Here is a 55,223-nt window from a genome sequence, read left to right on the forward strand (position 1 = left end):
GACAAGATCTTCGACCTCGAGGAGATCAACGCCGACTTCCCGCAGGCGGACGTGGCATTGGTGATCGGCGCGAACGACGTCGTGAACCCGGTTGCACGCACCGACAAGTCCAGCCCGATCTACGGCATGCCCATCCTCAACGTCGACATGGCGCACAACGTCATCGTCGTGAAGCGCGGCCAGGGGGCGGGCTACTCGGGCATCGAGAACGCGCTGTTCTACAAGGACAACTGCCGCATGCTGTACGGCAGTGCGCAGCAGATCATCGGCGAAGTCATCACCCACGTGAAGGCGCTGGAGGTCTGAGCGTCGTCCGGAAGCGGCCTGCGGCTCCCGAAAGGGGCCGTTGGCCGCTTCAGTCTGCGGCGGGCCGTGCCGTAATATCGGGAACCGGTGATTGGCGAGGACTGGCCGATGCTGTTGCGTGCCCTGATTGCAAGTTTGACCCTGCTGCTGCCCGCGGCCCTGTCGGCGCAGACCGCGCCCGCGAATGCGGGCGCCCCGTCTTCCCCCGCCGCAGCCCCTGAAACAACGAAACCGGATCGCTCCTTCCGCGATACCACCGGCTACCGCTATCCGGCGTTGTCGCGTACGCAGCGTGACCTCCAGAACCTCGCTTATGCGCTGCAACTGCGCGACTACTGCGCCGACGACCGCGTGCCGGACGATTTCGTGAAGGCGCAGCTCGCGAGTTTCGGCCGCATCACCGGCCGCACCGAAACCTGCCGGACGCTGCTCGCCTACTGATCCGCTACGCGAGGAAGGCGCTGAAGGCGTCGGGCGCCATTGGCCGGCCGAAGAGCGGCCCCTGCTGGAGCCGGCATCCGAGGGCGGACAGGAAGGCCTCCTGTCCTTCCGCTTCGACCCCACGCGCGAGCACGTCCAGACCGAGGACCCCGGCCATGCCGGTGATCGCCTCGACAATGGCCTCGCTGTCCTCGCGAATGCCGACCTCGCGCACGAGCAGGGGATCGAGCTTCAGGGCGTGCAGCGGGTAGCGCTTGAGCCGCGGAATCGACGACAGGCCGCGGCCATAATCGTCGATCGCCAGACGCACGCCGGTTTCCGCGATCGCCTGCAGCATTCCGATCAGGCGGGTGTGCTCATCGTCGAGCACGCGCTCGTCGAGATCCAGCTCCAGCCGCGCCGCATCGAGGCCCGACGCGCTCAGCGCGTGATGCACGCGTTCCGCGAGGTTGCCGTGCAGCAGCTGCTCGAGCGCCACGTTCACGACGACGCGCACGACGCGACCTTCGTGCCGCGGCCACGCCGCTGCGGCCGTGCAGGCTGCATGCAGCACCCAGTCGCCCATGCGCACGAGCTGTCCCGAATCGCGCGCGACTCCGGCGAAGCGCTGGAAGGGAATCAGCCCGAGTTCGGGGTGATGCCAGCGCAACAAGGCTTCGCCGGCATGCACGGTGCCGTCGCGGACGTCCACCAGCGGCTGGAAATGGACGTCCAGCTGGCCGAGATCGACCGCCTGGCGCAAGCGCGTCTCGAAGGCCAGCAGGGGGGCTTCGGGCAGGTCGTGCATCACCACCACGAGGCCGGGATGGGCAGCCGAGTCGAGCGCATACGTGACGACATCGACGTCGAAGGTTGTGCCGTCGCTGCGCCGGTGCTGCCAGATGCCCGGCTCGGCGGCGTGCCGGCCGTCGCCCGGTGTCGTGCGCAGAGCGCCGATATCCATCGTGCACAAGGTTTCGCGCGAATAGCCATACACCCGTGCCGCGGCTGCGTTCGCGGCAAGGATGCGCAGTTGCGGACCCTCGCATAGCAAGGTCGGCAAGGGGCTGTCGACGAACATGCGCTCCAGCACGCTCTCGCCGGGTGGCGCCGGAGGATTTTCCGTCGCCGTGCCGTGCTGTGCGGGCGGCAGGATCAGCAGACGCCAGTCCGGTTTCGGTCCGACGAGCACGCGTGCGGCAATCTCGCCGGCGCGTCCCGGCACTTTCAGGCGTGCGACCTGGGCGGCGTCCGCCGCCGGCCAGTCGATGCCGAGACAGTCGCCGACCGCCTGGCCGACCAGGCTGCCGCGCGTGAGCCCCAGCGCGCCGAGAGCCGCCGCATTCGCCGCGGCAATGCGGTCGCGCTCGTCGATGACGATCACCGGCTGTTCGAGCGCCGCCGCCAGCCGGGGCCACAGCGCATCCACTGCCGGCGTCTCGTCGAATGTGCTGCTGGCGTAAGCCTCGGCGATGACGTCGGGGCTCAGGATCAGGGCGTGGATGCCCGGCCGGATGCGCGCGGCGGCAACGAAACGCAGGTCGCGATGCCGTTCGCCCGGCAAGGACACGCGCAGACTGCCGCGCATCTCGCCCTGGATGAAGAGGCGGGCGCGTGCGTCGAGGAAGTCGCGCTCCGAAGGGAAGAGGTCGGCAAGGGGCTTGCCGGCAATCTGCCGGTAGTCGCGTTCCAGCAGGCGGCAGGCCGCGCTGTTGGCCTCCAGCACCACCTCGTCGCCCGTGATGATCAGCCCCTCGTCGATCAGCTCGAAGAGGGCAAGGTAGAGACCCGTCTCCGCGCCTTCGGAGAAATCCGGGATGAAGGGCTCTTCTTCGGGATGTTCGTTACCCTGCGGGCGACGGGCTGCGTTCATGGGGGCGATCGTTCCACGTATTCGGGCGATGTTTCGGCGTAGGCCCAGAATACTCGAACGTGTCGCAACGATTGCGCCGAATAGGCGGCAAGGGCGCCCCCAATTCCGCCCGATTGCCGTCTCTTGCGCTCACTTGCCGCGCCCTGCCGTAATGCCGCCTGCGGACGGCTTACTTGCGTCCCAGACCGCCCAGCAGGACCGCGATGGGGCGTGCGTGACGGCGTGGCGGTGCGCCGCGCTTGTCGGTCTCGGTGTCCGTCGGTTGCAGGCTTGCCGCGGTCGCTGCGACGGGAGTAGTTGGCTCGTAGGGCTTGCTGAAATCGAAACCGTCTGCGGCGATCGTTGACCTGCCGCGGCGTCGCGTGTCGCCGCTGCGGGCGGGGGCCGTGCTGCGGGCGCCCGGTGCCGGCTCGCGCGGCGCCGGTTCGCGCGGTGCATCGGACGTCTTCGCGGACGGGCCGCGGCGACCCCTGCCACGTGTCCCGGCCTCGTGGAAATCGGGTTCGGGATCGAAACCCGGTACGGCTTCCTGCGGGATCTGCAGCTTGATGAGCTTCTCGATCTCGGCGAGAAGATGCTTCTCCTCGGAGCTCACCAGCGACACCGCGTGGCCCTGGCGACCGGCGCGGCCGGTGCGGCCGATGCGGTGCACATAGTCTTCCGCGGTGTGCGGCAGTTCGAAGTTGATCACCGAAGGCAGATCGTCGATGTCCAGCCCGCGCGCGGCGACATCGGTCGCCACCAGCACGCGCAACTTGCCCGACTTGAACGCCTCCAGCGTCTCGGTGCGCTGCGCCTGTCCCTTGTCGCCGTGGATCGCGTCGGCAGCGATGCCGTGGCGCTCGAGGAAGTGCGCAAGGCGTCCACATTCGATCTTGGTTGCGACGAACACCAGTGCCTGCGTGTCCGGTTCGTGGCGCAGGATGTGCGCCAGCAGGTTGCGCTTGAGGCCGGCCGACACGGGGTGCACGCGGTGCGTGATCGTTTCGGACACCATGTTGCGGCGCGCGACCTCGATCAGCTGCGGCTCCTTGAGCATCTGGTCGGCGAGCTTCTTGATCTCGTCCGAGAAGGTCGCCGAGAACAGCAGGCTCTGGCGCGAGGCCGGCAGCAGGTCGAGAATGCGGCGGATGTCGGGAATGAAGCCCATGTCCAGCATGCGGTCGGCTTCGTCCAGCACCAGCATCTCGACCTGGTTCAGCACGATCGTCCTCTGCTGCACGTGGTCGAGCAGGCGTCCGGGCGTGGCGACGACGATCTCGACGCCGTTGCGCAGTTCCTGGATCTGCGGCTTCATGTCGACGCCGCCGTAGATGCACGTGCTGCGCAGCGGGACGTACTTGCTGTAGGTCTTTACCGATTCGAACACCTGCATCGCCAGCTCGCGCGTGGGCGCTAGGATCAGCGCGCGCACCGGGTGGCGCGCGGGGCTCGTCGAGGTGCTGGCGTGGCGGGAAAGGCGTTGCAGCAGGGGTAGTGTGAAGCCGGCAGTCTTGCCGGTGCCCGTCTGGGCGCCGCCCATCATGTCGCGGCCGGACAACACGACAGGGATGGCCTGCTGCTGGATCGGGGTAGGGGTGGTGTAGCCGGTGTCGGCCACAGCGCGTAACAACTCGGGAATCAACCCGAGGTCGGCGAAGCTCATAGGCGCCTATCTTCCATGGGGGCCTGTCGCGTCGGGCGCGACGCCAGAAGAGGCGACTGGAGGAACGGAGACCGGAACGTCGGGGTTCCGGAAAGGGCTCGCGCCAACCGGCAGGCCGGGTACTTTAAAAAGCGCATTATACATGCACGATCGCGCCCGTTTGTTGCAATGCAGTGAGCTGGCCGCTCCCGACTGCGGCCAGCGTTCAGGCGCCGCCCGGATTGCGCAGCGCGAGGTAGCAGGTGATCTCTTCGCGGTCGTGGTAAAGGTGCTTCAAGCGCAGCTCGAACGGCCCGTTCGGCCCGAGCCGTTTGGCGATGATTGCGCGGCACTGCTCGACCGCCTCGAGGCGCTTCTTCATCGGCAGCTTGAGATTGAAAATCGCCCGGCGGCAGCGGCCCGTGCCGATCCAGTCGGCCACCAGCGCTGCGATGCGCGTCGGCTGCTCGACCATGTCGCACACCAGCCATTCGACGGGGCGCGGCGGTCGCCACGTGAATCCGTCCGCGCGCAGGTGCTCGACCATCTCCGTCGCCATCACCGACGGCGCCATCGGGCCGTTGTCGATCGCGGTGACTCGCAGGCCCCGGTGGGCAAGCTGCCAGGTCCACCCGCCGGGCGCGGCGCCAAGATCCACGGCTCGCAGGCCCGGACGCAGGCTGGCGTTGCGTTCCTCTTCGGTCAGCAGCGTGAAGAACGCTTCGGCGAGCTTCAGCGTCGACCGGCTCGCCGCCTCGCGCAGCATGCGCAGGCGCGGGATGCCCATCGGCCACAGTGCCGCGCGCCCCGGCAGGGCGGCGCACAGCCAGGCCGTATGCGCGTCGGAGAACAGCACGTGCAGCGCCGGCAGGCCCTTCGCGCGTTCGCGGAAGGTGTTGGCCTTGTCCAGCTCGCGCTGCAGCGGCGCCGTGAAGCGTTTGCAGAAGCCGGACTGCTGCTTCGCCTCGTCGGTGTCGGGCGTCTCCAGCAGCAGGTCGGCGAAGCGCTGGCTACTCGCACGCACCGCCGCGACGATGGGCGTCGCGCGGTCGCGTTCGGGCAGGTCGGTGACGCGCGCGAACCACGGCAGGAGCTGGCGGGCAAAGATCAGGCTGCGCCAGTCGCAGCGCTCGGCGAGTTCCGCGAACGGAACCGGTTCGGGCGTTTCGAACACGACGAAGGCCGTCCCCGGCTGGGCGCGCACGAAACCCATCAGCCCGAGTCCGGCGGCAAATTCATCGAGTTCGGCCGCGGTTTCCTTCTCGAAGCCGGCACGACAAAGTGCAAGAAGGCCGTTGGCGGCAAAGCCGGATCGCGGCGACGGGGTCAGGGACATGGGGAGGGGCTCGCTGCGGGAACGTCCGCGCTGTGTGTTGTTATCGAATGGCCGCGGATGATAAGCCGCGGCGGGGGTGCCGCAAAGCGCCGGAAAACATCGGGCGCCCATCCGGCGCGCCGGCATTCATGACGAACCGGTCATTGTGCCGTGCGCGGGCGTTTCGCCGTGCGGTCTTCCGGGGGCGTCCCGCCCGTGCCGGCATCCGTTGCGCCGCCTGCCGCCGCCGGGGCCGGGGCCGGGGCCGGGGCCGGTGCCTGGGGATGGGCGACCTGCGATGGAACGGTCGGCAGGTTGTTCTGCATCATGTAGTCGTTCATCTCGCGCCAGCCCGCGAAGATGGCGGCCTTCTGCGCCTTGACGTTGAGGGCGTAGCAGTCTTCCAGCGAGCGGCCTGCGTGCCGGCAGGCGCCGCCGATCGCCTTTCCTTCGGCCTCCGCAAGGGCGGCTGTCTTGTGCGGATCGGGCAGGTCGAGCGCGTTGCTCAGCTGCTCGCAGGCGCCGAGACTCAGGAGCAGGAATAGTGGAATCACACGTTGCGCGAGCATGGGGTTACCTTGTACCTGTCACGGGGTTCGAGATGTATAACGTCCGCGGAGGAAAAATCTTGACGCAATGTTTGGAAGCCGGCCCGGGCCAGCAGGGTGGAAGGGTTTTATAATGTATTTCTTGGCATTTTACGGTCGTTAAGGAAGCAGGAATGAAGCCCTTGGCTCGAGTGTTGCGCAATGGTGTCGTGGCCGGTGTCGCCGCGATGGTGTGTGTCGGATTCCCGGTCGCTGCGCATGCGGCGAAGGCGAAACCTGCCAAGGCGGCCGCAGAGCCGGCGGGGCCGACGGAAATCCGTCTCGTGCATCAGCTCAGCCCCGAGCGCGAAGAGGCGCTGCAGAAGCTCGTCGCCCGCTTCAACGAGGGCAGCAAGGATTATCGCCTCGTCGTCCAGGCGGCCACCTGGAGCGACACGGACGCGCCGCACATGGCGATCCTGGAAGGCAGCGACGAAGACCAGTTCCTCGGCGCCGGCAAGCCGCGCTACAAGGCCCTCTCCAGCGTGATGCGCGAAGCGGGGGTGCCGCTGCAGACGCTCAAGCCGCCGGCAATGATGGATCGCGCGCTCACGGACGCCAAGGGGCAGCTGCTGGCGCTTCCCGTGGGGCTTTCGACGCCCGTCATGTACATCAACCGCAAGGAATTCCAGCGCGCCGGACTCAATCCCGATGCGCCGCCCAAGACCTGGTTCGACCTCCAGCAGGCGCTCGGCCAGCTTTTCGATGCGGGCTCGAAATGCCCCTACACGGTGTCCCAGCCGGGGCGCGTGATGATCGGCAACACCAGCGCCTGGCACAACGAGCCGGTCGCGGCACGCCAGGGCAAGGGTGAGCGTCCCGCCTTCAACGGCATGCTGCAGGTCAAGCACGTCGCGATGATGGCGAGCTGGCATCGCGCACGCTACCTCCACACCTTCGACGCCCAGTCCGAGGCCGAGCAGCGCTTCGCCTCGGGCGAATGCGCCGTCATCGCCGCCCCGTCGTCCAGCTGGACCGATTTCCGCCGCAAGGCCGGATTCGACATCGGCATCGCGCCGCTGCCGTATCACGAGGATTTCCCCGGCGCTCCGCAGAATACCCTTGCCGACGGAGCCGCGATGTGGGTCGCGGCGGGCAAGAAGCCGGCCGAGTACAAGGGCGTCGCGCGCTTCGTCGCCTTCTGGCTGCAACCCGAAAACCAGGTCGCATGGCAGCGCGAATCCGGCTATCTGCCGCTCAACCGCGCCGGCCTGTTTGCCGCGCAGAGCGACGTCCTCGGCGCCGACCTCGAGAACGTCAAGGTCGCCGTCGCCCAGCTCGGCAACAAGCCCGCAACGGCGGATTCCAGCGCGTCGAGCTTCATCGGTCGTGCGCGCGTGCTGGGCATCCTCGACGAGGAGCTGAGTGCCGTGTGGGCCGACCGCAAGCCGGCCAAGGAAGCGCTGGACAACGCGGTGACGCGCGTCCAGGCGATGTTTCCCGTTCCGCGCTGAGTTCGGCATGCACCGCCCGGAGTTTCCACTCCCCGCGGTGCTTGCGCATCGCTGCGGTGGAACGCTCGCGCCAGAAAATACCCTGGCCGGGCTTGCCGCGGCGGCTGCGAACGGCTGCCGCGGCGTCGAATTCGACGTGATGCTCAGCGGCAGCGCTTCGCCCGTGCTGATCCACGACGAAACGCTCGAGCGCACCACCAACGGTTACGGGCCGGTCGCGCACACCTCCGACGACGCCCTGTTCGCACTCGATGCGGGTTCCTGGTTCGATCCGCGCTTCGCCGGCGAACCCGTTCCCTGCCTGGATCTCGCCGCGGCCCGCTGCCAGGCGTTGGGGCTGGCGGTGAACCTCGAGATCAAGCCGTCGCACGGAACCGATGCCGAAACGTCCGAGCGCGTCGTGCGGCGTGCGCGCACGCTGTGGGCTGCCGCGCCCGACGCGGTCCTGCTGTCCTCGTTTTCCGAACGCGCGCTCGAAATCGCGGCCTCGCTCGCACCCGGCCTGCGCCGCGGACTGCTGGTCGGGGCCGTGCCGCCCGACTGGCTCGCACGCTGCCGCAGGCTGCGCGTAGCGGCCCTCCATGCCGATCACCGCCACCTCGATGCCGACTGCGTCGCTGCGGCGCGCGCCGCCGGCCTGTGGGTCGTGACCTACACGGTCAACGATCCCGGGCGGGCCGGCACGCTGTTCGATTGGGGTGTCGACTGCGTGATCACCGACCGTCCCGACATCGTCCGGGCGCCGCGCCGATGAGTGCGCGCGAGCGGCCCGCGTGCGATTCTTGACGGCACGCCGCCCGCCCCCCTACCATCTTCTTTTTGTTCCGCCGGGCGCTTCATCTTGTCAACCAAGCAGCTCTACGCGCCGATCGCCGCCGACATGCAGGCGGTCGATGCGGTCATCCGCCAGCGTCTCCATTCCGACGTCGTCCTGATCCGCCAGATTGCGGAGTACATCATCCACAGCGGCGGCAAGCGCATGCGCCCGGCGCTGGTGCTGTTCGCGGCAGGTGCGATGGGGTATGAAGGAACGAACCACCACCAGCTTGCCGCGGTCGTGGAGTTCATTCACACGGCAACCCTGCTGCACGACGACGTCGTGGACGAGTCGGAGCTGCGACGCGGCAACAAGACCGCAAACGCGATGTTCGGCAATGCCGCGTCGGTGCTGGTCGGCGACTTCCTGTACACGCGCGCCTTCCAGATGATGGTCGGCGTCGACAACATGCGCGTGATGCAGGTGCTGGCCGATGCGACCAACATCATCGCCGAAGGCGAAGTGTTGCAGTTGCTCAACTGCCACAACGCCGACGTCGAGATCGAAGACTACCTGCGCGTCATCCGCTACAAGACGGCGAAGCTGTTCGAGGCCGCGACGCGCCTGGGCGCGATCCTCGGTGGTGCGGATGAAAAGACGGAAACCGCGATCGCGGCCTTCGGCATGCACCTGGGAACGGCCTTCCAGCTCATCGACGACGTGCTGGACTACTCCTCGGATGAAGCCGCGACCGGCAAGCACCTTGGCGACGACCTGGCCGAAGGCAAGCCGACGCTGCCGCTCATCCACACGATGCAGCACGGCACGCCGGAGCAGGCCGCGCTCGTGCGTCGGGCAATCGAAACGGGCGGGCGCGACGACTTCGCGGCAATCCTCGTCGCGATCCATGAATCCGGGGCGCTGGAGGAGACGCGCCGTTACGCGCGCGCCGAGGCCAAGCTGGCGGCCGACGCGCTTTCCGCAGTTCCCCCTTCCATTTTCAAAGAAGCGCTGCTACAATTATCGGACTTTGCAGTTGGTCGAGATCACTGACACCTGCAGAGCGTCGGGGAATAGCTCAGCCTGGTAGAGCACTGCGTTCGGGACGCAGGGGCCGGAGGTTCGAATCCTCTTTCCCCGACCACCTATTCCAGAAAAGACCGCCGAATGGCGGTCTTTTCGTTTCCGGGCCCGGAGGATGCATTCGGGGCCGTGGCGCGTTACCATCGTCGTCATCACGGTGACGTACATTGGGAATCGTCGGTCGTCCGATGACCGGCTTGTGGAAATGACGCTCGATCAGCTTTCCCTGTTGCGGTATTGCGCTCTCGCATCGACGTCAGGCGAGGAGGGGCGTCCGTATGTCGTCGAAGTGGACGGCATGCGAGCGCTGCATTTCGAGGCCCTGACGGTGCAGAGCCAGATGCGGCTCGACGATCCCGCCACCCTCGAGATCGACTACACGCGCGCGATGATGGGATTCCTGCTCTTCAATCCCGAGCCGCGCGACATCGTGATGATCGGACTCGGCGGCGGTTCGCTGGCGAAATACTGTCTGCGCACCTTGCCGGACGTCCGCTTCACTGCCGTCGAGATCGATCCGGACGTGATCGCCCTGCGCGATGCGTTCGGCATCCCGCCGGACGGAGAGCGTTTTCGGGTGGTGTGTGCCGATGGTGCGGATTACGTGCGCCGGCGGGAGCATGCTCCCGATGTCCTGCTGATCGACGGTTTCGATCGCGGTGGTCAGCCCGACTGCCTGTGTACTTCAGGGTTCTACGACGACTGCCACACGATGCTCGCCGGCGGCGGGGTCATGGCGGTGAACCTCTGGTCCGGCGACCGGCGTTACGGCCTCTACGCGTCGCGCATCCGGGACAGCTTCGAGGACCGTTTCGTCGCGATCGGGGCTGAACACGACAGCAATCGCATCGCGTTCGCATGCAAGGGGCGCGGCTTTCCGCCGCGACGCCGGCAGCTGCTTGAACGTGCGCGAATGCTCGCCACGCATCACCCGATTGGGATAATGTCGACGGCGCAACGCATCCAGCAGCGCCTCGAGCGTCGCGCGCATTATCGTCCCGACCTGTGGGACGAGGGTTTGCACCGCTGGCGCGGCGACTGACTGCAGCGAGCACCGGGGCATGGGCGCCGGCGGCCACGGCGGACGGGGCGCCATCCGAAGGAGGTCGAGAATGAGTCACAAGCACATCGCGCTGTTGCGCGCCATCTTCCAGGATCCGATCAGTGCCAACATCCATTGGCGCGAGGTCGAGTCACTTCTCAATCACCTCGGCGCGACCATCGAGCCGGCGCACGGCGCCCGTTTTCGCATCGTACTGAACAAGGTCGAGGGGTTTCTGCATTATCCGCACCACGGCAGCGCCTGCACGAAGCAGGACATCAAGCAGCTGCGCGAATATCTCGGCCATGCGGGGGTCAGTCCGTCCGCCTACGAGCAGGAGCACGGCGGCTAGCCCCCGGCGGTTGCGTATGTGCCCGCGGCGGGCAGTGCGGTTGCCGTCTGTCACATGTGCGTCGTGTCGCCTGAGTTATGCTGTCGGGGTCGAGTCCGAGGCCCGGACCGACAGCTCAGATAAATACAAAACCCTGTGCCGAGCGCGGCTTTTCCGCGCCGGAAAAGGGATTCAGGGGAAACTGACCGAGATGACTGAACAACAGACGCGCGACTTTTCCGAGTTCCTCGGATATCGCTTCGAGGACCTGAAGGTGGGTATGACCGCGGCGACCGGCCGCACCGTGACGGATGCCGACATCCTGATGTTCGCGGGGGTGTCCGGCGACACCAATCCGGCCCACGTCGATGAGGAGTTCGCCAAGGACTCGATGTTCGGCGGCCGCATTGCCCACGGCATGCTGTCGGCGGGCTACATTTCCGCGGTGTTTGCGAACAAGCTGCCCGGACCGGGCTGTATCTACCTGTCGCAGACGCTCAAGTTCAAGGCGGCCGTAAAGCCGGGCGACACGGTGGTGGCACGCGTCACGCTGAAGGAGCTGAACACGCCGAAACGGCGTGCGATCTTCGATACCACGTGTACCGTGGGCGGCAAGGTGGTGCTGGAAGGCGAGGCGGAGATGTTGGTTCCCGCACGCGACTGACGTGTTCCGGCCCGTTCGCGGGCCATTTCGCGAAATGAAAAACGGGAGGTCCGCAGTGTGCGGCCTCCCGTTTTCCGTTTCGCGTCGGACCGGATCAGGCGTCGCGGCGCTTGTCGCGTTCGATCAGCGCGTAGGCCGAGTGGTTGTGGATGGATTCGAAATTCTCCGATTCCACCACGAAGCGGTCGATGCGTTTCTCGGCGTTGAGCAGGCCGGCGACGTCGCGCACCATGTCCTCGACGAACTTCGGGTTCTCGTAGGCGCGCTCGGTCACGAATTTCTCGTCCGTGCGCTTGAGCAGACCGTAGAGTTCGCACGATGCCTGACTTTCGACGAGCTGGACGAGCTCCTCGATCCACAGGAAGTCGTTGGTCTGCGCCGTGACGGTGACGTGCGAGCGTTGATTGTGCGCGCCGTATTCGGAAATCTTCTTCGAGCACGGACACAGGCTCGTCACGGGTACCACGACCTTCATCTCGAACACGTATTCGCCGCCTTCGCGCATTTCCGCGACGAAGGTCACTTCGTAGTCCATCAGGCTCTGGACGCCGGAAACCGGGGCCGTCTTGTTGATGAAGTACGGGAAGCTCATCTCGATGACGCCGGTCTCGGCTTCGAGGCGCTTGACCATCTCGCGCAGCATCGGCTCGATCGACTCGACCGAGATTTCCCGTTCGTTGCCGTTGAGGATCTCGATGAAGCGCGACATGTGGGTTCCCTTGAAATTGTGGGGAAGCCCGACATACATGCTGAAGGTCGCGATCGTGTGCTGCACGCCGCCGCTCTTGTCGCTGACGCGGATGGGGTGGCGAATCGACTTGATGCCAACCTTGTTGATGGCCAGCTGACGACTGTCGTTGGCGTTCTGGACGTCAGGAATGGCGTGGCTCTCGTGGGATTTCATGTCGCGTTCTCTGTTTGGTTGCTGCGGGTCAATGCTACCATTTCCCGACCAATTCGCTCAGCTATTGCGCACATAGATGCGCTCAATGGCGCTCAGGATCCCCGCGGGGTGCAACCCGACTTGTTCGAACAGCTGGCTCTGGTCTCCATGATCGACGAAATGGTCCGGCAAGCCAAGCCGCAGCAGGCGGGGCCGGTGCGGCAGGCTTTCGAGCACGCGTGCGACTTCGGACCCCGCGCCGCCGATCACCGCGTTTTCCTCCAGCGTCACGATCAGTTCGTGGTTGGCTGCCAGTTCTTCGATCAGTGCCGCGTCGATCGGTTTCACGAAGCGCATGTTGGCGACCGTCGCGTCGATCTCCTCGCCGACGAGGAGCGCATTGGTCAGCAGGCTGCCGAAGGCGAGCAGGGCGACCTTCCTGCCCTGGCGGCGGATTTCGCCCTTGCCCAGGGGTAGTTCGGTCATCGCGCTCTCCGGGCGAACGTTCATGCCGCTGCCGCGCGGATAGCGCACCGCCGTGGGGCCGTTGTGCCGGTAGGCGGTGTAGAGCATCTGCCGGCATTCGTTCTCGTCGGCAGGCGTCATCACGACCATGTTCGGGATGCAGGCGAGGTAGGACAGGTCGAAGGCGCCGTGGTGCGTGGCGCCGTCGGCGCCGACCACGCCGGCGCGGTCGATCGCGAACACGACGGGCAGGTTCTGCAGCGCGACGTCGTGGATCAGCTGGTCGTAGGCGCGCTGCAGGAAGGTCGAGTAGATCGCGACAACCGGCTTGAAGCCCTCGCACGCGAGACCGCCCGCAAACGTCACGGCGTGCTGCTCGGCGATGCCGACGTCGTGGTAGCGCTCGGGGAATTCCTTCGCGAATCGCACCATTCCCGAGCCTTCGCGCATTGCCGGCGTGATGCCGATGACCTTGTCGTCGCGCGCGGCGATGTCGCACAACCAGTCGCCGAAGACCTGGGTATAGGTGAGTTTGCCGCCGCCCTTGCCGCTCTGGATGCCGGCACGGTGGTCGAAGCTCGACACGCCGTGGTAGAGGATGGGGTCGGCTTCGGCAAGCTTGTAGCCCTGGCCCTTGCGCGTGATCACGTGCAGGAACTGCAGCCCGTTGAGCTTCCTGAGGTTCTGCAGCGTGGGAATCAGGGCGTCGAGGTCGTGGCCGTCGATCGGTCCGTAGTAATGGAAGCCGAACTCCTCGAACAGCGTGCCCGGCGTGATGAGGCCCTTGACGTGCTCCTCGACCTTGCGGGCGAAGTCGAGCATCGGCGGGGCGACGCCGAGGACCTTTTCGCCGGCGCGCCGTGCGGCGTTGTAGGTGCTGCCCGAGAGCATGCGCGCGAGGATCTTGGTCAGCGCCCCGACCGGCGGCGAGATGGACATCTCGTTGTCGTTGAGGATCACCAGCAGATTCACGTCGCTGGTGTCGCCTGCGTTGTTGAGCGCTTCGAACGCCATGCCGGCCGACATCGCGCCGTCGCCGATGACGGCGATCGAGCGGCGTTCGCTGTCGCCACGGTCGCGCGCGGCGACTGCCATGCCCAGCGCGGCCGAAATCGAGGTGGACGAGTGAGCGGTGCCGAAGGTGTCGTACTCGCTCTCGCAGCGCCGCGGAAATCCGGAGATGCCGCCGAAACGGCGCAACCCGCTCATCGCCTCGCGGCGCCCGGTCAGGATCTTGTGGCCGTAGGTCTGGTGGCCGACGTCCCAGACGATGCGGTCATCGGGTGTGTCGAAGATGTAGTGCAGCGCGATCGTGAGTTCGACGGTGCCGAGGTTCGACGACAGGTGTCCGCCGGTCTTCGACACCGACTCGATCAGGAAGGCGCGCAGTTCGGTCGCAAGCGCATGCAGATCGCGCCGCTCGAAGCGGCGCAGGTCGGACGGCGAATCGATGCGGTGCAGCAGGGGGTACTGAGGCATGTGGATGTCCGGCAGAGCGGAATTCAGAATCGGCGGTGAACGATGAAGTTCGCGAGTTCGTCCAGCCTGGCGGCCGCGGCACCGAAGGGCGCGATGGCGTCACGGGCGTCGGCAAGCAGCACGTCGGCCAGCGTGCGCGCTTCGGACAGGCCCAGCAACGTGACGTAGGTCGGCTTGTTCTGGTCCGCGTCCTTGCCCGCCGTCTTGCCCAGCGTCGCGGTGTCGGCCTGGGCGTCGAGGATGTCGTCGACGACCTGGAACAGCAGGCCGACGAGCTTGCCGTAGCGGTCGAGGCGGGCCAGCGCGTCGGGAGCGAGCGGGGCGCCGCACTGCGCGCCGAGCAGCACCGCGGCCCGGATCAGGGCGCCGGTCTTGTGGATGTGCATGAATTCGAGCTCTTCGCGCGTGAGCTGCTTGCCCACGGCGCCGAGGTCGATGGCCTGGCCGCCGGCCATGCCGCGCGACCCGGAGGCGCGTCCGAGGAGCGTGACCATCTCGAGCTGCACGGCGGGGTCGTCGTTCCCACGGCCTTCGGCGATGGTCTGGAAGGCGAGCGCCTGCAGCGCATCGCCCACCAGCAGTGCGGTCGCCTCGTCGTATTCGACATGCACGGTCGGTTTGCCGCGCCGCAGGACGTCGTCGTCCATGCAGGGCAGGTCGTCATGGACGAGGGAGTAGGCGTGGATGAGCTCGACGGCACAGGCGACGCGATCGAGGCGCTCGGGGTCGGCTCCGGCGATCTCGCCGGCGGCATGCACGAGCAGCGGACGCACGCGTTTGCCGCCGCCCAGGGCGGCGTAGCGCATCGCCTCGTGCAGGCGTTGCGGCGCGATCGCCGCATCGGGGAGGATCGTGCCGAGGGCGGTTTCGGTGCGGTGCTGGACGCTTTCCATCCAGGCGGCGAAATGATTCCCGCTCACTCCGGGCTCCTCCTGTCTTCGGGGTTGTCGAGCGGGGCGAGCGCGCCGTTCTCGAGCTGGAGCACGCGCTGCTCGGCCGCCTGCAGGGTTTCCTGGCAGTATTTCAGCAGGCCGGCGCCGCGCTGGTAGTGTTCCAGCGCCTGTTCCAGCGTGATGTTGCCGGTTTCCATTTCCTGCACGATCGATTCGAGTTCGGCGATGGCCGATTCGAAGGATTTCGGCGAGTTTGCCGTCTTTGCCATGACTCGAAGCCGGGCCAGTAAAAGGGAGAAAAGTAACCGATCGCGCCACTGGCGGTCAAATTACTTCTCGCATAAAATGGCCTGCTGGTTTTTCCGAATTTCTTGACTTTTCATGGGAGGTTCGGGGGTGTCCGACCTTGCTTCCAAGGCCAAATTGTCCCCGGCGGTGTCTCAGTTGCCGGTGTCGGCGTATTTCGACGAAAGCATCTTCGAACTCGAAAAACGTCTGTTGTTCCAGGCCGGGCCGGGTTATGTCGGTCATGAGTTGATGGTGCCGGAGGTCGGCAGCTATCGGTCGCTCGAGTGGCTGGATCATTCCAAGCTCCTGTTTCGCAGCGGTGACGGTGTCCATCGGCTTTCGAACATCTGTCGCCACCGTCAGGCGATCATGCTCGAAGGTTCCGGCAAGGCCGAGCGCATCGTCTGTCCGATCCACCGCTGGACCTACGACCAGCAGGGCGAATTGCTCGGTGCGCCGCATTTCCCCGAAAACCCCTGCCTCAACCTGAAGCGCGATGCGCTCGAGAACTGGAACGGCCTGCTGTTCGCAGGTCCGCGCTCGGCCGCGGCCGACCTCGCCGGCATGAACGTGGCCGGGCAGTTCGATTTCTCCGGCTACAAGCTCGATCGCGTCGAGATCCACGAGTGCAGGTACAACTGGAAGACCTTCATCGAGGTCTATCTGGAGGACTACCACGTCGTGCCCTTCCATCCGGGCCTGGGCAGCTTCGTGACCTGCGACGATCTGACATGGCAGTTCGGCGACTGGTACTCGGTGCAGCGCGTGGGGATCACCTCCCTCGCGAAGCCGGGGTCCGCGACCTACCGGAAGTGGCACAAGGCGGTGCTGGACTACTACGGCGACAAGCGGCCGGAACAGGGAGCGATCTGGCTTACCTATTATCCGAACGTGATGGTGGAGTGGTATCCGCATGTGCTGGTGGTCAGCACCCTGATTCCGACGGACGTGAACCGCACGACCAACGTGGTCGAGTTCTACTATCCGGAGGACATCGTCGAGTTCGAGCGCGAGTTCGTCGAGGCCGAGCAGGCCGCCTACATGGAGACGGCGATCGAGGACGACGTGATCGGCGAGCGCATGGACCGCGGCCGTTGGGCTTTGCTGCAGGAGGGGCGCAACGAGGTGGGGCCTTACCAGTCGCCGTACGAGGACGGGATGCAGCACTTTCACGAGTTCTATCGCCGCATCATGGGGGAGCATCTCTGATACGCGATGGCGGCGCATGGTGCGTTTCGGCACCGTGCGAGGCGCGCAAGAATCGGGTCGCCTGCGGGCGGCCCTTTTTTATATCAGGAGCGGCGCAGGCCGGTGTCCGGTGTTGCCTGTCCGTCCCGGACCGCGGTGCGACGGTCATGCTGTTTGCGCCAGCGCGCGAGCGCGTCATCGACGAGTGTGTAGACGACCGGAATCACGAGCAGGCTCAGGAAGGTCGAGGTGACCAGTCCGCCGATGACGGCGATCGCCATCGGCGCGCGGAAGGAGGGGTCGACACCGATGCCGAGCGCGATCGGCAACATGCCGGCACCCATCGCGATGGTGGTCATGATGATGGGGCGGGCGCGCTTGCGGCAGGCGTCGATCACTGCGTCGAGGCGGGACATACCTTGGTCGCGGCGCGCAACGATCGCGTACTCGACCAGCAGGATGGAGTTCTTGCTCGTGACCCCCATCAGCATGATGAGACCGATCAGGGAGGGGAGCGAGAAGCTGCTATCCGCCAGGATGAGGGCGACGAAGGCGCCACCCAGCGCCAGCGGCAGCGCCGCGAGGATGCTTAATGGCTGCGTAAACTCGCGGAACAGCAGCACGAGGACGACGTAGATGCACAGCACCCCGGTGAGCATGGCGATGCCGAAGCTCGTGAAGAGGGTGCGCATTTCGTCGGCATCGCCGACCGGTTGCCAGGAGATGCCCGCGGGGAGCGCTTGCAGTGCGGGCAATGCGCGCACATCCGCCTCGACCTCGCCCATCGGACGGGATGTGAGTTCGATGTCGAAATTGATGTTGCGGCGCCGGTCGAAACGCGCGATCTCGGAAGGGCCGCTTTCGATTCCGATGTCGGCGACATTGCCGAGCATCACGTTGCCTTGGCCGCCGGGGACGGGCAGGCGTGCGAGGAGGTCGATGTCGCTGCGTGCGGCCTCAGGAAGCCGGACGACGATGGGGACCTGACGCTCGGACAGGTTCAGCTTGGCGAGTCCGAAGTCGTAATCCCCGGCGGTGGCGATGCGCAGGGAGTCCGAGATTGCCGCCGCCGTGACGCCGAGATCGGCGGCGCGGGCGAAGTTCGGCCGGACGACCACTTCCGGCCGCACCAGGCTTGCGCTCGACGTGATGTTGCCGACGTCGTGGATCGTGCGCAGCTCCCGTTCGACCTGACGCGCGATCCGGGACAGCATCTCGGCGTCGTCGCCGACGACCGTGAATACATATTTTTCGCCGCTGCCGCCCAGGCCGACGCGTACGCGAACGCCGGGCAGGGAGTGCAATGCCTCGCGCAATTGCGCCTCGATCTGCTGTTTGCTGACCGTGCGTTCGTTTCGCGGGGTGAGGTTGATCGTCAGGGATGCCTTGCGCACTTCCGGGGCCCCGCCTGCCGTGAAGGCGTCGGTCCCGGCGGTGCCGCCCCCGATTGCCGTATACACGCGCTTGACGTGCTCGTTGCGCTCGAGGATCTCGCGCGCCTGCTCCGCCACGCGGTAGGTGTCGCGGAAGCGGCTGCCCGGCGGCAGTTCGACCGAAACGAGCGTCTGGGCGAGATCGTCGGGTGGCATGAAGGCCGTGGGCAGGAGCGGGATCAGTGCCAGGGATCCGGCGAAGAAGCCGAGCGCGGCGAGCATCGTCAGCCAGCGCCGGCGCAGGCAGGCGCGTACCCATCCAAGGTACAGGGTCGTGGGGCGGCCTTCCTGCGTCTGATGCGCCATCGGCCGCAGCAGATACGCCGACATCATCGGCGTCAGCATGCGTGCGACGAGCAGCGAGGCCATCACGGCGAGCGCCGCGGTCCATCCGAACTGCTTGAAGAACTTGCCCGATACGCCGCTCATGAAGGCGGTGGGCAGGAACACGGCGACGAGCGTGAAAGTGGTGGCGATGACCGCGAGCCCGATCTCGTCGGCCGCTTCCATCGCGGCCTGATAGGGCGTCTTGCCCATGCGCAGGTGGCGCACGATGTTCTCGATCTCGACGATCGCGTCGTCGACGAGAATGCCGATCACGAGCGAGATCGAGAGCAGCGTCACGACGTTGATCGAGAAGCCGAGGTATTCGATGCCGATCAGCGCGGGTAGCACCGAGAGCGGGAGGGCCGTCGCGGCGACGAAGGTGGCGCGCCAGTCGCGCAGGAAGAACCACACGACGATGACCGCGAGGATGGCGCCCTCGGCCAGCAGCCACAGCGAGCCGTGGTAGCCTTCGCGCACCGGATCGACGAAGTTGTACGCCTCGCGGAACGTGATGTCGGGGTGCGTCGCGGACAGCTCGTGGATGCGGCGGGCGACGCCCTCGGCGACCTCGATCTCGCCTGCGCCGCGTGCGCGCACGATCTCGAAGCCGACCACCGGTTTGCCGTCGAGGAGGGCGGCAGAGCGTCGCTCCGCCACGGTGTCCTCGAGCCGGCCGAGGCTGCCGAGGCGCACGTGGCGGCCGTCGCTGAGCACGATGTCCATGTCCGCGAGTTCGGCGGCACTCAGCGCGGTGGCGAGCGTCCTGACGGCCTGCTCGCCGCTGCCCAGTTCCGTGCGCCCGCCCGACGATTCGAGCTGGATGCGCCGCAACTGGCGGGATATGTCGGCAACCGTGACGTTGAGCGCGAGCAGGCGCGCGGGGTCGAGCTCCAGGCGCACCTCGCGCGTGGCTCCGCCGACTCGCGTGATCTGTCCGACGCCGGGCACGGACAGGAGAGCCTTTGCGACGGTGTTGTCGACGAACCAGGACAGGGCTTCCTCGTCCTGCGTCGCGGAGCCGACCGTGTAGGTGACGATGGGCAGGCCCGACAGGTTGAAGCGCTGGATCACCGGATCGCGCAGATCGCTCGGCAGGTCGGAGCGGACGCGCGAGAATGCGTCGCGCACGTCGTCGACCGCTTCCTGCGTCGGCTTTTCGAGACGAAACTCGGTGGTGATCGTCGCGACGCCATCCTGGATGCGGGTGTAGATGTGCTTGACGCCCTGCAGTGTCGCGATCGAGTTCTCGACCTTGCGCGCGACTTCAGTCTCGAGCTGTGCCGGCGCAGCGCCGGGGAGGCTCGCGCTCAGGACGACGGTCGGGAGGTCGATGTCCGGGAAGTTCTGCACCTTCATGCGCGAGAACGAAAGCATGCCGAGCAGGCTCAGCATGATGAAGAGCAGCACGCCCGGAACGGGGTTGCGGATCGACCATGACGAGACATTCATGGCCGGTGCCTCACTGCTGCGGCGAGGCGGCCGGCGTGGCTGCCGTTACCTCGACCAGATCGCCATCGTTCAGGAAGCCCACGCCGCTCTGGACAAAGTGTTCGCCGTCGGCAATACCGGACACGATCTCGATGCGATCACCGCGACGGCGGCCGGGCGCCACGCGTACCTGCGTCAGCTTCTTGTCCGGGCCTACCCGGAAGACGTAGGTGAATCCATCGCGCAGGAGTACGGCCGATTGCGGCAGGCTCAGCACATGGGGAGTGTCCTGGGCCGCCGGGGTGATTTCGCCACTTGCGAACATGCCCGACTTCGCGGCGCTTTCGGCGAGATCGACATAGACGATTCCGTTGCGCGTCTGCGGGTCGATCGATGGCGCAATGCTGCGCACACGGCCATCGATGGTTTCGCCGCTGGCCAGTTTCAGCTTCGCCGCGTCGCCGGAGCGAATCTGGCCGATATCGTCCGCCGCGACCTCCGCACGCCATTCGAGGCGTCCTTGCAGGATGAGGCGGTAGAGTTCCTGTCCTGCCTGCGGGACGGTTCCCATTGTCGCGGCGCGCCCGGATATGAGCGCGTCGTCGGGGGCGAGGATGCGGGTCTGGCGGACGCGCAGTTCAGCCAGCTGGACGCGTGCCGCGGCGAGTTCGATGCGCGACTTCGCGGTCTGTTCGGCCGTCAGGTATTGCGTGACCTGCTGTTGGCTCATCATGCCCGTCGGCTGGAAGCGCCGGGCGCGGTCGCCGTTGGCGCGGGCTTCGGCGTGCATGGCCCGCGCCTCCTGGAGTTGGGCGCGGGCCTGGGCGAGGTCGGCCTGCACGACGGCGTCGTCGAGGGTCACCAGTATCTGACCCTTCCTGACCCGGTCGCCGACGTTCGCGTGTACCTGCGCGATGCGCAGTCCCCCGATCTCGCTGCCGACGATCGTCTCCTGCCACGCGGCCACATTGCCGGTCGCGGGAATCGATCGGCTCCAAGCGACCGGCTGCGGGCTGGTGACTTCGACGGTGAGGGCTGGCCGTGCAGCGGACGTCGCGGCGGTGGGGGGGGGCTGCGGCGTGTCGGCATTCGGGGCGCTGCACGCCCCGAGGATGGCGAGCGCGGCGGCCGGCAACAACGCTGCCAGCCGTTCGGAATGTTGGCGTTTCATCGCGGCAGGGGCTCCCCTGGGGCTGCTGGATATCACCGCTCCTCGCGTGACGCTGGGGGGTGATGCGTCTTGGTACGCAAGCGGCGTGTGGGCCGGAGAACTGCCGTACGACGCTCGATAACGGCATATTTAGCCCTCTTGTGCGCGGCTTGGCAACCGCGCGCTGTGGCTCGCGCGGTTGTCGCCCCGCCATGGGGCCGTCATGGCGGGGACTGCGCGTTCAGGCGTCGGCCTGCAGTTCTCTGGGCAGCGGGAAGGTGACGCGCTCGGGAACGCCTTCGAGGGTTCGCACCGGGCCGCCGCCGAGTGCCTTGAGGCGCTCGATGACGGCATCGACAAGCACTTCCGGCGCCGAGGCGCCGGCGGTCACGCCGATGCGCTTCCTGCCCTCGAGCCAGGCCGGGTCGATGCCGTCGGCGTTGTCGATGAGATGGGCGGGCACGCCGAGCAGTTCGGCCACTTCGCGCAGGCGGTTGGAGTTCGAGCTGTTGCGCGAGCCGACGACGAAGACGATGTCGACGCGCGGCGCCATGAACTTCACGGCGTCCTGCCGGTTCTGCGTCGCGTAGCAGATGTCGTCCTTCTTCGGTCCGACGATGGCCGGGAAGCGTTCGCGCAGGGCGGCAACGAGGGTGGCCGCGTCGTCCACCGAAAGGGTGGTCTGGGTGACGTAGGCGAGCATTTCGGGGTCGGCGACGTTCAGCGCGGCGACGTCTTCGACTTTTTCGACAAGGTGGATGCCGTCCTTCACCTGGCCCATCGTGCCTTCGACCTCGGGGTGGCCCTTGTGCCCGATCATGACGATCTCGCGCCCCTGCTCGCGCATGCGGGCGACTTCGATATGCACCTTGGTGACGAGCGGGCAGGTGGCGTCGAACACGCGCAGGCCGCGCTTCTCGGCCTCGGCGCGCACCGTTTGCGGCACGCCGTGGGCGCTGAAGATGACGGTGTTGCCCGCGGGCACCTCGTCGAGCTCTTCGACGAACACGGCACCCTTGGCGCGCAGGCTGTCGACGACGAACTTGTTGTGCACGACTTCATGGCGCACGTAGATCGGTGCGCCGAAGCGTTCCAGCGCGCGCTCGACGATTTCGATCGCCCGTTCCACCCCGGCGCAGAAGCCGCGCGGGTTGGCGAGCAGGATTTCAGGGTCGTTCATTATGGTCTCTGTGTCGGGGTCGGGGCGCGTGGTGCGTCAGAGCACGCCGATGATGTCCACCTCGAAGCGGATGGTCTTGCCGGCGAGCGGGTGGTTGAAATCGACGATCGCGCGGACGTCGTCGATCTCGCGCACGAGGCCCGAGTAACGGGTGCCGTCCGGTGCGCCGAACTCCATGATCGTCATCGGTTCGATCTCCTCGTCGGGCATGTGTTCGCGCTTGACGTGTTCGACGAGGTCCGGGTTGTAGGGGCCGAAGGCCTGTTCCGGCGCCAGCGTGAATTGCTGGCGGGTGCCGACTTCGAGGCCTTCGAGCACGCGCTCGAGGCTCGGGAGGAGATCGCCGCAGCCGAGCTGCAGCGTCGCGGGCGTGCCCTCGAAGGTGCTGATGAGCGGCTGGCCATTTTCCAGTGCGATGCAGTAATGCAGGGTTACGAGGCTGTTCGGTTGGACGGTCTGCGTCACGAGGGGTTCTCCGGAGTGGTGTTGCGCGGTGCGCGGAACTGCGCCCACAGCATCAGGGCGACGCCGACGGTGATCGCCGCGTCCGCCACGTTGAAGGCCGGCCAGCCATAGCGACCGATGTGGAAATAGAGGAAATCGACGACGGCGCCGTGCACGAGGCGGTCGATCACGTTGCCCAGCGCCCCGCCGATCAGCAGGCTGAAGGCGAGCGGCAGGAGCGTCTCGCGCTGGTGCTGGCGCAGCAGCGCGAGGAGCCAGCCGCACACGCCCAGGGCGAGGACGACGAAGAACCAGCGCTGCCAGCCGGAGTGGTCGGCGAGGAAGCTGAACGCCGCGCCCGGGTTGTAGACCAGCACGAGCTGGAAGAAGCCCGTCACCGGAATGGCCTCGCCGAATTCGAGCTTCGACAGCACGAGCCATTTCGTCAGCTGGTCCAGGCCGATCACCAGCGCCGCGAGTTCGAGCCAGCCGAAGAAGCGGCGCGTCAGCGCGGGGGCGCCGCGGGCCGCTTGCGGGGCTGCGGCGGATTCACGCATGGACGCGCGTTTCTCCGGCACCGAACAGGTTGTCGTGGCAGCGGCCGCACAGTTCCGGGTGGTCGGCGTGGCTGCCGACGTCCGCGCGGAAGTGCCAGCAACGGCCGCACTTGGCGTGCGCCGACGAGCCCGCGTCGACGCCCTCGGTCGCCTCGTCGGCGGCGCGCACGAGCTCGGCACGCGAGGTGATCAGCACGAAGCGCAGATCGTCGCCGAGGCTCGCCAGCGCGTCGTACGTCGCGCCGCTCGCGCGCACGACGACTTCGGCCTGCAGCGAAGAGCCGATCCTGCCTTCGGTGCGCAGGCCTTCGAGGACCTTCTGCACCTTCGCGCGCTCCTCGCGGATCAGCGTCCAGCGGGCGACCAGCGCCTCGCTGTCGGTGAGTGCGGGCAGTTCGTGCCAAGTGTGCAGCATGACGCTGTCTTCACTGTTCTTGCCGATGAGGTGCCAGATTTCCTCGGCGGTGAAGGCGAGGATCGGCGCCATCATGCGGGTGATCGCCTGGGTGATGTGCCACAGCGCGGTCTGCGCGGCGCGGCGCGCGCGCGAGTCCGCCTGGGTGGTGTACAGGCGGTCCTTGAGGATGTCGAGGTAGAACGCGCCGAGGTCTTCCGCGGCGAAGTTCTGCAGCGCCTGGACGATCTTGTGGAATTCGTAGCGCGCGTAGTCGCCGGTGACCTGTTCCTGCAGGCGCTGCGTGAGTGCGAGGGCGTAGTGGTCGATGTCTAGCCACTGCTCGACCGGCACGCCGTCCTTCTCGATGTCGAAGTCGGCGGTGTTGGCGAGCAGGAAGCGCAGGGTGTTGCGCAGGCGGCGATAGACTTCGACGACGCGGTCGAGGATCTCCTTCGAGATCGTCAGCTCGCCCGAGTAGTCCGTCGCGGCGACCCACAGGCGCAGGATTTCGGCGCCGAGCTTGTCGGAGACTTCCTGCGGCGCGACCACGTTGCCCTTGGACTTCGACATCTTCTTGCCCTGGCCGTCGACGACGAAGCCGTGGGTCAGCAGGCCGTCGTAGGGGGCGCGGCCGTCGACCGCGCAGCCGGTGAGCAGCGACGAGTGGAACCAGCCGCGGTGCTGGTCCGAGCCTTCGAGGTAGAGGTCGGCGGGCCAGCGGCTGACGTCGGCGTGCGAGCCGCGCAGCACCGTCCAGTGCGTGGTGCCGGAGTCGAACCAGACGTCGAGCGTGTCGCGCATCTTGTCGTACTGCGCGGCCTCGGCGCCGAGGAGTTCGGTCGGGTCGAGCTTGAACCAGGCGTCGATGCCTTCCTTCTCGACGCGCTTGGCGACGTCTTCGAGCAGTTCGAGGCTCCTCGGATGCGGCTCGCCGGTTTCCTTGTCGAGGAACAGCGGGATCGGCACACCCCAGTTGCGCTGGCGCGACACGCACCAGTCGGGGCGGTTGGCGATCATCGAGTGCAGGCGGGCCTTGCCCCAGGACGGGAAGAACTGGGTCTCGTCGATGGCCTTGAGGGCCAGTTCGCGCAGCGTCGGCGCGCCCGGCTCGACCGCGTCGCGGCCGGGCAGGCGGTCCATACCGACGAACCATTGCGTCGTGGCGCGGTAGATCACCGGCGTCTTGTGGCGCCAGCAGTGCATGTAGCTGTGCGTGAGGTTGCCCGAGGCGAACAGGCTGCCGACCTCGGCGAGCTTCTCGACGATCTTGGGGTTGGCGTCCCACACCGACAGGCCGCCGAAGAAGGGCAGGCTTTCGTGGAACACGCCGTCGCCCTGCACCGGGTTGAGGATGTCGTCGTTGCGCATGCCGTAGCGCATGCAGGACTGGAAGTCGTCCAGGCCGTAGGCGGGCGCGCTATGCACGATGCCGGTACCGGCGTCGGCCGCGACGTAGTCGCCGAGGAAGACGGGCGAGACGCGGTCGTAGAACGGGTGGCGGAACTGGATGCGATCGAGCGCGACGCCGCGGGCGGCGGCGAGCACGCGGCCGTCGAGCTGGTAGCGTTCGAGGGCCGATGCGCGCAGCTCGGCGGCAAGGATCAGCAGGCCCTTCGGCGTTTCGATCAGTTCGTACATCAGTTCGGGATGCACGTTGAGCGCCTGATTGGACGGAATCGTCCAGGGCGTCGTGGTCCAGATCACGATGTGGACGGGCTGCTCGGGCAGCGAGTCGAGACCGAAGGCGCGCGCGAGCTTGTCACGTTCGCTGTCGGCAAGCGGGAAGCCGACGTCGATCGCCGGCGATTTCTTGTCCTGGTATTCCACTTCGGCCTCGGCGAGCGCCGAGCCGCAGTCGAAGCACCAGTTCACCGGCTTCAGGCCCTTGAACAGGAAGCCCTTGCGGTACATCTCGCCGAGCGCGCGGATCTCGTCGGCCTCGTTGGAGAACTGCATCGTGCGGTAGGGGTTATCCCAGTCGCCGAGCACGCCGAGGCGGATGAAGTCCTTCTTCTGGCGCTCGATCTGCTCGCCCGCATACTCGCGGCACAGTTCGCGCGCGCGATCGGCCGGCAGGTGCTTGCCGTGCTGCTTCTCGATCTGGTGCTCGATCGGCAGGCCGTGGCAGTCCCAGCCCGGCACATAGGGGGCGTCGAAGCCCGCCATGGTCTTCGAGCGGACGATGATGTCCTTGAGGATCTTGTTTACCGCGTGCCCGATGTGGATGTCGCCGTTCGCGTACGGGGGGCCGTCGTGCAGGATGAACTTCGGGCGGCCGGCCGCGGCCTTGCGGATCTTCTGGTAGAGCTTCTTCTGCTGCCATGCGGCGATCCAGCCCGGCTCCCGCTTGGCGAGGTCGCCGCGCATCGGGAAGGGGGTGTCGGGCAGGTTGAGCGTCTTGCGGTAGTCAGCCATGGTGGGTTCGGGCCTTGGTGGCGATCAGGGGCAATTGGAGGGGCGGATGGGATTGTCGGCGAACCAGGCGCGGGCGTCGGCCGCGTCCTTGGCGATCTGGGCCTTGAGCGCATCGAGGGAAGCGAACTTCGCCTCGTCGCGCAACTTGTTGAGGAAATGCACGCGCAGGTGGGCGTCGTAACAGTCGCGGTTCCAGTCGAAGAGGTGCACTTCGAGCGTGGGCTTGCCGGCACTGGTCACGGACGGCCGCACGCCGATGTTGGCGACGCCGGCGACCGGCGTCTCGCCGAGGCCTTCGACGCTGACCGCGAACACGCCCGCGAGCGCGGGGCGGCGGTGCTTCATCTGGATGTTGGCAGTCGGGAAGCCGAGCTGGCGGCCGATCCGATCGCCGCGGATCACGCGGCCGGCGATGCTGTAGGGGCGCCCGAGCAGGCGCGCGGCGTGGGCGAGATCGCCTTCGGCGAGCGCCTCGCGCACGGCCGAGCTGGATGCGCGCTCGCCGGCCACGTCGAGCGTGTGCATCGCCTCGACGGCGAAACCTTGTTGCGCGCCGCGTGCCTTCAGCAGCGCGAAGTCGCCCTGGCGGCGCGCGCCGAAGCGGAAGTCGTCGCCGATGATGAGGTGGCGCACGCCGAGACCACGCACGAGGATGTCGTCGATGAACTGGTCGGCGGTCACTGCAGCGAAACGGGCGTCGAAACGGCAGACATGCACGCGGTCGACGCCGGCCGCGGCGAGGAGCAGCAGCTTCTCGCGCAGCGAGGCGAGTCGGGCCGGGGCGTCATCGGGCGAGAAGTATTCACGCGGATGGGGCTCGAACGTCATCACCACCGCCGGCAGCGACATTGCGCGCGCGGTGTCGATGAGCATCTGGAGCAGCGCCTGGTGGCCGCGATGCACGCCGTCGAAGTTGCCGATGGTGAGCACCGAAGGTTGTGCGGCGTGCCCGGGAATCCCGCGAAAAACCTGCATAACCGCCTGAAAAAAGCCGTAATTATAACGGCAACGCGCCCGCTCTGGGGGGGGGCGGGCGCAGACGGTGCTTGCGGGTGCTGTGGGCGCAGGAGGCGGTCGCCGGTGCCGCCTTCAGGGCCGGTTCCGGCGAATCAGTCGAGCTGTGCGATCTTGGTGCGGCCGAGCGGCGGGTTGTCGCGGAAATAGATCCGCAGGCCGCGCAGGATCGCGTTCGCCATCTTGTCCTGGTAGGCGTCGTCGTTGAGCCGCTGCTCTTCCTCGGGATTGCTGATGAACGCCGTTTCGACGAGGATGGACGGGATGTCCGGGGCCTTCAGCACGGCAAAGCCGGCCTGTTCGACGTGCGCCTTGTGCAGCTTGTTGATGTCGCCCAGCTCGTTGAGCACGGCCTTGCCCAGCTTGAGGCTGTCGTTGATCGTCGCGGTCTGCGACAGGTCGAGCAGCGTGCGGGCGAGGTGGCCGTCCTGCTTGGCGAGATTTACGCCGCCGATCAGGTCGGCGTCGTTTTCCTTCTGCGCGAGCCAGCGCGCGGCCGAGCTCGATGCACCGCTTTCGGACAGGACGAAGACGGAACTGCCGCGCGCATCGGGGCGCACGAAGGCGTCGGCGTGGATCGACACGAAGAGGTCGGACTGTACGCGCCGCGCGCGCGTGACGCGCTGGCCGAGCGGTACGAAATAGTCGCCGTCGCGCGTGAGCACCGCACGCATGTTCGGTTCGGCGTCGATCTTCTGCTTGAGGCGGCGTGCGATCGACAGCGTGACGTTCTTTTCGAAGCTGCCGCGTGCGCCGACCGCACCCGGATCTTCGCCGCCGTGGCCGGGGTCGAGCACGATGGTGACGAGGCGGTTGGCGGCCGGGCGCGTGGAACGCCGGGTGCCGGATGCCTGCTCGGCGGGGCTGGGGCGCGCGATCTGTGCGGGCGCGTCGGCGGAAGTCTGTGCGTCGCCCGTCTGTCCCGCCGCGGCATCCATCGGCGAGGACTTCTCGATCAGGGCGAGCAGCGGATCGACCGGTGTCGTCGGGTACAGGTCGACCACGAGGCGGTGGCCGTAGTTGCCGACCGGTGCCAGCGTGAACACCTGCGGGTTGATCTCGCTCTTCAGTTCGACGACCAGGCGCACGACCCCGGGCCGGTTGCGGCCGGCGCGGATCAGCTTGATGTACGGGTCGGAGTCGAGCACCTTGGACGGCAGCGACTGCAGCACGCTGTCGAACTCGACCCCTTCGAGGTCGACGACGAGGCGGTGCGGATCGGTGACCAGCAGGTGGGTGAACTTGAGCTGCGAGTTCCCTTCGATCGTGACGCGGGTGTATTCCGCCGCGGGCCACACGCGCACCGCGAGGAGGCTGGTCGCGGCCATGCCGACCGGGCTGACCAGCAGTGCCAGCGTCGCGCCGGCGAATTTCAGCAGGTCGCGTCGCGTCACGCCGGGCGCGGCAGTCATGTCGGGTTCCGGCTCAGCTCCGAATCCAGTTTGCGTATGCATGTCTGTCCTGCCTCCGTCAGTGCCAGCGCTTCGAGGCGCCGGCCCGGGCCGGATACGGTGAGGCGGATTTCGAGGTCCGGTGCGGCAATGTAAGGCGCCGCCTTGTCCGGCCATTCGACCAGACATACCCCGTTTCCGTCGAAATATTCGTCCAGCCCTGCTTCCAGATATTCTTCTGGGACTGCGAAGCGATAAAAATCAAAGTGATATAAGTGTAATCTAGAAACAAGATAAGGTTCAATCAAGGTGTACGTCGGACTTTTTACCTTTCCGTCGTGACCGAGGGCACGCAGCACCCCGCGCACCAGGGTTGTCTTGCCGGCACCGAGGTCGCCGCGCAGGTAGATGACGAGGCCCACGCGCAGGGCCGCTGCAAGGGCTGCGCCCGCGCTTGCGGTGTCGGATTCGTCGTCGAGGTGCGCCGTGAGCGGGCTGCTATCATCTGCCCGGTGATGAACGTGAATCATGATGAAGTCCCTGCGGATGTCGCTCCCGACGCGTCCCTGAGCGCGCTCGTCGGGCGGATGAAGGTGTGGGCCGGCGAGCTGGGCTTCGCCGATCTCGCCGTGTCCGGTGTGGATCTGTCGTCGGCCGAGCCCGGCCTCGAAGCCTGGCTTGCGGACGGTTTCCACGGAGACATGGATTATATGGCGCGGCACGGCATGATGCGGGCGCGCCCGGCGGAACTGGTGCCGGGCACGCTGCGGGTCGTGAGCGTGCGCATGAATTACTGGCCGCAGGCGGCCGACGCGCAAGCCGCGCTGGACGACCCGCAGCGCGCCTACGTGTCGCGCTACGCGCTGGGGCGCGATTACCACAAGCTGATGCGTAACCGCCTGCAGAAGCTCGCGGAGCGCATCGCCGCCGAGGCGCCGCACGGTTTCCGCGTGTTCGTCGATTCCGCGCCGGTGCTCGAGGTCGAACTCGCGAGCCGGTCGGGACTCGGCTGGCGCGGCAAGCACACCTTGCTGCTGAACCGCCGCGCCGGCTCGTACTTCTTCCTCGGCGAGATCTTCACCGACCTGCCGCTGCCGCTCGACGCACCCGAGACGCCGCATTGCGGCAGCTGCCGCGCCTGCCTGGACGCGTGCCCGACCGGTGCGATCGTCGCGCCCTATCGGGTGGACGCACGGCGTTGCATCTCCTACCTGACGATCGAGCTCAAGGGCGCGATTCCGGAGGCGCTGCGGCCGCTGATCGGCAACCGCATCTACGGCTGCGACGACTGCCAGCTCGCGTGTCCGTGGAACCGCTTCGCGCGACTCGGCGCCGAAGCGGACTTCGCGCCGCGCCACCGTCTCGACGAGGCGAGTCTGGTCGAGCTGTTTGCGTGGAGCGAGAGCGAGTTCCGGGACCGGATGGCGGGCAGCGCGATCCATCGCATCGGCTTCGAGCGCTGGTCGCGCAATCTCGCGGTGGCGCTGGGCAACGCGCCCGGCACGCCGGCGGTGCTGGCCGCGCTGCGGGCGCGGGCGGACGACCCATTGGAACTCGTGCGCGAGCATGTCGCCTGGGCTCTGGAGCGGCACGGGCTACGGCAGGGGTGAGCTTGCGGTAAAATCCGTTTTTGTCCCGACCTGGTTTCTGCATTGGACTCCTCCCGACCCATAGGCGTATTCGATTCCGGCATCGGCGGACTGACCGTCGTGCGTGCCCTGATGGAGCGCCTGCCGCTCGAGCGCATCGTGTATTTCGGCGACACCGCGCGGGTGCCCTACGGCGTCAAGTCGGTCGCGACCATCGAACACTTCACCGCGCAGATCACCGAATTCCTGCTGCAGCAGGACGTCAAGATGCTGATCGTCGCGTGCAACACGATGGCGGCGGTGGCAGCCGACGTGGTGCGGCGCCTGGCGCGCGACATCCCGGTGCTCGACGTGATCGAGGCGGGCGCGCATGCGGCCGTCGCAGAGTCGAACGGGCGCGGGATCGGCGTGATCGGCACGCCGACGACGATCAACAGCAATGCCTACGCGCGGCGCATCCATGCGCTGGATCCCGGCGTGCGAGTGTATTCGCAGGCCTGCCCGCTGTTCGTGCCGCTGGTCGAGGAGGGCTGGCTGGATCATCCGGTGACGCGGCTGACGGCGCAGGAATACCTTAAGCCGGTGCTCGCCGAGGAGGTCGGCAGCCTCGTTCTCGGCTGCACGCACTATCCGCTGCTGAAGCCGCTGCTGCGCGATGTCGTCGGCCCAGGCGTGCGGCTGGTCGACTCCGCGATCACGACGGCCGAGCTGGCGGCCGCCAAGCTGCTGGAACTCGGCATCGCCAGCACTCACGCAGGGCCGACGGCCTATCGCTTCGTCGTCACCGATGTGCCCTTGCGCTTCCAGACGATAGGCGAGCGCTTTCTCGGGCGCTCGCTCGGCACCGTTGAAAAGGTCGAGTGGTAGGTCCGCCCCGGGCCGTCAGCGCTCGGGGCCGGTTGCTATCGGGCGCGCCGGATCGGCGCACCATTCGCTCCACGAGCCGGCGTAGAGACGCGAGCCGGTCAGTCCCGCGGATTCCATCGCCAGCAGGTTGTGGCAGGCGGTGACGCCCGAGCCGCACTGGTGCACGACGCGGTGGGCGTCGCCGCCCTTCAGCAGCGCGCCGAATTCCTCGCGCAGGATCGAAGCCTGTTTGAAGTGTCCGTGGCCGTCGAGATTGTCGCGGAAGAAGCGGTTGATCGCGCCGGGAATGTGCCCGCCGACGGGGTCCAGCGTCTCGTTCTCGCCGCGGTAGCGGTCCGGGCTGCGGGCGTCGATCAGCAGCATCTCCGGGTTTTTCAGGTGATCGAGGACGTAGGCCGCATCCACGACTTCGGGACGCAGCGAGACGCGGAAGGTCGCGGGAACCGGTTCGGGGACTTTTGCGGTGAGCGCCTGGCCGGCTTCCAGCCAGGCGACCAGTCCGCCGTCGAGGACCGCCGCGCAGTGGTGTCCGATCCAGCGCATCATCCACCACAGGCGCGCGGCGAACATGCCACCAGCGTCGTCATAGGCGACGACCTGGGTTTCGTTGCCGACACCCGCTCGCGCGAGGCGCTGTGCGAACGCTGCGGGATCGGGCAGCGGATGGCGGCCGTTTGTTCCCGTCAGTGGGCTCGACAGGTCTTCGTCGATGTGCAGGAAGCGCGCGCCCGGAATATGGGCGCGGGCGTAGACGTCGCGGCCGAAGTCACGGTTCGCGAGATCGTGGCGGCAGTCGAAGATCACCCAGTCGGGATCGTCGATGTGCTGGGCGAGCTCGTGGGCGCTGATCAGCGTGCTGTAGGACGCGGAACAGCAGGAAGCGGAACTGCTCACTGTGCGGGCTCCTCGGTCGCCTCGAGCCAGGTGCGTGCATCGGTTTCGTCGTCGAAGACGAGCACTTCCGCGTCGACGAAGATCTGCGAGATCCACGCGCTCCACGTCAGCCACTGGTCCTGCGTGAGCACGGCGACGCGGCGGAAGTCGTGCGCGTGCTTGCGCGAGAACTTGATCTCCTCCCACGCGACGTCGAGCGTGAAACCCGCCATTTCGCGCAGATCGAACAGCAGGCTCACCGGGCCCTCGAACTGGATCTTGTAATTGACCAGTTCTTCGAACTCCTTGTAGTCCGCGAGCGTGAATTCGCCGAACACGGCAACGGCGACCAGGTTGGGGCGATGGTCCGTTGTGATCATGACTGCCTCCGCATGGCGACTGGATTATGCAGACTACTATATCCCCGGGCGGTAGCCGCTTCAATCGGGGCTGCGGCCTCCGGGGGCCGCGCCGGCGGGAAGCGCTTGCGGCGCCGGGCGCGAGGCGACCGACACGGCCGCGCCGCTGGCGATGATCAGTACGACGGCGATCCATGCGTCGAGCGGGAGGATTTCGTCCCACAGCAGGACGCCGAAAAGGCTCGAGAAGATCACCGTAGTGTAGGCCAGATTGGCCGCGACGATGGTCTTGCCGAAGCGATAGGCACGGGTCATCGCGAGCTGGGCCAGTGCGCCGAACAGGCCGACGCCCGCGAGCGCCGCGCCGCCCTGCAGGTCGATGGCGCTCAGCTCGCCGGACAGCGCCCACGGGATGCCGAGCAGGGTCGTGATCGCCGAGAACCACAGCACCGTCCGCGCCTCGGGCTCCCCGGCGCGGCCGAGTTCGCGCACGTTGATGTAGGCCAGGCTCGCGACGAGGCCGGAGCCGAGGCCGGCGCAGGCGCCCAGCCACTGTGCGGCCTGCAGCGTCGGCTTGAGCAGCAGGATGACGCCGACGAAACCCAGTGCGACCGACGCGATCACCGGGCCGCGCAGGCGCTCGCGGAACCATAGGGCGAGCAGCAGAGCGACGAAGATCGGCGACGTGTAATTGAGCGTAACGGCCGTCGCCAGCGGCAGGGCGCTGATCGCGTAGAAGTAGCACATCAGCGCCGCACAGCCGGACAGTGCGCGGGTGATCTGCAGCCGCCAGTGCGGCGTGTGCAGCGGCACGCCCTGGATGCGCGCGATGAGCGCGACGACCAGCAGGCCGACGAAACCGCGGTAGAACACGAGTTCCCCGGTGGAGAACGTGCCGGCGCCGAGCTTGACGCACACCCCCATGCAGGCGAAGAGGAGGCTGGCGACGATCATCCAGAGGGATTGCATGGCGGCTTGTTGCAGTGCAGCGAAAAGCGGTATTGAACCACATGCGGGCCGGGTGCGCGAGCGCGGGGAGGGATGGTCACGCGCGCAACGCCGCGGTAGGCTTGCGTCATCGCGGTCTTTGCGGGGGTGGCATGAGCTGGCTGCTGGCGCTGGATCAGGGGACGACGAGTTCGCGGGCAATGGTGTTCGATGGCGACGGGCGCGTGCGCGGCGTGGCGCAGAAGGCCTTCGCCCAGTCCTTTCCGCAGCCGGGCTGGGTCGAGCACGATCCGGACGAGATCCTGACGTCGCAACTGGACTGTGCGCGTGCCGCACTCGCCGACGCCGGGATCGGCACGCGTGATCTGGCGGCTCTCGGCATCACGAACCAGCGCGAGACGACCATCCTGTGGGAGCGCTCGAGCGGCCGGGCGCTCGCGCCCGCGATCGTGTGGCAGGACCGCCGCACCGCCGCCGAGTGCGACCGACTGCGCGCCGCAGGGCATGCCGAGCGGATCCGTGAGCGTACCGGCCTGGAGCTCGATGCCTACTTCTCGGCGACCAAGCTCGCCTGGCTGCTGGGCAATGTGCCGGGTGCGCGCAGGCGGGCGGAAGCCGGCGAACTGGCCTTCGGCACCGTCGACAGCTGGCTGGTGTGGCACCTGAGTGGCGGCGCACTGCACGTGACCGACCCGGGCAACGCCGCACGCACGATGCTGTTCAACATCCACAGCAGTGACTGGGACGACGAACTCCTCGCCCTGTTCGACATTCCGCGCGCGCTGTTGCCACAAATTGTCGACAGCAGCGGCGTGTGCGGCACGACGCGTGCCGAGGTGCTCGGCGCTGCTGTACCCATCGCAGGCATCGCCGGCGACCAGCAGGCCGCAACCTTCGGCCAGGCCTGCTTCACGCCCGGCATGGCGAAGAACACCTACGGGACCGGCTGCTTCCTGCTCATGAACACCGGCGACGCCATCGTCGCCTCGACCAACCGCCTGCTGACGACCGTCGGCTGGCGTGCCGGCGGGCGGACCAGCTATGCGCTGGAAGGCAGCATCTTCATGGGCGGGGCGATCGTGCAATGGCTGCGCGACGGCCTCGGACTGATCCGGCATTCGGGCGAGATCGAGGCGCTCGCCGCGAGCGTTCCGGACAGCGGCGGCGTCGTGCTGGTCCCGGCCTTCACCGGGCTGGGCGCGCCGTACTGGGACGCGTACGCGCGCGGTGCCCTGTTCGGCCTGACGCGCGGCACCGGCGCCGCCCATATCGCGCGCGCGGCGCTGGAGGCGATCGCGCTGCAGACGGTGGATCTGGTCGCGGCGATGGATCGCGACGGGGCCGGGCCGCTGACGGAACTGCGCGTCGACGGCGGCGCGGCGGCGAACGACCTGCTGATGCAGATGCAGGCCGATCTGCTCGGCGTACCCGTCGTGCGTCCGCAGATGCTGGAGACGACGGCGCTGGGAGCGGCCTATCTTGCCGGTCTGGGCGTCGGCGTGTGGTCGGGTGCGGACGAGGTCGCGGCGCATTGGCGCGCGGAGCGGCGTTTCGAGCCGGCGATGGACGCGGGGCGGCGCGAGGCGCTGATCGCTCGCTGGCATCGGGCCGTCGAGCGCTCGCGCGGCTGGGCCGAAGCGTGAGCGTGACAGCGGGCAGGGACGCGGCGGGCCGGCTCGATCGGGCGTCGCTGCTCGCCCGATTGCGCGCGACCGATGTGTGGGACGTCGTCGTGATCGGCGGCGGTGCGACGGGGCTGGGCTGCGCGGTCGATGCGAGCTCGCGCGGTCACCGCACGCTGCTGCTCGAGGCCCACGACTTCGCGAAAGGGACCAGTTCGCGTGCGACCAAACTGATCCACGGCGGCGTGCGCTACCTCGCGCAGGGCAATCTCCCGCTCGTGCATGAGGCCCTTGCCGAGCGCTCGCGTCTGCTCGCGAACGCGCCGCATCTGGTGCGCAAGTTGCGCTTCATTGTGCCCGCCTATCACTGGCTGGATATTCCCAAGTTCGGTGCCGGCCTCGCGTTCTACGACCTGCTCTCGGGCATGCACGGCATCGGCCACAGCCGCGTGCTCGATGCCGCGAGCACCGTCGTCGCCCTGCCGACGCTCAGGCCCGGCGGCCTGCGCGGAGGCATCGCCTACTGGGACGCCCAGTTCGACGACGCGCGCCTTGCGCTGGCCCTGATGCGCACGCACGTCGACCTGGGCGGGCTCGCGCTCAACTATCTTGCCGTCGACGGCCTGGTCGTCGAGGACGGACAGGTGAACGGCGTCCTTGCGCACGACGCCGAGACCGGCGAGACATTCCGCATCGCCGCGGGTGTCGTCGTCAACGCCACCGGGGTGTGGGCCGATGCCATCCGCCGCGCGGAGCTTCCGCAGGTGCGTCCCTTGCTGAAACCCAGCCAGGGCGTGCATGTCGTGGTGGATGCGGAATTCCTGCCCGGACGCGATGCGCTGCTGGTGCCGCAAACCGCCGACGGCCGCGTCCTGTTCGTGATTCCGTGGCAGGGGCGGGTGCTGATCGGCACCACGGATTCGCCAAGGCGGGATCTCCCGCTGGAACCGCAGCCGCTCGCGGGCGAGATCGATTTCATCCTCGACGCCGTTGCGCCCTATCTCGTGCGGCCGCCCTCGCGCGCGGACATCCGCAGCGTCTTCGTCGGCCTGCGTCCGCTGATCGGCGCGGGGGACCGTTCCGCCACCCGTAGCCTGTCGCGCGAGCACTGCATCGAGGTGTCGCCGGGCGGACTGGTGACGATTACCGGCGGGAAATGGACGACCTACCGCCGCATGGCCGAGGAAACCGTCGATACCGCGCAGTCGGTTGCCGGCCTGTCGCGCCGTCCGTGCGTCACCGCCGAGCTGCGTCTGCACGGCGCGGAGGCGGGGCCCTCATCCGATCCCTACGGTTCGGCGCGCGCCGCCGTGGACGCGTTGCCCGGCGCCGGACGCCCCGTGCATGCGGGCTTGCGCCTGACCGAAGCCGAAGTGCGCTACGCTGCGCGCTGCGAGCTCGCCCGCGGCGTGGAGGACGTGCTGGCGCGTCGGCACCGGGCGCTGTTCCTCGATGCCGCCGGAGCGGCCGCCGCCGCGCCGCAGGTCGCGCGCCTGCTGGCGGAGGAGTTGGGAAAGGATGCGGCCTGGTGCGAGGCCGAGGTGGGGCGTTTCGGCGCACTCGCCCGGCAATACGCCCGGCCCGAAGAAGAATAAGAAGGGAAGGTCGCGCGGCGCGCTGGGCGCCCGTGCGGCTTTCCCGTCGAGGAGACCCGTGTGACGTCCTTGCGTGTCGCATCGCTGACCCTGGTCACGATGATTGCCTTCGCGGCCAATTCCGTGCTGTGCCGCCTGGCGCTCCAGCACACCGCCATCGATCCGGCGAGCTTCACCGTGATCCGCCTCGTGTCCGGTGCGGTGATGCTCGTCATCCTGCTGCAGTGGCGACGCCAGCGTCCGGGCAAGGCGGGCAACTGGGGATCGGCCCTGGCCCTGTTCGCCTACGCGGCGGGATTTTCCTTCGCCTACGTGTCCTTGCCGACCGGCGTGGGGGCCCTGCTGCTGTTCGCGGCGGTGCAGGCGACCATGATCCTGACCGGAATCGCGCGCGGGGAGCGCCTGCGCGCGCAGCAGACGGCCGGCTTGCTGCTCGCATTCGGCGGGCTGGTGTACCTGCTGCTGCCCGGACTGAGCGCACCGCCGCTCGGCGGGGCGCTGCTGATGATAGGCGCGGGCATCGCGTGGGGCGTGTATTCGTTGCGTGGCCGCAAGGTTTCCGACGCACTGGCGGCAACCGGCGGCAACTTCCTGCGCACGGTGCCGATGGCGCTTGCGCTCGGCATCCTCGGCACCGGCGACGTTCGCGTCGATCCGGCCGGTGCGCTCTACGCGGTGCTTTCCGGGGCGCTGGCCTCGGGGGCCGGCTATGCCGTGTGGTACGCGGCGCTGCGCGGCCTGACCGCCACGACTGCCGCGACCGTCCAGCTCAGCGTGCCGGTGATCGCGGCGGTGGGCGGGGTGCTGTTCCTCGGCGAGGCGCTGACCCTGCGCCTCGTCGTTTCGTCGATCGCGATCCTCGGCGGCGTCGCCATCGTGCTGCTCAAGCGCCGCGCCTGATCGGCGCCGTTCAGCGTGCCGGGCCGCAGCTGATGCGCTCGGCCGAATACACGGTCACGCTGGCGACCGTCCGCGCGAATCGCCGTGTGCCGCTCTCGATCCGCGTGAGGAAACGCTGCAGAGCGCTGGCGGGGGGCGGTTCGAGTCGGATGCGGGAGTCGCGGTCGGCCTCGATGACCATCCGGCCATCGCCCGGTACACGGAAACGGTCGCCTGCGCCGAGCCACTTGTCCTGTGAGTATCCCTCAAGTGTCAGCCACGCGTGGCCGCTTTCCAGACTCACTTCCCAGTCGCTCGCATCATTGATCGAGAGGATTCCGCCTGCTTGCAGATTCCATTCCGGGCGCGCATATTTCGCTTCCATGATGCCTCCTGATGCTCCGGTCGAACAACCGTCGTGGGAGCCATTGTCATCGCGAACGGCGATCGTGAAAATCGATCTTTTCTGGCATATTTGTGAATAGAGCTCACATATGGAACGTCCCGGTAAGCTGCCGCCGCTGCCGGCGCTACGCGCCTTCGAGGCCGCGGCTCGCCTGTCGAGCGTCTCGCGCGCGGCCGAGGAACTGTTCGTCACGCACGGTGCGGTCAGCCACCAGATCCGCACGCTCGAGGAGCATCTCGGCTTTCCGCTCTTCCAGCGTCAGGGCCGGGCGGTCGTGCTGACGCCGGCCGGCGAAGAACTCCTGCAGGCCGCAAACGGCGCCCTGCGGCAGATTGCCGATAGTGTGGCGAGTCTCAGGCGGCGCTCCAATCCGAACCGCCTGTCGATCAGCGTCATGCCGTCCTTCGCCAGCCGCTGGCTCACGCCGCGCATCGGCGCCTTCATCGACGCCCACCCGTCGGCGGAAGTGAATATCACCGCGACCGGCGCCCTCACGGATTTCAGCCGCGACGGCATGGACCTGAGCATCCGCTGGGGCCCGGGCGGCTATACGGGAGTCAGGAGCGAGCTGCTGATGGACGACGTCCTGTTCCCGGTCGTGAGCCCCGCCCTGTGTGTCGGGCACCCGCTGCGCATCCCGGCGGACCTCGCCGGGCTGCCGCTGCTGCGCTCGGAAGGGGAGGACTGGGCACCCTGGTTTTGCGCCGCGGGACTCGACTGGCCCGAACCGGCCAGCGGCCTGATGCTGTCCGATTCCGCCCTGGTGCTTCAGGCTGCGCTGGAAGGCCGTGGGGTCGCGCTCGCCCGCCGCAGCCTGGCCGCCTCGGCGCTGCGTGCGGGAAAACTGCTGCGCCCGTTCGACATCGCGATCGAGGCGCGACACGCACCGGAAGGGCTCTGCGCGATCGACTTTCCACCCGATCTGCCGTTCGCGCAGCGCCCGCTGTGGCGCTACTGGATCGTGCTGCCCGAACGGACGCCCGATACACCGCTGCTCGCGGCGTTTCTCGAGTGGCTGCGGGCCGAAGTGGCGACCGATCTTGCTGCACCGCTGGTGCCGCTGCCGACGGGGCGCGGGAGCTTTGCCGCCCTGCTGTGATCCCTCTGTTCAGGCGGCCGTCGTGCCGCTGCCGGCCGCACTGCGCGCCAGGGTGACGACGGCCTCGAGCCCGCCCTCGGGGCGGTTCACCAGCCTTACCTCGCCTCCCTGCGCCCGCAGCAGGTTGCGTGCGATCGCCAATCCGAGGCCGGTGCCGCCCGTTTCCCGGTTGCGCGAGGACTCCACGCGATAAAACGGTTCGAATACCTTGTCGAGTTCTTCCGGCTGCAGGCCCGGGCCATCATCGCGGATGTGCAGTTCGCAGACCGCGGGCAGGGTGCGTAGGGCGATGCGCACGCATCCTCCGAACTTGTGCCCGTTCTCGATCAGGTTCCACAGCGCGCGCCGCAAACCGCCGACTTGCCCGCGGCAGGGCGGCACCGGGTCGCCCTCGATCTCGACGTCCCAGCCCATGTCCTGGGCGTCGTCGCGCAATGCCGCGACCAGGGCGTTCAGGTCGATCGCCTGCTTTGGCGCGCTCGCATCCAGACTGCGCGCGTAGTCCAGCCCTTCCTTCGCCAGTGCCTGCATCGCGTCGAGGTCGCTCTGGAACTTCGCACGCAGGGTCTCGTCGTCGATGAGTTCGGCACGCAGGCGCAGGCGCGTGATCGGGGTCTGCAGGTCGTGCGAGATCGCTGCCAGGATGCGCGTGCGTTCGTCCACGTGCTGCAGGATGCGTTGCTGCATGCGGTTGAAGGCGTGCGCTGCCTGCGCGGCTTCGGCGGGCCCGTCGGTGGCGAGCGGCGGGCGGTTGGGATCCTCGCCCAGTGCGTCGGCGGCGGCCGCGAGGCGCGTGATCGGGCGCGTCGCGATGCGCACGGCGAACCAGGTGAGCAGGGTCACGCCGACGAGCAGCGCCAGCAGTGAGGTCACGAGGCTGCCGGGCGGAAGGGGCGGCGGCCGCATGCCGAACATCGGGCCGGGCATGCGGATCAGCAGTGGGGTATCGTCGCGCAGACTCAGGGCGACGAAGAACTGGGCGCGGTGCGGATGCTCTTCGTCCGGCCTCGTCCGGACCAGCACTTCGACGCTGCGGTCCGGCAGCGCCTCGCGGATTGCCGCGGCAAGCGGTGCCGATGCGGTACTTGCGGCCGCGTCAGGGGGCGGAGGCACAAGCGCGAAGCGCAGGCGGCGGCGTCCGACCGCATCGATCCACTCTTCTCGTTGCCCCGCGGGCAGGTGTTCCAGCACATCGACAGCCGCCGCGATTTCGCGCGCGACGCCCTCGAACAGGACTTCGCGCGCATAGCGGTCGCGTTCGCTGAGGAACAGCGCCAGACTCACCGCGAGCACCACCACCATCCCGCCCAGCCAGATCAGCATCAGCCGGGCGAACAGCGTGCGGGTCCAGCGGGTTTTCATGAGGCCTCGTCATCGGGCGCGACCGGCGTCACCGCGCAGGCGAGCACGTAGCCCTCGTTGCGCACGGTCTTGATGATCTCCGGCTCGCGCGCATTGTCGCCGAGGCGCTGGCGCAGCCTGCTCACGAGCAGGTCGATCGAACGATCGAAGACGTCAGCCTCGCGGCCCTGGGTCAGTTCCATCAGCTGATCGCGATTCAGTACCCGCTGCGGATGCGACAGGAACACCGACAGGAGCCTGTATTCGGCGCCGGACAAGGGGACGATCGTGCCGTCGGGGCCGACGAGGTGGCGACCCACGGTATTCAGGCGCCAGTGTGCAAAGCCCAGTTCGCTCGCGTGCTGCACCGGCGCAGCATCGAGATTGGGCGGCAGCGCGCGTGCGCGGCGCAGGATCGCGCGGATGCGCGCGAGCAGTTCGCGCGGGACGAACGGCTTCGGCAGGTAGTCGTCCGCCCCCATCTCCAGCCCGAGGATGCGGTCCATGTCCTCCCCTCGTGCGGTCAGCATCAGGACCGGCGTGTTCACGTGCGGGCCGGCCGCGCGCAGGTTGCGGCACAGGGTCAGGCCGTCCTCCCCGGGCAGCATCAGGTCGAGCACGATCAGGTCAACGCGGTGACGGTCCAGCGCCGTCTTCATCTCACGGCCGTCTGCGGCGGTCGTGCAGCGTAGTCCCTGCTTCTCGAGGTAGTCGGCAAGCAGCGTGCGGATCTCGCGGTCGTCGTCGACGATCAGGATGTGGTCGGGTGCGTTCGTCATGATCATTGAATCACTACGGCAGGGCGGCAAGGGCTGTGCGGATGGTCGGGTCGATCGAATCTTACGGCCCCGAGGCCGCCGGTTTGTATCCCAGAGTATCGCCCACGGCGCGCGAAACAGGACCATTCAATCCGGCTCCCCGCGGACAAATGGTGCATACACGGCAGTGTTCAAATGACTCTGCCGCCCGGGAAGGGCGAACCCGATCACCAACCGGAGCAGGAAGATGAAAAACTGGATGAAAAATTCACTCGCTGCCGCACTCGTCGCGACGATCGGCATGGGAGCCAGCGGGGCGTTTGCGGCACCGTGGGGCGACTGCGACGGCGCGCACGGCGGAATGCACCGGATGCACCGCATGGATCCGGCCGCGATGTCCGAGCACATGACCCGGCGCCTTGCGACGCTGCAGACGGCGCTTTCCCTCAAGCCGGAACAGGCCGTGGCATGGGAGCAGTTAAAGAGCGTGATGCAGGACAAGGCGCACAGGATGTCCGAACACATGCAGGCGATGCGCTCGCAGGAGCGCCCGAAGACTGCGCTCGAACGCATGGAGCGCATGGAATCCTTCGCGAAGGAGCGTCTGGCGTCGATGCAGGACGTGCGCAAGGCCACCGAAGCGCTGTATGCCGGACTCGATGCGACGCAGAAGAAGACCTTCGACGAACAGTTCCCGATGTTCGGGCCGCGCGGAATGGGGCGAGGCGGGAAAGGCAGTCGTATGGGGCCGGGCCGGATGGGCCCGGGGGCGGACATGGCGCCCCAAGGCGGTCCCGGCAGCGCGAGCTGAGCAAGGACGATTCGCGCGCCGGTGCAGCGCGAAAAGAAAAAGCCGCGCCTTGTGGGCGCGGCTTCCAGCGTTGGCGGGCCTGATGGCGGCCCGCCTATGCCCCTTTGATCAGTGGAACTGCTCTTCTTCGGTCGAACCGGTGAGGGCCTTGACCGAGGACGAACCGCCCTGGATGACGGTGGTGACGTCGTCGAAGTAGCCGGCGCCGACTTCCTGTTGGTGCGAAACGAAGGTGTAACCCTGTTCGCGAGCGGCGAATTCCTTCTCCTGGACCATTTCGACGTAGTGCTTCATGCCTTCGCCGCGAGCGTAAGCGTGCGCGAACTGGAAGGTGTTGAACCAATTGACGTGGATACCGGCCAGCGTGATGAACTGGTACTTGTAGCCCAGCGCCGACAGCTCGTCCTGGAACTTGGCGATGGTCTTGTCGTCGAGGTTCTTCTTCCAGTTGAACGACGGCGAGCAGTTGTACGACAGCAGCTTGCCCGGGCAGGCGGACAGCACGGCCTGCGCGAACTCGCGGGCAAAGCCGAGGTCCGGGGTGCCGGTCTCGCACCACACCAGGTCGGCGTACGGGGCGTAAGCGACACCGCGGCTGATGGCCTGCTCGAGGCCGTTCTTCACGCGGTAGAAGCCTTCTTGGGTGCGCTCGCCGGTGAGGAAGGGCTTGTCGTTGGCGTCGTGGTCGGAGGTGATCAGGTTCGCGGCTTCCGCATCGGTACGGGCCAGGATCAGGGTCGACACGCCCATCACGTCGGATGCGAAGCGGGCCGAGATCAGCTTCTCGATGGCTTCCTGCGTCGGCACGAGCACCTTGCCGCCCATGTGACCGCACTTCTTCACGGCAGCCAGCTGGTCTTCGAAGTGCACACCGGCAGCACCGGCGGCGATCATGTTCTTCATCAGTTCGAAGGCGTTCAGCACGCCGCCGAAACCGGCTTCCGCGTCAGCGACGATCGGCAGGAAATAGTCGATGAATTCCTTGTCGCCCGGATTGACGCCGCGCGACCACTGGATCTCGTCGGCACGCTTGAAGGTGTTGTTGATGCGGCGAACCATCGTCGGCACCGAGTCGTAGGCGTACAGCGACTGGTCCGGGTACATGGTTTCGGAGGTGTTGCCGTCGGCGGCAACCTGCCAGCCCGACAGATAGACCGCTTCCAGGCCGGCCTTGGCCTGTTGCATCGCCTGACCGGCAGTGATCGCGCCGAAGGCGTTCACGTAGCCCTTCTTCGCGCCGCCATTGACCTTTTCCCACAGCTTCTCGGCGCCGCGCTTGGCCAGGGTGTGCTCGATCGGCAGGGAGCCGCGCAGGCGGACGACATCGGCAGCGGAGTAGCCGCGCTTGATGCCTTTCCAGCGGGGATTTTCGGCCCAGTCTTTTTCGAGGGCGGCGATTTGCTGTTCGCGGGTCAGGGTCATGACAGTTCCTTCTCGACGGATGGTTTACGTGCTGGTTTCAACTCGGCAGCTCGCCCGGTCGGTGTTCCGGTCGGGCGGGTCTCGCCGGTACGGGGTCCGCTGAAGCGTCCTCGTGTGGGGAAAAGTATAGGGACGATCTCGCTTTGCAGCAATAAGTCTTATATAAGATATAAGAAATTATTTGAGGCAAGAAAATCAGATATTTGCGATCGCTTTTTCGTATTGTGAGATCGTGCTTGGCGTTGTGAAATGAAAAGCTGCTGCGGCGCGCAAAGTCGGCCGCGCGTTTCGTCGCACGAGTCGGGGAGGCAGGGGGAGGGGGGGATCCGGGGCGTCGCGGTGTGGTCCCTCCGCCTGCGGGCCCATGTTCGGGGGCGAGGCGGGAGGTGTCCGGGCACGGGAGGGACGTCGCGGCGAGGCCTGGTGAAAACCGGGGCTGGTGCCCGTGATGGGCGGCCCCGTGATGGGGTCAGAGCAGAGGCGATTCGGAAACCACGACGCCGTCCTCGTCTGCGTAGACGAACTCACCCGGAACGAAAGTGACGCCGCCGAAGGTCACCGGCAGGTCCCTGTCGCCGACGCCCTTCTTGATACTCTTCTGCGGATGGGTGCCGAGCGCGAACGCACCGATGTCCATGCCGCCGATCGCCTTGGAATCGCGGATGCAGCCATAGACGATCACGCCCGCCCAGCCGTTCTTCACGCCCAGGAGTGCCAGCTGGTCGCCGACCAGCGCACAGCGCATCGACGCGCCACCGTCGATCACGAGCACGCGCCCTTTGCCCGGCCCTTCCAGTGCGGTGCGTACCAGCGAGTTGTCCTCGAAGACCTTGAGCGTCGCGATCTCGCCGCCGAAAGCGGGGCGGCCGCCGTAGCTGCGGAACATCGGGCTGACGACGCGGAGTTTGCCCTCGTGGGCGTCGCAGAGGTCGGCGGTCTGGATTTCCATGCTTGCGTTTCCTTGATTGCTAGCGGTTGATAGGGGCCTTTCGATGACACGCGCAAACCTGCGCGCGCTCAGGGATGGCACGATAAACCAGCGTGGCACACAAAAAAAGGGCGACCCGCAGGTCGCCCTTTCCGCTTGCGCCCGGTTTGCTGCGCTCGAGCCCTCAGACCGTGGCCGCCTCGGTCTGGTCGAAGACCAGCTTGACCTTGCCTTCGCCGTCGAGATCGATCGTCACCCTGCCGCCGTGCACCAGGCGTCCGAACAGCAATTCGTCGGCCAGTGCCGAGCGGATCGTGTCCTGGATCAGGCGTGCCATCGGCCGTGCGCCCATGACCGGATCGAAGCCTTCGGAGGCCAGCCAGCCCTTGAGCTCGTCGGTGAAGTGCGCCTCGACCTTCTTCTCGTGCAGTTGCGCTTCGAGCTGCATCAGGAACTTGTCGACGACGCGCAGGATGATCTCGTTGTCGAGCGGCTTGAACGAGATCGTCGCATCCAGCCGGTTGCGGAATTCCGGCGAGAACATGCGCTTGATCTCGCCCATCTCGTCGCCGACCTCGCGCTTGGCCGAGAAGCCGATCACCGACTTCTGCATCATCTCGGCACCCGCGTTGGTCGTCATGATGATGATCACATTGCGGAAATCCGCCTGCCGGCCGTTGTTGTCGGTCAGCGTGCCGTGGTCCATGACCTGCAGCAGGATGTTGAAGATGTCCGGGTGCGCCTTCTCGATCTCGTCGAGCAATAGCACGCAGTGCGGCTTCTTCGTGATCGCCTCGGTCAGCAGGCCGCCCTGGTCGAAACCGACGTATCCCGGCGGCGCACCGATCAGCCGGCTCACCGCATGGCGCTCCATGTATTCCGACATGTCGAAGCGCACGAGCTCGATGCCCATCGTGAAGGCGAGCTGGCGCGCCACCTCGGTCTTGCCGACGCCGGTGGGGCCGGAAAACAGGAAGCTGCCGATCGGTTTGGCCGGATTGCCCAGACCGGAGCGCGACATCTTGATCGCCTTGGCGAGCGCATCGATCGCCGCCTCCTGACCGAACACGACGTTCTTCAGGTCGCGGTCGAGGTTCTTCAGCGCGGCCTTGTCGTCGCTCGACACGGTGCGCGGAGGAATGCGCGCCATCTTCGCGACGATGTCCTCGATCTCGCCCTTGCCGATCGTCTTGCGCTGCTTCGATTTGGGCAGGATGCGCTGCGCGGCGCCCGCTTCGTCGATCACATCGATGGCCTTGTCGGGCAGCTGGCGGTCATTGATATAGCGGGCCGACAGCTCGGCCGCCGAACTCAGGGCAGCCGTCGAATACTTGACGCCGTGGTGTTCCTCGAAGCGGCTCTTGAGTCCCTTGAGGATCTCCACCGTTTCCGCGACCGAAGGCTCGGTCACGTCCACCTTCTGGAAGCGCCGCGACAACGCATGGTCCTTCTCGAAGATCTGGCGGAATTCGGAATAGGTGGTCGCGCCGATGCACTTCAGCTGGCCGGACGAGAGCGCCGGCTTGAGCAGGTTGGACGCATCCAGCGTGCCGCCCGATGCGGCACCCGCGCCGATCAGCGTGTGGATCTCGTCGATGAAGAGGATGGCGTTGCGCGTCTCGCGCAACTGTTTCAGCACGGCCTTCAGGCGCTGCTCGAAATCGCCGCGATACTTGGTGCCGGCGAGCAGTGCGCCCATGTCGAGCGCGTACACTTGCGCCCCTTCGAGCACTTCCGGGATGCGGCCTTCGACGATGCAGCGCGCCAGGCCTTCGGCGATCGCGGTCTTGCCGACGCCTGCTTCGCCGACCAGCAGCGGGTTGTTCTTGCGCCGCCGGCACAGCGTCTGGATCACACGCTCGAGCTCGCGCTCGCGGCCGATCAGCGGATCGATCTTGCCGATGAGGGCCTGCTGGTTGAGGTTCTGCGTGTAGTTCTCGAGCGCGCTGTTGCTCTGCGTCCCCTCGCTTTCCTGTTCGCCCTGTTCCTGGGGTTCGCTCTTTCCCGCCGGCGGCTGCCCCTGTTGCGGCGATTTGGAGATGCCGTGCGAAATGAAGTTCACCACGTCCAGGCGCGAGATGTTCTGCCGCTGCAGGAAATAGACGGCATGCGAATCCTTCTCGCCGAAGATTGCCACCAGCACGTTGGCGCCGGTCACTTCCTTCTTGCCCGACGACTGGACGTGCAGGATCGCACGCTGGATCACACGCTGGAAGCCGAGCGTCGGCTGCGTGTCGATCTCGTCCGTGCCCTCGACCTTGGGGGTGTGCTCGTTGATGAAATTCGTCAGTTCCCGACGCAGCTCCTCGACGTTCGCTGCGCAGGCGCGCAGGACCTCGGCTGCAGAGGGGTTGTCGAGCAGCGCCAGCAGCAGGTGTTCGACAGTGATGAACTCGTGCCGCTTTTGCCGGGCTTCGACAAACGCCATGTGCAGACTGACTTCAAGCTCTTGCGCGATCATTCTCAGTTTTCCTCCATCACGCATGCCAGCGGATGCTGGTGCTGACGGGCGAAGGATACGACCTGTTCCACCTTGGTCGCCGCGACGTCCTTCGCGAAGACGCCGCAGACCCCCATGCCCTCTCTGTGGACTTGGAGCATGACCCGCGTAGCCCGTTCGCGGTCCATGCCGAAAAATTTCTGCAGCACAACGATGACGAAATCCATGGGTGTGAAGTCGTCATTGAGCAACAGCACCTTGTATAGCGGCGGGGGCTTGGTGCGAGAGTGCTCCGCCTCGAGTATGAACTCGCCCTGTTTTTGCGTGGCCATGCGGCCCATTCTAATCAAGTGGAAGCGGAGTGCAACAGCTGCCGGACCGCCCGGGCAAGGCGTTTGTGCGTGCGCGGAAGTGCGTCGATGCGACAACCGGCATATTGCGGCGCAACGAATGGCCGCCGATGGATAATGGCATTGGATTGACTGCAAAGGGCGCCAGACCGCGCATTTTCAGGGGGTTTTCGTCGCTGCGATGCAGCAATTCGGGAGGGTAAGAAACTGTTGACGCTGTGCTGACAAATGCGTAAAAGCAGGACGGGTGCGAGATGCGAAGTTTCATGCACTGGTTCTGTGATCCTGGCTGCTTTCGTGGTCCCTGGCTTGGCAGTACTGGTAACGCTTCACTGAGCATTGATGCACTGAAGGGGGAGACCCCGCATCGTTTTAAGCAATCTTGAAGGATTAAGGCAACATGGCAACTGGTACCGTTAAGTGGTTCAACGACTCCAAGGGTTTTGGCTTCATTACTCCGGACGATGGTAGCGAAGATCTGTTCGCTCACTTCTCCGCGATCAATATGGCCGGCTTCAAGACGCTGAAGGAAGGCGAAAAGGTCTCCTTCGAAGTCACCCAGGGTCCTAAGGGTAAGCAGGCCTCTAACATCCAGAAGGCCTGATGTCCCTTTAGTCCCGAAGGCCGTACGCCCCAGCGAAAGGCCTTCAGGAAAAACAAGAGGCCGCCGGATCACTCCGGCGGCCTCTTGTTTTGCGCGCTGCGTCCCTGGAGCAGGCCGCAGCCTGCGAGGGTGCTTACTTGAGCTTCACTTCCTTGTACAGGACGTGCTTGCGTGCGACGGGGTCGTACTTGTTGAACTCGAGCTTGTTCGGGGTGGTGCGCTTGTTCTTCGAGGTCGTGTAGAAATGACCGGTACCTGCGGTCGATTCCAGCTTGATCTTTTCGCGGCCGCCTTTAGCCATTTGAATCTCCGTTCAGTTACAGCGCTGCGTGGTGCAGCGCTTGGATCCGCAGTGTCAGACTCAGTGTCAAACTTTCTCGCCGCGGGCGCGCAGCTCGGACACGACGACGTCGATGCCCTTCTTGTCGATGGTGCGCAGCGCTGCGTTGGACACGCGCAGGCGGATCCAGCGGTTTTCAGCTTCGCTCCAGAACCGGCGATTCTGCAGGTTCGGGAGAAAACGACGCTTGGTCTTGTTGTTGGCGTGGGAAACGTTGTTTCCCACCATCGGTGCCTTACCGGTAACTTGGCAAACGCGAGCCATAGGTTGCTCCAGGGAATTCGGATTGCGGAAAACGCAAGATGATATCCGATGTTGCCGGACGGGAGCAAGTCCGGCGTGTGATCGTTAGTCGGGGGCGATGTCATGGGCCACGCCGGCCCTACAGCAGGCCCCGTTCGGCGAAGGAGAGCGGCCGCGCGTGGGCGGTGACGATGAAGTGGTCGAGGACGCGGACGTCGACGAGGTCGAGCGCCTGTTTGAGGTTGCGCGTCAGCAGCTCGTCGGCGCCGCTCGGTTCGCTGGCGCCGGAGGGGTGATTGTGCGCGAGGATGACTGCGGCGGCGTTGCGCGACAGAGCGAGCTTGACCACCTCGCGCGGGTAGACGCTGGTCTGCGTGAGGGTTCCACGGAAGAGTTCGACGGCTTCGATCAGGCGGTTGCGGGCGTCGAGGAGCAGCACGCAGAACACCTCGTGCGGCAGGCTGCCGATGCGCAGGCGCAGCCAGTCGCGCACCGCGGAAGGCGAGTCGAACACGTCGCGCGCGGTCATCTCCTCGCTCAGCGCGCGCCGCGCCAGTTCCATGACCGCCTGCAGTTGGGCATACTTCGCCAGCCCCATGCCGGGGACGGCAGCGAAATCGTCCGCCGGCGCGGCGCACAGGCAGGTGAGCGAGCCGAAGCGTTCGAGGAGGTCGCGGGCGAGATCGACGGCGCTCTTGCCGCGGACGCCGACGCGCAGGAACAAGGCGAGGAGTTCGGCGTCGGAGAGGGCGGCAGGGCCGCGTCCGAGGAGTTTTTCGCGTGGTCGTTCTTCTTCCGGCCAGTCGGTGATAGCCATGTCAGAGGCATTTCGTGGGTGAATTGATAATTGTAGAGCATATGCCATGTGTGAATTGAAGGGGCGCAAGCTGGTCCTCGGTGTGACCGGCGGAGTGGCTGCATACAAGGCGGCGGAACTCGTGCGCCTGCTGGGCAAGGCCGGGGCGGACGTGCACGTGGTGCTGACCGAGGGCGGCGCGCGCTTCGTGACGCCGGTGACCTATCAGGCGCTGTCGGGCAATCCGGTGTGGACGGACCTGTGGGATGCGCGCATGGACAACAACATGGCGCACATCGATCTGACGCGCGGGGCGGATGCGGTGCTGGTTGCGCCGGCGACGGCGGACGTGATCGCGAAGCTGGTGCAGGGGCGGGCGGATGACCTGCTGAGCACGCTATGCCTCGCGCGCGAGTGCCCGCTGCTGGTGGCGCCGGCGATGAACCGCCAGATGTGGGAACACCCCGCGACTCAGCGCAACATGGCGCAACTCGTCGCCGATGGCGCGACGGTGCTCGGGCCGGCGGCCGGCGACCAGGCCTGCGGGGAAGTGGGCATGGGGCGGATGCTGGAGCCGGAGGAACTGCTCGAGCACGTGATCGCATTCTTCCGGCCGAAATTGCTCGCGGGGCGCAAGGTCGTCCTGACCGCCGGGCCGACCTTCGAGGCGATCGACCCGGTGCGCGGCATCACCAACACCAGTTCGGGCAAGATGGGCTATGCGCTGGCGCAGGCGTGCGTGCGGGCCGGCGCGGAAGTCGTGCTGGTGAGCGGCCCGACGGGCCTGCCCGTGCCGGCGGGCGCGCAGCGCGTGGATGTGCGCAGCGCCCTGCAGATGCGCGATGCCGTGACCGCGGCCCTGCCGGGGGCGGACGTCTTCATCGGCGTGGCGGCGGTGGCGGACTATCGTCCGGCCGAAGCCGCGGAGCACAAGGTGAAGAAGTCGTCGGCGGACATGACGCTGCGGCTGACGCCCAACCCCGACATCCTGGCCGAGGTCGCGGCGCGCGAGAACGCGCCGTTCTGCGTCGGCTTCGCTGCGGAGAGCCGCGACCTGGATGCCTACGCCGAAGGCAAGCGGCGGGCCAAGCGCCTGCCGATGCTGGTGGGCAACCTGGTGCAGGACGGTCTCGGCAGCGACGACAACCTGGTGATCCTGTACGACGACGCGGGGCGTCATCCGCTGGAGCGTGCGCCCAAGACCGAGGTCGCGCGCAGGATCGTCGAACATCTGGCCGGTCTGCTGAAGACGGCCGCCAACTGAGGGCGAACATGCACCGAATCGACGTCAAGATCCTCGACGATCGCCTGCGCGATCACAAACCTTCCTATGCGACGCCGGGTTCGGCCGGGCTGGACCTGCGCGCCTGCCTGAATGTGCCGGTGACGCTTCATCCGGGCGAAACCGCGCTCATCCCGAGCGGCCTCGCGATTCACCTCGCCGATCCGGGCCTCGCCGCGATGGTGCTGCCGCGTTCGGGGCTGGGCCACAAGCACGGTATCGTGCTGGGCAACCTCGTCGGTCTGATCGATTCCGACTACCAGGGCCAGATCTTCGTATCGGTGTGGAACCGCGGCCGCGCGAGCTTCACGCTGCAGCCGATGGAGCGCATTGCGCAACTGGTCGTGGTGCCGGTGCTGCAGGTGGGCTTCAACGTCGTCGATGAATTCCCCGAAAGCGATCGCGGCGAGGGCGGGTTCGGCAGCACCGGCAAGCATTGATGCATGCGGGGATTCCCGTCGGGGTGCATGTCCTGTTCGAGCGCGAGGGCGGCATCCTGCTGATGCGCCGTGCAGGGACGGGCTTCTTCGACGGGCTCTTCAGTCTGCCTGGCGGTCACGTCGAGCCGGGTGAGTCGTTGGCCCGGACCGCGGTGCGCGAGATGCGCGAAGAGCTCGGGATCGACATCGATCCGGCGGAGCTGGCGAACATGGGCGTCGTGCATCGCCGCTCGGACACCAACCGTGTGGACTTCTTCCTGCGCGCCAAGGCGTGGTCGGGCGAGCCGCACATCTGCGAACCCGGCAAGTGCGACGCGTTGGGTTGGTTCGCGCGCGACGAGCTGCCGGTGAACACGGTGGCCTATGTGCGCGACGCGCTCGCCGCGGGCGATGGGCCGTGGCTGCTGGAGCTGGGCTGGTGAGGCGCCTCCGGGCGCTTCAGGCGAGCATGTCGGCGCGAATGTTCCGGGCCCACGCCGCGGCGTAGTGGCCTTCCTCTTCGCTTGCTGTCGACGACAGGCCGCCGGCGCCGGCGACCGGCAGGACGGTTCCTTCCGCGGCGTCGTAGCGGTGTACGGTCGCGACGTGGATCGCGTTGCGGTCATCGACAAAGCTGTAGCAGGTGTTCAGCAGTGTCGGGACGGGGTCGGGTGATCGGCCGTCGAACAGTTCGACGATCGCGGCGGCGGCGAGCTTCGCCTGCTGGTTCGCGATGTGGCCGGATTTCGGCATGCCCGGCGCGGCGAGCACCGCATCGCCGATGAGATGGACGCCGGGGCGATCGCGCACTTCCATCGTGCGCCAGTCGACGTCGGCCCAGCGGCCATTGGTCAGGGGGACGTCCAGGCTGTCCACGAGGCGCCCGGCGCGCATCGGCGGAATGACATTGAGGACGTCGGCGCGGACCCGGTCGAACTCCAGCTCCGCGCTCAGGGTTTGGGCATCGACCGACAGCAGGGTGCTGTCAGGGCGGTATTCGATGATGTCCTTGTACGGTCCGGCAAAGGCTGCAGCGAACAAGGCCCTCTTGGACTGGATCTCGCTGTTGGCGTCGAGCAGGAGCAGCTTCGCGCGCGGCTTTCGGGCGCGCAGGTAGTGCGCGACGAGGCAGGCGCGCTCGTAGGGGCCGGGCGGGCAGCGGTAGGGGGATTTCGGGACGTGCAGCGCGAACACGCCGCCCTCCGGCATCGCCTCGATCCGGCGACGCAGCAGTTCGGTCTGCGGGCCGGCCTTCCAGGCGTGGGGGATGCGTTCGAAGTTGCCCGCCAGCCCGGCAACCTGTTCGGTGAGGAAGTCCACGCCGGGCGCCAGCACGACGCGGTCGAAGCCGATCCCGTCGTTGCGGGCGAGGCGGAGCTTGCGTCGGGCGACGTCGATGTGGGCGACTTCGTCGTTGATGACGCGCACGCCCCAGCGCGTGCGCAGGCGGTCGTAGCTGGCGGTGAGGTCGTCCAGGGTGCGCAGGCCGGCGAGGACGAGGTTGGACATCGGGCAGGAGACGAAGCGCGCTTCGCGTTCGACCAGCGTGACGTCGATACGCCCGGCGCTCCACATGCGCAGGTACTTTGCCGTCGTCGCGCCGCCGTAACCGCCGCCGACCACGACGACGTGCGCGGCGCCGCGTCGCGGGGCCGACGAACATGCGGCGAGGATTGCGCTGGCCGGTGTGGTCGCGGCAAGGCCCAGGCTGCGCAGGAAACGGCGTCGGTTCATCGTTGGTCGAAGGCCGGGTCGGGGCTGGCGGCGAGGTGGGTGGCGATCAGCGCGAGCTGTTCGTCGCTGTAGCCGCGCACGATCTGGTGCATGACGGTCGCGGGCGCGTTGCCGCTGCGGAACGCCTGCAGCCGTTGCAGGATCCGGTCCGCCGGCAGGCTGGCGATGCGCGGGATCGCGTTCGGCGCGGGGGCGTCGGGCGAATGACAGGGGGTGCAGTTGGCGGCAAGATTGCGCGCGTGCATGGCGGCGGGGGCGGCAGCGTGGGTTGTGCCGGCAAGCAGGCACAGGGCGGCGAGGGTAGACTTGCCGGTCACGGGCGTTCTCCATGCGGTGGCGCGTGCGCGGAATTGCGCAGTATAGCGCGCGTGGCAGTTGCCGCCGGGCGATGGCCGGGGCGGTGCGAAGCGAATGGAATTTCAGGAGCAGGAATGGATAGTCGGCGCAGGGATGTGCTGAAGGCGGGCGGCGGGCTGGGGATCTGGTCCGTGCTGGCGGCCGCCGGGATCGTCACGCCGGCGCAGGCCCAGGACGCGAGGAACGTGGCCGCGTTCGAGGCCACCACTCTCGACGACGCCTTGCGGGCTCTGGGTGCCGGGAACGCGGCCGAGAGCGGTGCGATCCGCATCGTGGCGCCGGACGTGGCGGAGGACGGGCGTGCGGTGGCGCTCTCGGTGACCAGCGATATCCCGCGGACGGAGCAGATCGTGATCCTCATCGAGGAGAATCCGTACAAGGTCGCCGCGAGTTTCCGCCTCTCGGGTGCGATGGCTCCGTCGATCCAGACGCGCGTCAAGATGGCCCGTTCGACCCGCGTGCATGCGCTGGTGAAGGCCGAGGGGCGCATCTTTGCGGCGCGCCGGGAGGTTACCGTGACGGTCGGGGGCTGCGGGACATGAGCACGCCGACGCGCATCCGCGCGATGCTCAAGGACGGGGCCACGGAATTGCGCATGCTGTTCTCGCACCCGATGGAGAACGGTCTGCGCAAGGATGCCGAGGGGCGCCGCATTCCGGCGCATTTCATCACCGAAGCGAGCGTGCGGCGCAACGGCGAAGTCGTGCTGGCGGCAGACTTCGGCCCGTCGATCGCCACGAATCCCTATCTCGCGTTCAGCATCGCCGGTGGTGCCGCGGGCGACGAAATCGTCGTGAGCTGGCGCGACAACCTCGGCGAGACGCGCAGCGATACGATCCGGGTCGCGTAGCGGCTCAGGCGCCGGCGTGATGGCTGCGGGGCGCGTGCAGGTGACAGAAGCGTAGTTCGTCGGGGTAGGGAAAGAAGTCCTCGACGTAGCCGCTGCGGATCGACGCCTGCGTGCGCTGCCAGAAGGCCGGCATCAGCAGGTCGCGGTGGTGTTTCAGGAAGGCCTGGCGCACGCGTGGGGCACCCAGCAGGAAGGTGGCGAATTCCTCGGGAAAGACGTCCATCGGCCCGGCGGAATACCACGCCTCGCCCGACATCTCCATCTCCGGGTAGGGCGCTTCGGGGATGTGACGGAAGTTCATGTCCGTCATGTACTCGATCTCGTCGTAGTCGTAGAACACCACGCGGCCGTAGCGCGTGACACCGAAGTTCTTCCACAGCATGTCGCCGGGGAAGATGTTCGCCGTCGCGAGTTCGCGGATCGCATTGCCGTATTCGCGTACTGCGTACTCGACCTGTTCGTCGGTGGAGCGCTCGAGGTAGATGTTGAGCGGCGTCATGCGGCGCTCGATATACAGGTGCTTGATGATGACCGAATCGCCGTCGATCTCGTAGGCGGTCGGGGCGAGGGTGCGCAATTCCTCGAGCAGTTCGGGATGGAAGCGCGCTAGCGGCAGGGCCGCGTTGGAGAACTCCAGCGTGTCGGCCATCCGGCCCACGCGGTCGACGCGTTTGATGATCAGGTACTTGCGCTTGACGGTAGCGCGATCCATGTTCTTCGAGGCCCCGAACACGTCCTTGATGATCTTGAACACGTAGGGGTAGGACGGCAGTGTGAACACCAGCATCACCAGGCCGCGGATGCCCGGCGCGATCACGAACTGGTCGTTGGAGTGGCGCAGATGCGCAATGAGGTCGCGGAAGAACATCGTCTTGCCCTGCTTGCCCAGGCCCAGCATCGTGTACAGCTCGGAGCGGTGCTTGTTGGGCATGATCGAGCGCAGGAACTGGACGTAGCCGGACGGCACTTCCATGTCCACGAGGAAGTAGGCGCGCGACAGCGAGAACAGCACCGAGATGCGCCACGGGTCGAGCAGGATGGTGTCGATCTCCAGGCGCCCCGAGGCGTTGTGGCGCACGGCGATCGCGAACGGGTATTCCTGGTAGCCGTTGATGGCCTTGCCGATGATGTAAGCCGTCTTGTTGCGGTAGAAGGCCGAATACAGCACCTGGATCTGGCAGTTGACCTCCATGTCCGGCCACTCTCCGAGGTGCCGGTGCACCGTGTGCAGGATCAGGTCGATGTCGCGGTCGAGGTCCTCGAACGGGCGCTGCCAGTCGAAGTCCTCGATGATGCGGCGCACGGTCGCGCGCAGGCCTGCATCGCGCGGGTAGTAGCTGCTGTAGACCGGCGGGTAGGACTCCATGTACTCGGTGGAGATTGCCGGGCGCGCGAACAGGTAATCGTTGTTGAAATAGGTGCGGTGCAGGATCTTGCAGCACACCGAATTGAAGAAGGTCTCTGCGAGTTCCGGCTGCTTGTGGCGGATCAGGATGCCGATGTAGTGGAGCTTGGCCTGCTGCCAGGTGTCGTCGTCGACCGAGTCGGCATCGAACTCCTGGTGCAGGCGGCGCACCGTCTCTTCGACGCGGTCGTCGTAGAACTGCACGCGGTCGCGCACCGCGGCGAGCTGGGCCTGCCAGTCGGCGGCCTCGAAGCTTTCCTTCGCGCGCCGCGAGGTCTCGCGGAAGATGCGGTAGTGCTTGTTGAAGCCCTCGATCAGGGCTTGTGCGATCGACTGGGCAAGGACGTTTTCTCCCGTCGGTGCTTCCATGGCTTCCTCGTCACGGTGATGGCGGCGTGGCAACAGGACGACTGCGGTCGATTCTAGCGCGATGCGATCCCGTTCCGCGGACGATCAGGGCAAACGCACGGGGGCTCATCCTGGTGCCGACGCTGTCTTGCGCCGTCTTCCGGAGCGCG

At 66.9% G+C, this 55,223-nt stretch carries 55 protein-coding genes and 1 tRNA gene (1 of these 56 only partly in view); 23 read left to right on the top strand and 33 right to left on the bottom strand.

Going from position 1 to position 55,223, the window contains the following annotated elements; all coding sequences use genetic code 11:
• Together BW991_RS13075 and BW991_RS13080 are read left to right on the top strand one after the other, a co-directional pair.
• Positions 1–306 carry the 3' end of an NAD(P)(+) transhydrogenase (Re/Si-specific) subunit beta gene (locus tag BW991_RS13075; protein WP_076602559.1) on the top strand. It extends 1,068 nt beyond the left edge of the window, so only the last 306 of its 1,374 coding nucleotides appear in the window; its start codon lies off the left edge, out of view; the stop codon is at positions 304–306.
• A gap of 108 nt (positions 307–414) precedes the next feature.
• Complete coding sequence (locus BW991_RS13080) at positions 415–747, top strand: hypothetical protein (RefSeq protein WP_076602730.1); 333 nt, start codon at positions 415–417, stop codon at positions 745–747.
• 4 nt (positions 748–751) lie between these two features.
• On the opposite strand, the gene BW991_RS13085 is transcribed toward BW991_RS13080, so the two are convergent.
• The 4 genes from BW991_RS13085 to BW991_RS13100 all read right to left on the bottom strand — a co-directional run bounded on the left by BW991_RS13085 (position 752) and on the right by BW991_RS13100 (position 6,107).
• On the bottom strand, positions 752–2,599 hold the full coding sequence (locus BW991_RS13085; RefSeq protein ID WP_076602560.1) for an EAL domain-containing protein: 1,848 nt from the start codon (positions 2,597–2,599) through the stop codon (positions 752–754).
• A 169-nt stretch (positions 2,600–2,768) separates the two neighbouring features.
• Complete coding sequence (locus tag BW991_RS13090; RefSeq protein ID WP_076602561.1) at positions 2,769–4,244, bottom strand: DEAD/DEAH box helicase; 1,476 nt, start codon at positions 4,242–4,244, stop codon at positions 2,769–2,771.
• 205 nt (positions 4,245–4,449) lie between these two features.
• Complete coding sequence (gene rlmM / locus BW991_RS13095; RefSeq protein WP_076602562.1) at positions 4,450–5,559, bottom strand: 23S rRNA (cytidine(2498)-2'-O)-methyltransferase RlmM; 1,110 nt, start codon at positions 5,557–5,559, stop codon at positions 4,450–4,452.
• Between the two features lie 140 nt (positions 5,560–5,699).
• Positions 5,700–6,107 (bottom strand): hypothetical protein, encoded by a 408-nt coding sequence (locus BW991_RS13100; protein WP_076602563.1) that lies wholly within the window; start codon positions 6,105–6,107, stop codon positions 5,700–5,702.
• 152 nt (positions 6,108–6,259) lie between these two features.
• Between BW991_RS13100 and BW991_RS13105 the strand changes: the two genes are divergently transcribed.
• The 7 genes from BW991_RS13105 (at position 6,260) to BW991_RS13135 (ending at position 11,456) form a co-directional block, all read left to right on the top strand.
• Positions 6,260–7,579, top strand: a complete 1,320-nt coding sequence (locus BW991_RS13105; protein WP_170879099.1) for an extracellular solute-binding protein — start codon at positions 6,260–6,262, stop codon at positions 7,577–7,579.
• A gap of 7 nt (positions 7,580–7,586) precedes the next feature.
• Complete coding sequence (gene ugpQ / locus BW991_RS13110; protein WP_076602564.1) at positions 7,587–8,333, top strand: glycerophosphodiester phosphodiesterase; 747 nt, start codon at positions 7,587–7,589, stop codon at positions 8,331–8,333.
• An 87-nt stretch (positions 8,334–8,420) separates the two neighbouring features.
• Positions 8,421–9,389, top strand: a complete 969-nt coding sequence (gene ispB / locus BW991_RS13115; RefSeq protein ID WP_076602565.1) for an octaprenyl diphosphate synthase — start codon at positions 8,421–8,423, stop codon at positions 9,387–9,389.
• Between the two features lie 14 nt (positions 9,390–9,403).
• Positions 9,404–9,480: transfer RNA gene (locus BW991_RS13120), tRNA-Pro, on the top strand.
• 144 nt (positions 9,481–9,624) lie between these two features.
• Positions 9,625–10,461 (top strand): spermine/spermidine synthase domain-containing protein, encoded by an 837-nt coding sequence (locus tag BW991_RS13125; RefSeq protein ID WP_076602566.1) that lies wholly within the window; start codon positions 9,625–9,627, stop codon positions 10,459–10,461.
• Positions 10,462–10,531: 70 nt separating this feature from the next.
• Positions 10,532–10,813 (top strand): hypothetical protein, encoded by a 282-nt coding sequence (locus BW991_RS13130; RefSeq protein ID WP_076602567.1) that lies wholly within the window; start codon positions 10,532–10,534, stop codon positions 10,811–10,813.
• A gap of 190 nt (positions 10,814–11,003) precedes the next feature.
• On the top strand, positions 11,004–11,456 hold the full coding sequence (locus BW991_RS13135) for a MaoC family dehydratase (RefSeq protein WP_076602568.1): 453 nt from the start codon (positions 11,004–11,006) through the stop codon (positions 11,454–11,456).
• Between the two features lie 94 nt (positions 11,457–11,550).
• On the opposite strand, the gene folE2 is transcribed toward BW991_RS13135, so the two are convergent.
• Genes folE2 through xseB form a run of 4 tightly spaced genes read right to left on the bottom strand, consistent with a single transcriptional unit; the run spans position 11,551 to position 15,445 of the window.
• Positions 11,551–12,360, bottom strand: coding sequence for a GTP cyclohydrolase FolE2 (gene folE2, locus BW991_RS13140; protein ID WP_076602569.1), 810 nt, complete (start codon positions 12,358–12,360; stop codon positions 11,551–11,553).
• Positions 12,361–12,417: 57 nt separating this feature from the next.
• Positions 12,418–14,283 (bottom strand): 1-deoxy-D-xylulose-5-phosphate synthase, encoded by a 1,866-nt coding sequence (gene dxs / locus BW991_RS13145; RefSeq protein ID WP_076602570.1) that lies wholly within the window; start codon positions 14,281–14,283, stop codon positions 12,418–12,420.
• 23 nt (positions 14,284–14,306) lie between these two features.
• Complete coding sequence (locus BW991_RS13150) at positions 14,307–15,176, bottom strand: polyprenyl synthetase family protein (RefSeq protein WP_076602732.1); 870 nt, start codon at positions 15,174–15,176, stop codon at positions 14,307–14,309.
• 23 nt (positions 15,177–15,199) lie between these two features.
• A complete protein-coding gene (gene xseB, locus BW991_RS13155; RefSeq protein WP_076602571.1) occupies positions 15,200–15,445 on the bottom strand; it encodes an exodeoxyribonuclease VII small subunit in 246 nt (81 codons plus the stop codon).
• A 127-nt stretch (positions 15,446–15,572) separates the two neighbouring features.
• Here xseB and BW991_RS13160 point away from each other — a divergent pair, with 127 nt between their 5' ends.
• Positions 15,573–16,673: an aromatic ring-hydroxylating oxygenase subunit alpha gene (locus BW991_RS13160; protein ID WP_076602572.1), complete on the top strand. Its 1,101-nt coding sequence runs from the start codon at positions 15,573–15,575 to the stop codon at positions 16,671–16,673.
• Between the two features lie 83 nt (positions 16,674–16,756).
• On the opposite strand, the gene BW991_RS13165 is transcribed toward BW991_RS13160, so the two are convergent.
• From BW991_RS13165 to tsaE, 9 genes are all read right to left on the bottom strand, one after another.
• Complete coding sequence (locus BW991_RS13165) at positions 16,757–19,861, bottom strand: efflux RND transporter permease subunit (RefSeq protein ID WP_076602573.1); 3,105 nt, start codon at positions 19,859–19,861, stop codon at positions 16,757–16,759.
• Between the two features lie 10 nt (positions 19,862–19,871).
• Positions 19,872–20,978: an efflux RND transporter periplasmic adaptor subunit gene (locus BW991_RS13170; RefSeq protein ID WP_244551689.1), complete on the bottom strand. Its 1,107-nt coding sequence runs from the start codon at positions 20,976–20,978 to the stop codon at positions 19,872–19,874.
• Positions 20,979–21,231: 253 nt separating this feature from the next.
• Positions 21,232–22,170, bottom strand: a complete 939-nt coding sequence (gene ispH, locus BW991_RS13175; protein WP_076602575.1) for a 4-hydroxy-3-methylbut-2-enyl diphosphate reductase — start codon at positions 22,168–22,170, stop codon at positions 21,232–21,234.
• A 36-nt stretch (positions 22,171–22,206) separates the two neighbouring features.
• Positions 22,207–22,635 carry an FKBP-type peptidyl-prolyl cis-trans isomerase gene (locus BW991_RS13180; RefSeq protein ID WP_076602576.1) on the bottom strand — a complete coding sequence of 143 codons (429 nt, stop codon included), beginning with the start codon at positions 22,633–22,635 and terminating at the stop codon, positions 22,207–22,209.
• Complete coding sequence (gene lspA / locus BW991_RS13185; protein WP_212566895.1) at positions 22,632–23,171, bottom strand: signal peptidase II; 540 nt, start codon at positions 23,169–23,171, stop codon at positions 22,632–22,634. The genes BW991_RS13180 and lspA overlap by 4 nt, the downstream gene beginning before the upstream one ends.
• Positions 23,164–25,983 carry an isoleucine--tRNA ligase gene (ileS, locus tag BW991_RS13190; RefSeq protein WP_076602577.1) on the bottom strand — a complete coding sequence of 940 codons (2,820 nt, stop codon included), beginning with the start codon at positions 25,981–25,983 and terminating at the stop codon, positions 23,164–23,166. The genes lspA and ileS overlap by 8 nt, the downstream gene beginning before the upstream one ends.
• A 24-nt stretch (positions 25,984–26,007) precedes the next feature.
• Complete coding sequence (locus BW991_RS13195; RefSeq protein ID WP_076602578.1) at positions 26,008–26,958, bottom strand: bifunctional riboflavin kinase/FAD synthetase; 951 nt, start codon at positions 26,956–26,958, stop codon at positions 26,008–26,010.
• Between the two features lie 134 nt (positions 26,959–27,092).
• On the bottom strand, positions 27,093–28,409 hold the full coding sequence (locus BW991_RS13200; RefSeq protein WP_170879100.1) for an N-acetylmuramoyl-L-alanine amidase: 1,317 nt from the start codon (positions 28,407–28,409) through the stop codon (positions 27,093–27,095).
• A complete protein-coding gene (gene tsaE, locus BW991_RS13205) occupies positions 28,406–28,918 on the bottom strand; it encodes a tRNA (adenosine(37)-N6)-threonylcarbamoyltransferase complex ATPase subunit type 1 TsaE (protein WP_076602580.1) in 513 nt (170 codons plus the stop codon). The genes BW991_RS13200 and tsaE overlap by 4 nt, the downstream gene beginning before the upstream one ends.
• On the opposite strand from tsaE, the gene queG reads away from it, so the two are divergent.
• Positions 28,904–29,998, top strand: a complete 1,095-nt coding sequence (gene queG, locus BW991_RS13210; protein ID WP_076602581.1) for a tRNA epoxyqueuosine(34) reductase QueG — start codon at positions 28,904–28,906, stop codon at positions 29,996–29,998. The two genes, tsaE and queG, sit on opposite strands and share 15 nt — an antisense overlap.
• A gap of 42 nt (positions 29,999–30,040) precedes the next feature.
• The gene (gene murI / locus BW991_RS13215) at positions 30,041–30,844 is read left to right on the top strand and encodes a glutamate racemase (RefSeq protein ID WP_170879101.1); all 804 of its coding nucleotides are present in this window, start codon (positions 30,041–30,043) and stop codon (positions 30,842–30,844) included.
• Positions 30,845–30,859: 15 nt separating this feature from the next.
• Here murI and BW991_RS13220 read toward each other — a convergent pair whose 3' ends face one another.
• From BW991_RS13220 to BW991_RS13230, 3 genes are read right to left on the bottom strand one after another with little or no spacing between them, the layout of a single operon-like run.
• Entirely contained in the window at positions 30,860–31,738 is an 879-nt protein-coding gene (locus BW991_RS13220; protein WP_076602583.1) for a sulfurtransferase, read from the bottom strand.
• Complete coding sequence (locus tag BW991_RS13225; protein WP_076602584.1) at positions 31,735–32,097, bottom strand: SpoIIAA family protein; 363 nt, start codon at positions 32,095–32,097, stop codon at positions 31,735–31,737. The genes BW991_RS13220 and BW991_RS13225 overlap by 4 nt, the downstream gene beginning before the upstream one ends.
• 60 nt (positions 32,098–32,157) lie before the next feature.
• Complete coding sequence (locus tag BW991_RS13230) at positions 32,158–33,045, bottom strand: DMT family transporter (protein ID WP_076602585.1); 888 nt, start codon at positions 33,043–33,045, stop codon at positions 32,158–32,160.
• A gap of 131 nt (positions 33,046–33,176) precedes the next feature.
• On the opposite strand from BW991_RS13230, the gene glpK reads away from it, so the two are divergent.
• The 3 genes from glpK to BW991_RS13245 are packed head-to-tail and all read left to right on the top strand — an operon-like array spanning position 33,177 to position 37,141.
• Positions 33,177–34,667 (top strand): glycerol kinase GlpK, encoded by a 1,491-nt coding sequence (gene glpK / locus BW991_RS13235; RefSeq protein ID WP_076602586.1) that lies wholly within the window; start codon positions 33,177–33,179, stop codon positions 34,665–34,667.
• Positions 34,668–34,669: 2 nt separating this feature from the next.
• A complete protein-coding gene (locus BW991_RS13240) occupies positions 34,670–36,241 on the top strand; it encodes a glycerol-3-phosphate dehydrogenase/oxidase (protein WP_244551690.1) in 1,572 nt (523 codons plus the stop codon).
• Positions 36,242–36,301: 60 nt separating this feature from the next.
• A complete protein-coding gene (locus BW991_RS13245) occupies positions 36,302–37,141 on the top strand; it encodes a DMT family transporter (protein ID WP_076602588.1) in 840 nt (279 codons plus the stop codon).
• 10 nt (positions 37,142–37,151) lie between these two features.
• Here the strand turns inward: BW991_RS13245 and BW991_RS13250 are convergent, their stop codons facing one another.
• Positions 37,152–37,505 (bottom strand): DUF2917 domain-containing protein, encoded by a 354-nt coding sequence (locus BW991_RS13250; RefSeq protein WP_076602589.1) that lies wholly within the window; start codon positions 37,503–37,505, stop codon positions 37,152–37,154.
• A gap of 109 nt (positions 37,506–37,614) precedes the next feature.
• On the opposite strand from BW991_RS13250, the gene gcvA reads away from it, so the two are divergent.
• Positions 37,615–38,625 (top strand): transcriptional regulator GcvA, encoded by a 1,011-nt coding sequence (gene gcvA, locus BW991_RS13255; protein ID WP_076602590.1) that lies wholly within the window; start codon positions 37,615–37,617, stop codon positions 38,623–38,625.
• A 9-nt stretch (positions 38,626–38,634) separates the two neighbouring features.
• Here gcvA and BW991_RS13260 read toward each other — a convergent pair whose 3' ends face one another.
• Complete coding sequence (locus BW991_RS13260; RefSeq protein ID WP_076602591.1) at positions 38,635–39,987, bottom strand: ATP-binding protein; 1,353 nt, start codon at positions 39,985–39,987, stop codon at positions 38,635–38,637.
• Complete coding sequence (locus BW991_RS13265) at positions 39,984–40,745, bottom strand: response regulator (RefSeq protein ID WP_076602734.1); 762 nt, start codon at positions 40,743–40,745, stop codon at positions 39,984–39,986. Before BW991_RS13265 ends, BW991_RS13260 begins: the two co-directional genes overlap by 4 nt.
• 238 nt (positions 40,746–40,983) lie before the next feature.
• Between BW991_RS13265 and BW991_RS13270 the strand changes: the two genes are divergently transcribed.
• The gene (locus tag BW991_RS13270) at positions 40,984–41,535 is read left to right on the top strand and encodes a Spy/CpxP family protein refolding chaperone (protein ID WP_244551691.1); all 552 of its coding nucleotides are present in this window, start codon (positions 40,984–40,986) and stop codon (positions 41,533–41,535) included.
• Positions 41,536–41,643: 108 nt separating this feature from the next.
• Here BW991_RS13270 and aceA read toward each other — a convergent pair whose 3' ends face one another.
• The 4 genes from aceA to clpS all read right to left on the bottom strand — a co-directional run bounded on the left by aceA (position 41,644) and on the right by clpS (position 46,657).
• Entirely contained in the window at positions 41,644–42,957 is a 1,314-nt protein-coding gene (gene aceA / locus BW991_RS13275; protein ID WP_076602593.1) for an isocitrate lyase, read from the bottom strand.
• Positions 42,958–43,426: 469 nt separating this feature from the next.
• The gene (gene rraA, locus BW991_RS13280) at positions 43,427–43,906 is read right to left on the bottom strand and encodes a ribonuclease E activity regulator RraA (RefSeq protein ID WP_076602594.1); all 480 of its coding nucleotides are present in this window, start codon (positions 43,904–43,906) and stop codon (positions 43,427–43,429) included.
• A gap of 163 nt (positions 43,907–44,069) precedes the next feature.
• A complete protein-coding gene (gene clpA / locus BW991_RS13285) occupies positions 44,070–46,346 on the bottom strand; it encodes an ATP-dependent Clp protease ATP-binding subunit ClpA (RefSeq protein ID WP_076602595.1) in 2,277 nt (758 codons plus the stop codon).
• Positions 46,347–46,348: 2 nt separating this feature from the next.
• The gene (gene clpS / locus BW991_RS13290) at positions 46,349–46,657 is read right to left on the bottom strand and encodes an ATP-dependent Clp protease adapter ClpS (RefSeq protein ID WP_076602735.1); all 309 of its coding nucleotides are present in this window, start codon (positions 46,655–46,657) and stop codon (positions 46,349–46,351) included.
• Positions 46,658–47,075: 418 nt separating this feature from the next.
• Here clpS and BW991_RS13295 point away from each other — a divergent pair, with 418 nt between their 5' ends.
• Positions 47,076–47,279, top strand: coding sequence for a cold-shock protein (locus BW991_RS13295; RefSeq protein WP_018990831.1), 204 nt, complete (start codon positions 47,076–47,078; stop codon positions 47,277–47,279).
• A gap of 133 nt (positions 47,280–47,412) precedes the next feature.
• Here BW991_RS13295 and rpmG read toward each other — a convergent pair whose 3' ends face one another.
• The 3 genes from rpmG to radC form a co-directional block, all read right to left on the bottom strand.
• Complete coding sequence (gene rpmG / locus BW991_RS13300; RefSeq protein ID WP_018990830.1) at positions 47,413–47,580, bottom strand: 50S ribosomal protein L33; 168 nt, start codon at positions 47,578–47,580, stop codon at positions 47,413–47,415.
• 66 nt (positions 47,581–47,646) lie between these two features.
• Entirely contained in the window at positions 47,647–47,883 is a 237-nt protein-coding gene (rpmB, locus tag BW991_RS13305) for a 50S ribosomal protein L28 (RefSeq protein ID WP_018990829.1), read from the bottom strand.
• 118 nt (positions 47,884–48,001) lie between these two features.
• A complete protein-coding gene (radC, locus tag BW991_RS13310) occupies positions 48,002–48,679 on the bottom strand; it encodes a RadC family protein (protein WP_076602596.1) in 678 nt (225 codons plus the stop codon).
• A gap of 46 nt (positions 48,680–48,725) precedes the next feature.
• Between radC and coaBC the strand changes: the two genes are divergently transcribed.
• Genes coaBC through BW991_RS13325 form a run of 3 tightly spaced genes read left to right on the top strand, consistent with a single transcriptional unit; the run spans position 48,726 to position 50,802 of the window.
• Positions 48,726–49,922, top strand: a complete 1,197-nt coding sequence (gene coaBC / locus BW991_RS13315; RefSeq protein WP_076602597.1) for a bifunctional phosphopantothenoylcysteine decarboxylase/phosphopantothenate--cysteine ligase CoaBC — start codon at positions 48,726–48,728, stop codon at positions 49,920–49,922.
• Between the two features lie 8 nt (positions 49,923–49,930).
• Positions 49,931–50,380, top strand: a complete 450-nt coding sequence (gene dut / locus BW991_RS13320; protein ID WP_076602598.1) for a dUTP diphosphatase — start codon at positions 49,931–49,933, stop codon at positions 50,378–50,380.
• The gene (locus tag BW991_RS13325; protein WP_170879102.1) at positions 50,380–50,802 is read left to right on the top strand and encodes an NUDIX hydrolase; all 423 of its coding nucleotides are present in this window, start codon (positions 50,380–50,382) and stop codon (positions 50,800–50,802) included. The genes dut and BW991_RS13325 overlap by 1 nt, the downstream gene beginning before the upstream one ends.
• 16 nt (positions 50,803–50,818) lie before the next feature.
• On the opposite strand, the gene BW991_RS13330 is transcribed toward BW991_RS13325, so the two are convergent.
• Together BW991_RS13330 and BW991_RS13335 are read right to left on the bottom strand one after the other, a co-directional pair.
• Entirely contained in the window at positions 50,819–52,093 is a 1,275-nt protein-coding gene (locus BW991_RS13330) for an NAD(P)/FAD-dependent oxidoreductase (RefSeq protein ID WP_076602600.1), read from the bottom strand.
• Positions 52,090–52,410 carry a c-type cytochrome gene (locus BW991_RS13335; protein WP_076602601.1) on the bottom strand — a complete coding sequence of 107 codons (321 nt, stop codon included), beginning with the start codon at positions 52,408–52,410 and terminating at the stop codon, positions 52,090–52,092. The genes BW991_RS13330 and BW991_RS13335 overlap by 4 nt, the downstream gene beginning before the upstream one ends.
• A 114-nt stretch (positions 52,411–52,524) precedes the next feature.
• Between BW991_RS13335 and soxY the strand changes: the two genes are divergently transcribed.
• On the top strand, positions 52,525–52,992 hold the full coding sequence (gene soxY, locus BW991_RS13340) for a thiosulfate oxidation carrier protein SoxY (RefSeq protein WP_076602602.1): 468 nt from the start codon (positions 52,525–52,527) through the stop codon (positions 52,990–52,992).
• Entirely contained in the window at positions 52,989–53,300 is a 312-nt protein-coding gene (gene soxZ / locus BW991_RS13345; protein ID WP_076602603.1) for a thiosulfate oxidation carrier complex protein SoxZ, read from the top strand. The genes soxY and soxZ overlap by 4 nt, the downstream gene beginning before the upstream one ends.
• Positions 53,301–53,304: 4 nt before the next feature.
• Here soxZ and aceK read toward each other — a convergent pair whose 3' ends face one another.
• Positions 53,305–55,074, bottom strand: coding sequence for a bifunctional isocitrate dehydrogenase kinase/phosphatase (aceK, locus tag BW991_RS13350; protein WP_076602604.1), 1,770 nt, complete (start codon positions 55,072–55,074; stop codon positions 53,305–53,307).
• Positions 55,075–55,223 lie beyond the last annotated feature (149 nt).

The sequence above is a fragment of the Aromatoleum tolulyticum genome, assembly GCF_900156155.1.
GTDB classification, from domain to species: domain Bacteria; phylum Pseudomonadota; class Gammaproteobacteria; order Burkholderiales; family Rhodocyclaceae; genus Aromatoleum; species Aromatoleum tolulyticum.

Excerpts from the sequence above, each read along its gene's own strand:
- BW991_RS13225 (WP_076602584.1), bottom strand. The coding sequence starts at position 32,097 with ATGATCACAACGGACCATCGCCCCAACCTGGTCGCCGTTGCCGTGTTC.
- BW991_RS13125 (WP_076602566.1), top strand. The coding sequence starts at position 9,625 with ATGACGCTCGATCAGCTTTCCCTGTTGCGGTATTGCGCTCTCGCATCG.
- clpS (WP_076602735.1), bottom strand. The coding sequence starts at position 46,657 with ATGGCCACGCAAAAACAGGGCGAGTTCATACTCGAGGCGGAGCACTCT.
- BW991_RS13325 (WP_170879102.1), top strand. The coding sequence starts at position 50,380 with ATGCATGCGGGGATTCCCGTCGGGGTGCATGTCCTGTTCGAGCGCGAG.
- BW991_RS13080 (WP_076602730.1), top strand. The coding sequence starts at position 415 with ATGCTGTTGCGTGCCCTGATTGCAAGTTTGACCCTGCTGCTGCCCGCG.
- coaBC (WP_076602597.1), top strand. The coding sequence starts at position 48,726 with ATGTGTGAATTGAAGGGGCGCAAGCTGGTCCTCGGTGTGACCGGCGGA.
- rpmB (WP_018990829.1), bottom strand. The coding sequence starts at position 47,883 with ATGGCTCGCGTTTGCCAAGTTACCGGTAAGGCACCGATGGTGGGAAAC.
- BW991_RS13250 (WP_076602589.1), bottom strand. The coding sequence starts at position 37,505 with ATGGAAGCGAAATATGCGCGCCCGGAATGGAATCTGCAAGCAGGCGGA.
- BW991_RS13330 (WP_076602600.1), bottom strand. The coding sequence starts at position 52,093 with ATGAACCGACGCCGTTTCCTGCGCAGCCTGGGCCTTGCCGCGACCACA.
- BW991_RS13135 (WP_076602568.1), top strand. The coding sequence starts at position 11,004 with ATGACTGAACAACAGACGCGCGACTTTTCCGAGTTCCTCGGATATCGC.
- folE2 (WP_076602569.1), bottom strand. The coding sequence starts at position 12,360 with ATGAAATCCCACGAGAGCCACGCCATTCCTGACGTCCAGAACGCCAAC.
- rpmG (WP_018990830.1), bottom strand. The coding sequence starts at position 47,580 with ATGGCTAAAGGCGGCCGCGAAAAGATCAAGCTGGAATCGACCGCAGGT.
- BW991_RS13090 (WP_076602561.1), bottom strand. The coding sequence starts at position 4,244 with ATGAGCTTCGCCGACCTCGGGTTGATTCCCGAGTTGTTACGCGCTGTG.
- rlmM (WP_076602562.1), bottom strand. The coding sequence starts at position 5,559 with ATGTCCCTGACCCCGTCGCCGCGATCCGGCTTTGCCGCCAACGGCCTT.
- ileS (WP_076602577.1), bottom strand. The coding sequence starts at position 25,983 with ATGGCTGACTACCGCAAGACGCTCAACCTGCCCGACACCCCCTTCCCG.
- BW991_RS13195 (WP_076602578.1), bottom strand. The coding sequence starts at position 26,958 with ATGCAGGTTTTTCGCGGGATTCCCGGGCACGCCGCACAACCTTCGGTG.
- BW991_RS13295 (WP_018990831.1), top strand. The coding sequence starts at position 47,076 with ATGGCAACTGGTACCGTTAAGTGGTTCAACGACTCCAAGGGTTTTGGC.
- radC (WP_076602596.1), bottom strand. The coding sequence starts at position 48,679 with ATGGCTATCACCGACTGGCCGGAAGAAGAACGACCACGCGAAAAACTC.
- BW991_RS13130 (WP_076602567.1), top strand. The coding sequence starts at position 10,532 with ATGAGTCACAAGCACATCGCGCTGTTGCGCGCCATCTTCCAGGATCCG.
- BW991_RS13200 (WP_170879100.1), bottom strand. The coding sequence starts at position 28,409 with ATGACTGCCGCGCCCGGCGTGACGCGACGCGACCTGCTGAAATTCGCC.
- soxZ (WP_076602603.1), top strand. The coding sequence starts at position 52,989 with ATGAGCACGCCGACGCGCATCCGCGCGATGCTCAAGGACGGGGCCACG.
- clpA (WP_076602595.1), bottom strand. The coding sequence starts at position 46,346 with ATGATCGCGCAAGAGCTTGAAGTCAGTCTGCACATGGCGTTTGTCGAA.
- BW991_RS13150 (WP_076602732.1), bottom strand. The coding sequence starts at position 15,176 with ATGGAAAGCGTCCAGCACCGCACCGAAACCGCCCTCGGCACGATCCTC.
- ispH (WP_076602575.1), bottom strand. The coding sequence starts at position 22,170 with ATGAACGACCCTGAAATCCTGCTCGCCAACCCGCGCGGCTTCTGCGCC.
- aceA (WP_076602593.1), bottom strand. The coding sequence starts at position 42,957 with ATGACCCTGACCCGCGAACAGCAAATCGCCGCCCTCGAAAAAGACTGG.
- ugpQ (WP_076602564.1), top strand. The coding sequence starts at position 7,587 with ATGCACCGCCCGGAGTTTCCACTCCCCGCGGTGCTTGCGCATCGCTGC.
- tsaE (WP_076602580.1), bottom strand. The coding sequence starts at position 28,918 with ATGATTCACGTTCATCACCGGGCAGATGATAGCAGCCCGCTCACGGCG.
- gcvA (WP_076602590.1), top strand. The coding sequence starts at position 37,615 with ATGGAACGTCCCGGTAAGCTGCCGCCGCTGCCGGCGCTACGCGCCTTC.
- xseB (WP_076602571.1), bottom strand. The coding sequence starts at position 15,445 with ATGGCAAAGACGGCAAACTCGCCGAAATCCTTCGAATCGGCCATCGCC.
- soxY (WP_076602602.1), top strand. The coding sequence starts at position 52,525 with ATGGATAGTCGGCGCAGGGATGTGCTGAAGGCGGGCGGCGGGCTGGGG.
- aceK (WP_076602604.1), bottom strand. The coding sequence starts at position 55,074 with ATGGAAGCACCGACGGGAGAAAACGTCCTTGCCCAGTCGATCGCACAA.
- BW991_RS13270 (WP_244551691.1), top strand. The coding sequence starts at position 40,984 with ATGAAAAATTCACTCGCTGCCGCACTCGTCGCGACGATCGGCATGGGA.
- BW991_RS13230 (WP_076602585.1), bottom strand. The coding sequence starts at position 33,045 with ATGCAATCCCTCTGGATGATCGTCGCCAGCCTCCTCTTCGCCTGCATG.
- BW991_RS13100 (WP_076602563.1), bottom strand. The coding sequence starts at position 6,107 with ATGCTCGCGCAACGTGTGATTCCACTATTCCTGCTCCTGAGTCTCGGC.
- BW991_RS13105 (WP_170879099.1), top strand. The coding sequence starts at position 6,260 with ATGAAGCCCTTGGCTCGAGTGTTGCGCAATGGTGTCGTGGCCGGTGTC.
- BW991_RS13265 (WP_076602734.1), bottom strand. The coding sequence starts at position 40,745 with ATGACGAACGCACCCGACCACATCCTGATCGTCGACGACGACCGCGAG.
- glpK (WP_076602586.1), top strand. The coding sequence starts at position 33,177 with ATGAGCTGGCTGCTGGCGCTGGATCAGGGGACGACGAGTTCGCGGGCA.
- BW991_RS13260 (WP_076602591.1), bottom strand. The coding sequence starts at position 39,987 with ATGAAAACCCGCTGGACCCGCACGCTGTTCGCCCGGCTGATGCTGATC.
- queG (WP_076602581.1), top strand. The coding sequence starts at position 28,904 with ATGAACGTGAATCATGATGAAGTCCCTGCGGATGTCGCTCCCGACGCG.
- BW991_RS13085 (WP_076602560.1), bottom strand. The coding sequence starts at position 2,599 with ATGAACGCAGCCCGTCGCCCGCAGGGTAACGAACATCCCGAAGAAGAG.
- BW991_RS13165 (WP_076602573.1), bottom strand. The coding sequence starts at position 19,861 with ATGAATGTCTCGTCATGGTCGATCCGCAACCCCGTTCCGGGCGTGCTG.
- lspA (WP_212566895.1), bottom strand. The coding sequence starts at position 23,171 with ATGCGTGAATCCGCCGCAGCCCCGCAAGCGGCCCGCGGCGCCCCCGCG.
- dut (WP_076602598.1), top strand. The coding sequence starts at position 49,931 with ATGCACCGAATCGACGTCAAGATCCTCGACGATCGCCTGCGCGATCAC.
- dxs (WP_076602570.1), bottom strand. The coding sequence starts at position 14,283 with ATGCCTCAGTACCCCCTGCTGCACCGCATCGATTCGCCGTCCGACCTG.
- rraA (WP_076602594.1), bottom strand. The coding sequence starts at position 43,906 with ATGGAAATCCAGACCGCCGACCTCTGCGACGCCCACGAGGGCAAACTC.